The organism is Streptomyces djakartensis (assembly GCF_014651075.1).
GTDB lineage: Bacteria > Actinomycetota > Actinomycetes > Streptomycetales > Streptomycetaceae > Streptomyces > Streptomyces djakartensis.
Genome location: NZ_BMWE01000035.1, coordinates 1 through 47,718 on the forward strand (window position 1 = coordinate 1; position 47,718 = coordinate 47,718).

39 protein-coding genes and 3 pseudogenes are annotated in these 47,718 nt (G+C 72.0%); 23 read left to right on the forward strand and 19 right to left on the reverse strand.

All coding sequences use genetic code 11. From position 1 onward, the window contains the following. Nucleotides 1–376: 376 nt before the first annotated feature. From IE212_RS33100 to IE212_RS33110, 3 genes and pseudogenes are all read right to left on the reverse strand, one after another. Nucleotides 377–688: pseudogene (locus IE212_RS33100) on the reverse strand ((2Fe-2S)-binding protein); the annotation flags it as partial. After that, a complete protein-coding gene (locus tag IE212_RS33105) occupies nucleotides 685–1,839 on the reverse strand; it encodes an NAD(P)/FAD-dependent oxidoreductase (protein ID WP_190201690.1) in 1,155 nt (384 codons plus the stop codon). The gene IE212_RS33105 and the pseudogene IE212_RS33100, both read right to left, overlap by 4 nt. Before the next feature lie 68 nt (nucleotides 1,840–1,907). Continuing rightward, on the reverse strand, nucleotides 1,908–2,567 hold the full coding sequence (locus tag IE212_RS33110; protein WP_190201691.1) for an MmyB family transcriptional regulator: 660 nt from the start codon (nucleotides 2,565–2,567) through the stop codon (nucleotides 1,908–1,910). 238 nt (nucleotides 2,568–2,805) lie between these two features. Here IE212_RS33110 and IE212_RS33115 point away from each other — a divergent pair, with 238 nt between their 5' ends. The 3 genes from IE212_RS33115 (at nucleotide 2,806) to IE212_RS33125 (ending at nucleotide 4,447) form a co-directional block, all read left to right on the forward strand. After that, nucleotides 2,806–3,465, forward strand: coding sequence for a helix-turn-helix domain-containing protein (locus IE212_RS33115; RefSeq protein WP_190201692.1), 660 nt, complete (start codon nucleotides 2,806–2,808; stop codon nucleotides 3,463–3,465). A 32-nt stretch (nucleotides 3,466–3,497) separates the two neighbouring features. Further along, entirely contained in the window at nucleotides 3,498–4,028 is a 531-nt protein-coding gene (locus IE212_RS33120) for a toxin-antitoxin system, toxin component (RefSeq protein ID WP_190201722.1), read from the forward strand. Between the two features lie 176 nt (nucleotides 4,029–4,204). Further along, on the forward strand, nucleotides 4,205–4,447 hold the full coding sequence (locus IE212_RS33125; RefSeq protein ID WP_190201693.1) for a hypothetical protein: 243 nt from the start codon (nucleotides 4,205–4,207) through the stop codon (nucleotides 4,445–4,447). A gap of 117 nt (nucleotides 4,448–4,564) precedes the next feature. Here the strand turns inward: IE212_RS33125 and IE212_RS33130 are convergent, their stop codons facing one another. Beyond that, on the reverse strand, nucleotides 4,565–5,224 hold the full coding sequence (locus IE212_RS33130) for a 4'-phosphopantetheinyl transferase family protein (RefSeq protein ID WP_190201694.1): 660 nt from the start codon (nucleotides 5,222–5,224) through the stop codon (nucleotides 4,565–4,567). Further along, the gene (locus IE212_RS33135) at nucleotides 5,221–6,081 is read right to left on the reverse strand and encodes a metallophosphoesterase family protein (protein ID WP_190201695.1); all 861 of its coding nucleotides are present in this window, start codon (nucleotides 6,079–6,081) and stop codon (nucleotides 5,221–5,223) included. The genes IE212_RS33130 and IE212_RS33135 overlap by 4 nt, the downstream gene beginning before the upstream one ends. 260 nt (nucleotides 6,082–6,341) lie before the next feature. Between IE212_RS33135 and IE212_RS33140 the strand changes: the two genes are divergently transcribed. Continuing rightward, a complete protein-coding gene (locus IE212_RS33140) occupies nucleotides 6,342–7,451 on the forward strand; it encodes an ATP-grasp domain-containing protein (protein WP_190201696.1) in 1,110 nt (369 codons plus the stop codon). Here the strand turns inward: IE212_RS33140 and IE212_RS33145 are convergent. From IE212_RS33145 to IE212_RS33165, 5 genes are all read right to left on the reverse strand, one after another. Continuing rightward, the gene (locus IE212_RS33145) at nucleotides 7,448–8,317 is read right to left on the reverse strand and encodes a sulfotransferase family protein (protein WP_229864689.1); all 870 of its coding nucleotides are present in this window, start codon (nucleotides 8,315–8,317) and stop codon (nucleotides 7,448–7,450) included. The two genes, IE212_RS33140 and IE212_RS33145, sit on opposite strands and share 4 nt — an antisense overlap. A gap of 143 nt (nucleotides 8,318–8,460) precedes the next feature. Continuing rightward, nucleotides 8,461–9,711: an alpha-L-fucosidase gene (locus IE212_RS33150; protein WP_190201697.1), complete on the reverse strand. Its 1,251-nt coding sequence runs from the start codon at nucleotides 9,709–9,711 to the stop codon at nucleotides 8,461–8,463. A 3-nt stretch (nucleotides 9,712–9,714) separates the two neighbouring features. Next, nucleotides 9,715–12,756: an alpha-mannosidase gene (locus IE212_RS33155; protein WP_190201698.1), complete on the reverse strand. Its 3,042-nt coding sequence runs from the start codon at nucleotides 12,754–12,756 to the stop codon at nucleotides 9,715–9,717. Between the two features lie 56 nt (nucleotides 12,757–12,812). Beyond that, nucleotides 12,813–14,150: a 6-phospho-beta-glucosidase gene (locus IE212_RS33160; RefSeq protein WP_190201699.1), complete on the reverse strand. Its 1,338-nt coding sequence runs from the start codon at nucleotides 14,148–14,150 to the stop codon at nucleotides 12,813–12,815. A 139-nt stretch (nucleotides 14,151–14,289) separates the two neighbouring features. After that, nucleotides 14,290–15,054: a DeoR/GlpR family DNA-binding transcription regulator gene (locus IE212_RS33165; RefSeq protein WP_190201724.1), complete on the reverse strand. Its 765-nt coding sequence runs from the start codon at nucleotides 15,052–15,054 to the stop codon at nucleotides 14,290–14,292. 149 nt (nucleotides 15,055–15,203) lie between these two features. On the opposite strand from IE212_RS33165, the gene IE212_RS33170 reads away from it, so the two are divergent. The 9 genes and pseudogenes from IE212_RS33170 (at nucleotide 15,204) to IE212_RS33205 (ending at nucleotide 27,002) form a co-directional block, all read left to right on the forward strand. Continuing rightward, nucleotides 15,204–16,256, forward strand: a complete 1,053-nt coding sequence (locus IE212_RS33170; RefSeq protein ID WP_190201700.1) for a carbohydrate kinase family protein — start codon at nucleotides 15,204–15,206, stop codon at nucleotides 16,254–16,256. A 43-nt stretch (nucleotides 16,257–16,299) separates the two neighbouring features. Next, on the forward strand, nucleotides 16,300–17,577 hold the full coding sequence (locus IE212_RS33175) for an ABC transporter substrate-binding protein (protein WP_190201701.1): 1,278 nt from the start codon (nucleotides 16,300–16,302) through the stop codon (nucleotides 17,575–17,577). A gap of 1 nt (nucleotide 17,578) precedes the next feature. Beyond that, nucleotides 17,579–18,586 carry a carbohydrate ABC transporter permease gene (locus IE212_RS33180; protein WP_229864690.1) on the forward strand — a complete coding sequence of 336 codons (1,008 nt, stop codon included), beginning with the start codon at nucleotides 17,579–17,581 and terminating at the stop codon, nucleotides 18,584–18,586. After that, on the forward strand, nucleotides 18,583–19,431 hold the full coding sequence (locus tag IE212_RS33185; RefSeq protein ID WP_190201702.1) for a carbohydrate ABC transporter permease: 849 nt from the start codon (nucleotides 18,583–18,585) through the stop codon (nucleotides 19,429–19,431). The genes IE212_RS33180 and IE212_RS33185 overlap by 4 nt, the downstream gene beginning before the upstream one ends. A gap of 37 nt (nucleotides 19,432–19,468) precedes the next feature. Further along, nucleotides 19,469–19,618 (forward strand): annotated as a pseudogene (locus tag IE212_RS35260) (alkaline phosphatase family protein); the annotation flags it as partial. Beyond that, a complete protein-coding gene (locus IE212_RS33190) occupies nucleotides 19,615–22,545 on the forward strand; it encodes a glycoside hydrolase family 2 TIM barrel-domain containing protein (RefSeq protein WP_190201703.1) in 2,931 nt (976 codons plus the stop codon). The pseudogene IE212_RS35260 and the gene IE212_RS33190, both read left to right, overlap by 4 nt. Before the next feature lie 50 nt (nucleotides 22,546–22,595). Further along, entirely contained in the window at nucleotides 22,596–24,431 is a 1,836-nt protein-coding gene (locus IE212_RS33195; RefSeq protein WP_190201704.1) for a LamG-like jellyroll fold domain-containing protein, read from the forward strand. Between the two features lie 16 nt (nucleotides 24,432–24,447). Beyond that, entirely contained in the window at nucleotides 24,448–26,118 is a 1,671-nt protein-coding gene (locus IE212_RS33200) for a PHP domain-containing protein (RefSeq protein ID WP_190201705.1), read from the forward strand. A gap of 56 nt (nucleotides 26,119–26,174) precedes the next feature. Next, nucleotides 26,175–27,002 (forward strand): PaaX family transcriptional regulator, encoded by an 828-nt coding sequence (locus tag IE212_RS33205; protein ID WP_190201706.1) that lies wholly within the window; start codon nucleotides 26,175–26,177, stop codon nucleotides 27,000–27,002. Here the strand turns inward: IE212_RS33205 and IE212_RS33210 are convergent. The 4 genes from IE212_RS33210 to IE212_RS33225 are packed head-to-tail and all read right to left on the reverse strand — an operon-like array spanning nucleotide 26,993 to nucleotide 30,787. Beyond that, complete coding sequence (locus IE212_RS33210) at nucleotides 26,993–27,448, reverse strand: MaoC family dehydratase (protein WP_190201707.1); 456 nt, start codon at nucleotides 27,446–27,448, stop codon at nucleotides 26,993–26,995. The genes IE212_RS33205 and IE212_RS33210 overlap by 10 nt on opposite strands. An 8-nt stretch (nucleotides 27,449–27,456) precedes the next feature. Further along, on the reverse strand, nucleotides 27,457–28,959 hold the full coding sequence (locus tag IE212_RS33215) for an acyl-CoA synthetase (RefSeq protein ID WP_190201708.1): 1,503 nt from the start codon (nucleotides 28,957–28,959) through the stop codon (nucleotides 27,457–27,459). 11 nt (nucleotides 28,960–28,970) lie between these two features. Beyond that, nucleotides 28,971–29,846 carry an amidohydrolase family protein gene (locus IE212_RS33220; RefSeq protein ID WP_190201726.1) on the reverse strand — a complete coding sequence of 292 codons (876 nt, stop codon included), beginning with the start codon at nucleotides 29,844–29,846 and terminating at the stop codon, nucleotides 28,971–28,973. A gap of 23 nt (nucleotides 29,847–29,869) precedes the next feature. After that, nucleotides 29,870–30,787, reverse strand: coding sequence for an SDR family NAD(P)-dependent oxidoreductase (locus IE212_RS33225; protein WP_308430276.1), 918 nt, complete (start codon nucleotides 30,785–30,787; stop codon nucleotides 29,870–29,872). A 94-nt stretch (nucleotides 30,788–30,881) separates the two neighbouring features. Between IE212_RS33225 and IE212_RS33230 the strand changes: the two genes are divergently transcribed. The 4 genes from IE212_RS33230 to IE212_RS33245 all read left to right on the forward strand — a co-directional run bounded on the left by IE212_RS33230 (nucleotide 30,882) and on the right by IE212_RS33245 (nucleotide 34,944). Next, nucleotides 30,882–31,409 (forward strand): MarR family winged helix-turn-helix transcriptional regulator, encoded by a 528-nt coding sequence (locus IE212_RS33230; RefSeq protein WP_190201709.1) that lies wholly within the window; start codon nucleotides 30,882–30,884, stop codon nucleotides 31,407–31,409. Nucleotides 31,410–31,490: 81 nt separating this feature from the next. Further along, the gene (locus IE212_RS33235; protein ID WP_190201710.1) at nucleotides 31,491–32,837 is read left to right on the forward strand and encodes an MFS transporter; all 1,347 of its coding nucleotides are present in this window, start codon (nucleotides 31,491–31,493) and stop codon (nucleotides 32,835–32,837) included. Next, complete coding sequence (locus IE212_RS33240; protein ID WP_229864691.1) at nucleotides 32,834–34,204, forward strand: alpha/beta hydrolase family protein; 1,371 nt, start codon at nucleotides 32,834–32,836, stop codon at nucleotides 34,202–34,204. The genes IE212_RS33235 and IE212_RS33240 overlap by 4 nt, the downstream gene beginning before the upstream one ends. Beyond that, the gene (locus tag IE212_RS33245) at nucleotides 34,201–34,944 is read left to right on the forward strand and encodes an IclR family transcriptional regulator (RefSeq protein WP_190201712.1); all 744 of its coding nucleotides are present in this window, start codon (nucleotides 34,201–34,203) and stop codon (nucleotides 34,942–34,944) included. The genes IE212_RS33240 and IE212_RS33245 overlap by 4 nt, the downstream gene beginning before the upstream one ends. 4 nt (nucleotides 34,945–34,948) lie before the next feature. Here IE212_RS33245 and IE212_RS33250 read toward each other — a convergent pair whose 3' ends face one another. The 4 genes from IE212_RS33250 to IE212_RS33265 form a co-directional block, all read right to left on the reverse strand. Beyond that, nucleotides 34,949–35,800, reverse strand: a complete 852-nt coding sequence (locus IE212_RS33250; protein ID WP_190201713.1) for an oxygenase MpaB family protein — start codon at nucleotides 35,798–35,800, stop codon at nucleotides 34,949–34,951. 537 nt (nucleotides 35,801–36,337) lie between these two features. Further along, nucleotides 36,338–37,219 (reverse strand): SDR family oxidoreductase, encoded by an 882-nt coding sequence (locus IE212_RS33255; RefSeq protein WP_190201714.1) that lies wholly within the window; start codon nucleotides 37,217–37,219, stop codon nucleotides 36,338–36,340. Between the two features lie 30 nt (nucleotides 37,220–37,249). Beyond that, a complete protein-coding gene (locus IE212_RS33260) occupies nucleotides 37,250–38,869 on the reverse strand; it encodes a phytoene desaturase family protein (protein ID WP_190201715.1) in 1,620 nt (539 codons plus the stop codon). Continuing rightward, the gene (locus tag IE212_RS33265) at nucleotides 38,862–39,371 is read right to left on the reverse strand and encodes an SRPBCC family protein (RefSeq protein WP_190201716.1); all 510 of its coding nucleotides are present in this window, start codon (nucleotides 39,369–39,371) and stop codon (nucleotides 38,862–38,864) included. The genes IE212_RS33260 and IE212_RS33265 overlap by 8 nt, the downstream gene beginning before the upstream one ends. A 216-nt stretch (nucleotides 39,372–39,587) precedes the next feature. Here IE212_RS33265 and IE212_RS33270 point away from each other — a divergent pair, with 216 nt between their 5' ends. Beyond that, nucleotides 39,588–40,982 (forward strand): glycoside hydrolase family 16 protein, encoded by a 1,395-nt coding sequence (locus tag IE212_RS33270; RefSeq protein WP_190201717.1) that lies wholly within the window; start codon nucleotides 39,588–39,590, stop codon nucleotides 40,980–40,982. Between the two features lie 62 nt (nucleotides 40,983–41,044). Here the strand turns inward: IE212_RS33270 and IE212_RS33275 are convergent, their stop codons facing one another. Then, the gene (locus tag IE212_RS33275) at nucleotides 41,045–41,938 is read right to left on the reverse strand and encodes a helix-turn-helix domain-containing protein (protein ID WP_190201718.1); all 894 of its coding nucleotides are present in this window, start codon (nucleotides 41,936–41,938) and stop codon (nucleotides 41,045–41,047) included. A gap of 157 nt (nucleotides 41,939–42,095) precedes the next feature. Between IE212_RS33275 and tkt the strand changes: the two genes are divergently transcribed. The 5 genes and pseudogenes from tkt to IE212_RS33300 form a co-directional block, all read left to right on the forward strand. Next, nucleotides 42,096–44,171 carry a transketolase gene (tkt, locus tag IE212_RS33280; RefSeq protein WP_190201719.1) on the forward strand — a complete coding sequence of 692 codons (2,076 nt, stop codon included), beginning with the start codon at nucleotides 42,096–42,098 and terminating at the stop codon, nucleotides 44,169–44,171. 196 nt (nucleotides 44,172–44,367) lie between these two features. Then, a pseudogene (locus IE212_RS33285) lies at nucleotides 44,368–44,784 on the forward strand (transaldolase family protein); the annotation flags it as partial. Next, on the forward strand, nucleotides 44,781–46,457 hold the full coding sequence (gene zwf, locus IE212_RS33290) for a glucose-6-phosphate dehydrogenase (RefSeq protein ID WP_229864692.1): 1,677 nt from the start codon (nucleotides 44,781–44,783) through the stop codon (nucleotides 46,455–46,457). The pseudogene IE212_RS33285 and the gene zwf, both read left to right, overlap by 4 nt. Beyond that, nucleotides 46,454–47,389 carry a glucose-6-phosphate dehydrogenase assembly protein OpcA gene (opcA, locus tag IE212_RS33295; RefSeq protein WP_190201721.1) on the forward strand — a complete coding sequence of 312 codons (936 nt, stop codon included), beginning with the start codon at nucleotides 46,454–46,456 and terminating at the stop codon, nucleotides 47,387–47,389. Before zwf ends, opcA begins: the two co-directional genes overlap by 4 nt. After that, nucleotides 47,382–47,718 (forward strand): phosphoglucose isomerase-related protein (locus IE212_RS33300; protein WP_506005140.1); only part of this gene is annotated, 337 nt, incomplete at its 3' end. The genes opcA and IE212_RS33300, both read left to right, overlap by 8 nt.

Here is a 47,718-nt window from a genome sequence, read left to right on the forward strand (position 1 = left end):
GGCCCCGCGGCCCCTCCCCGCGTCCGAGGCGGCCGCCGGGCCCCGCGGCCCCGCCCCCGTCGCCGCCTACCGGCCCACAGCCGGGCCCATGCTCACCCGACTCCCCGTGGTCGCAGCCACCACCCGGCCCCCCGAACCCTCCCGCGCCGCCACCTACCGACGCACGGCCAGGCCGATGCTCACCCGACTCCCCGTGGTCGCAGCCACCACCGAAGCCACCGCCCGGCCCCGCACACCCGCCCCCGTCGCCACCTACCGACGCACGGCCAGGCCGATGCTCACCCGACTCCCCACCACCGAAGCCACCACCCGGCCCCGCACACCCGCCCCCGGCGCCACCCAGCCGGGCGCGGTCCGCCTCGTGGGCACGTGGCCCGTCATGCCCCGTCCCCTCCTGCGTGCCGATCGCGTCTCCGGGTCGCGCCGGCACCAGACAAGCCCGTTGGCCCGGGCGGCCGTTGACCGTGACCAGGCAGTCGAAGCAGACGCCGATCCCGCAGAAGACCCCACGCGGACGGCCCTCGCCGCGGGTGGTGCGCCAGGAGGTGACGCCCGCCGACCAGAGCACGGCGGCGACCGTCTGACCGGGCAGCGCCTCGACGGGGCGCCCGTCGAACGTGACCGTGAAGGCGGGTCCGGGCCGGGCTCCGGCCAGCTCCAGCGGATTGACACGGCCTCCTGGATTCACGCGGCCTCCTCGGCAAAGCGGTCGGGCCGGAACGGGGTCAGGTCCAGATCCGGCGCCCGGCCGGTCAGCGTCTGGGCGATCAGGTGGCCGGTACCCGTGGCCAGGCCGATGCCCGCGCCCTCGTGACCGCAGGCGTGCAGGAGTCCGGGCGCCCTCGGATCCGGACCGATCGCGGGCAGATGGTCCGGTAGATAGGGCCGGAAACCGGCGTAGGTCCGTATGGCCCTGACCTCGGCGAGGAACGGGAAGAGCCGCGTCGCACCCGCGGCGAGCGCCCGCAGCGCGGGGAGCGACAGGGTGCGGTCGAAGCCGACTCGTTCCCGGCTGGCGCCGATGAGGACCGGCCCGGCGGGCGTGCCCTCCACGACCGGGGAGGTCTGCAGCTCCGCGGAGTCGCTCGCGACGTCGGCTACGTAGTCGGCGGCGTACACCTTGTGCCGGACACGCGGCGGCAGCGGTTCGGTGACCAGCACGAAGCCACGCCGGGGCAGCACCGGCAGGGAAACCCCCGCACGGGCCGCCACTTCCCCGCCCCACGTGCCGGCCGCGTTGACGACCGCCGGCGCGTGGATGTCGCCCCGGCCGGTCCGCACCCCGCGCACCGCGCCACCGGGGCCGGCCAGCACCCCCGTCACCTCGCGGCCGGTGAGCAGCCGCGCCTTCGAGGCGCGCAGCAGGTGCGCCGCCGCCAGGGCGGGCATCACCTGGGCGTCCTGCGGGTAGTGCATGCCGCCCGCGAGGCCGGGAGCCAGATACGGCTCGAGTTCGAAGAGCCGGTCGGGCGGCACCGGGACCGCCTCGACCCCAGCCGCCCGTTGCCCGGCGGCGAGTTTCTCCAGCCCGGCGAGCGCCCGTTCGCCGCCGGCGACGACGACACCGCCCTTGGCCTCGTACTCGACGGCCTCCCCCAGCCCTTCCAGGGCCAGTTCGGCCCACAGCCGGGCGGACAGCAGAGCCAGTTCGAGCTCCGGTCCGGGCTCCTTGTCGGAGACGAGGAGGTTGCCCTCCCCCGCGCCGGTCGTACCACCGGCCACCGGGCCACGGTCCACCACGACGGTGTCCAGGCCCGCCCGGGCCGCGTACAGGGCGCAGGCGGCGCCCACCACTCCGGCTCCGACCACCACGACATCGCAGGTCAGCGGCTCGCTCACGCCAGTACTATGTCACACACCACACTCGGGGGGGGAATGGGGCGGAGGTGTGCGATGCCGGGGAGCGGTCAGCCGATCGCCGGGACCACAGTGAGGTGGGAGGCGTCACGGCGCGCCCGGCGGTACCGGGACGCAGGGCGCCGGGCCTCTCGCAGGACGAACGTGAGCCGGGTGCAGCCCAGTTCCTCGAGCGTCCTGCACGTCTCGGCGACGATCCGGCAGTCGGTGGCGCCCCAGCGCGGATCCGGGTGCAGCAGGGGGCGTACGGCACCGTCCTGTTCGACGGCGTCCTCGCCGACCGAGCGGATCCAGTGCGGCAGGCCGTGCCGGTAGGCGGCCTCCATGATCGGGTCCTGGGCGATGTCGCGCCTGATCGTCTGGAGCCCGTGGTCGGGGCCGTGGTTCTCCACGGCCCGCGCGAAGTGCGCGAGCATCGGCAGGCACCAGCTCGACTCGTGGTCGCCGAGCACCTCGGGGGCGTCGGGGTGGAACAGCACGAATCTGAGGAAGTTGTCGTCCGGCATGGCCGTGGGGTGCGGGCCGACGCCCCGGAAGAGTGACCGGAAGGCGCTGTTGGCCAGCACGACGTCCCAGCAGTGGTCGACGACGAGCGACGGGAAGGAGACCGCCTCCATGGACGCGGCGTAGTCCTCCAGGTAGGCCTGGACTTCGGGAGTCTCGGAGACGGGCCGCGGTGCCGGCCGCCGCCCTCCTGCCTGAAATGCCATCGGGAGGTCACCCCTCTTGCCTGTGCGGCCTTGACGCGGCGCCCCGATCCTGCTGCCCGGAGCTGAGGCGTGTCAACTATCGTGGCATTCCATGCCTGTTGACGGCTGAAATTGGCCACAGTTGTGGCGAGACCTGGATGTGAGTTCGAGGCACCGGCTACGCTCCGGTCAGTTCACGCCGGGGTAAGTCACGGCATCCACTTGTGAGAAGCCTGTGAGAGACGTAGGAGATCTGTCGGTGACGGGTGGCTTCGTCGAGGGTCCTGGCGCCACGCCGAAGGCCGTGCTGGCGGCCGTCGTCGCCCGTGTCACCGCGCTCGCCGACCGGCTCGGTGTGCCGCACGCCGAGGTCTTCGACACCGGCCGGCTGTCCGTCGCCTCCGGTGTCCCGGAACCTGTGGTCAAGGCCCTGCTCAGCGGCCGGCCGGCGGGCGAGCCCGACGTGCAGGCCCGGTTCCTGCAGCGCCTGGACCTGCTGCGCCGGACCCGGCTCAAGCCCAACGGCCGCAAGTACACCCAGCAGGAGATCGCCGACGGCGCGGGCATGTCCCGGCAGCAGGCCGGCGCCCTCATCAACGGTGACCGGCGGCCGACCATGGAGCACTGCGACGCGCTCCAGCGGTTCTTCAGAGTGCACGCCGGTTTTCTCACTGCCGAGGACCCCGAGGCGCTGGTGAGCGCCCTCCAGCACACCGAGCAGGAGCTGCTGCAGAAGCTCGCCGACCGCGAACGGGAGGCGGCCGCCGCTGCCGACGACCCGCTGGAGCGGCTGCTGCAGGACCACGGCGTGCGCGGCATCGCCTGGCGGGCCGCGCAGCTGCCCACCGACCAGCACCGCGACAAGGTCGCGGAGTGGCTGGACATGCTCCTGGAGAGCGTCAAGCGGCCCGAGTCGTGACCGTGGGGAGAACTGTGGGCATCGGTAAGGAAATGCGCCGTCTGTGCGGCGAGTTGGTCGCGGAGCTGACGCTCCCCGCACCGGCGAGGCCCGACGAGCTGTATGCCGCGCTGTGTGACGCCATGAGCAGACGCCGTGGCCGCCCCGTCCGCTTCCGTACGGCCGCCTTCCCACCCGGGACCGCGAGCGGGCTGTGGCTCGACATGGCCGAGCAGGACCTCGTGGTGATCGAGGAGCGCACGGCTCCCGAACACCAGTTGGTGATCCTCGGGCACGAGCTGTGGCACATGAAGGCCGGGCACTGCTCCCACCACGTCGAGGGCGCCGCCGTCGCGGCCCGGCTGCTCGACGCCGAGGCCGATCTCCAGGCCACCGTTCTGAAGGTCGCCGCCCGCACCCGTTTCGATCTGGACGACGAGCGGGACGCCGAGACCTTCGGCCTGCTGCTGGCCAGCAAGTGCCGGGCGTGGCTTGCGGGTTCGTCGCCGCGGGGGCCGGTGCAGCGGGACCACCTGGCGGGACGCATCGAGGCGTCGCTGGGGTATCCGGGGCCGCAGGGCTGACGATCGCCCACGGGCGGCTGACGTGCCGTTCCGCTTCCGCCGGGCGGGCGAACCAGGGGACGCCTGGCCCGGATTGTCAGTGGTGGACGGCAAGCTGGGGTCGCGCCCCTTCTGTGCGGGGGCGTGCGTGCCGCGAGGCGCGGGACCGATGACTCCGACACGGGGAGAGCCGACCGATGCCCACCGCCGTACTGACCGACCGTGAACGCGGAGCCGTCCAGGCGTATCTGCGCCTGCTGCACACCGTCCGGGCCTCCTTCGACCTCGAGACCGGGACGCCGGGCACCGTGCGGCCCCCGGTCGTGCCGCCCGCTGTTCTCGCCGAGGCGGAAGCGGCCCTCGATCGGGCGGGCCTGACGGGCAACGAGGAGGAGTTCTTCCAGCTGTTGCGGAGCTGGTGCCCGGAACCGGGGCCTTGAGCCGAGGCCCCGGAGAGAAGAGCGAGAGCCCGGGACCGCGGGTGGTCGCCTGACCGCGGCTCGTCCGGGGCTGATCGCGCGGTTCCCCGCGCCCCTTCGGGAGCGCGGGGAGCACACTCAGTCGTGCGGTACGGCGACCGCCGTCGCGACCAGGCCCCGCTCCGTGGTCCAGCGGCCGTCGAAGTGGTCGATGCGGCGGCCGCCCACCAGCGGTCCGGGGACGAGGAGCGCGGCGCGGAAGCCGCCGTCCGCGGTGAGTTCGATGTCGGCCTCCATGAAGTCCAGCCACTTCCCGGTGAGGGGGAACCACGCCTTGTAGACGGACTCCTTCGCGCTGAACAGCAGCCGGTCGAAGTGGACATCGGGGCGCCGGTCCGCCAGCCGCCGCAGGCGCTCCTCCTCGGACGGCAGGGCCACGGCGGACAGGACGCCCTCGGGCAGCGGCCCGTGGACCTCGGCGTCGATGCCGAGGGAGGCCAGGTCGGCGGCGCGGACCAGGGCCGCGGCGCAGTAGCCGTCGCAGTGGGTCATGCTGCCGGCCAGCCCGGCCGGCCAGCCCGGGGCGCCGCGCTCCCCCGGCAGGATCGGCTGGGGCGGCACGCCGAGCTTCTCCATGGCGCGGCGGGCACAGGAGCGTACGACGGAGAATTCCCGGCGGCGTTTGGCGACCGCCCGCGCCACGAGCGCCGCCTCCTCGGGGAACAGCGGTGTGTCCGCGTCGTCGTGGCCGTACGCCTCCACCGTGACCACGGTCTGCGGCAGAAGTCCCTCGATCATCGCTCCTCGCCCTCCCCCGGCAGGATGCGCCGCAACCGGCCCGGGGTTCCGGGCCGCTTGCGCCACTCGCGTGGATATCCCACCGACACCTCCTCGAAGCGCACGCCCTCGTGCCAGGTGGTGCGCGGGATGTGCAGGTGGCCGTAGACCATGGTGTGCACGCGGAACCTGCGGTGCCAGTCCGCGGTCAGGGTGGTGCCGCACCACATGGCGAACTCGGGGTACCACAGCACGTCGGTCGGATGCCGGTCCAGCGGGTAGTGGTTGACCGGGATCACGGGCAGCTCTCCGGGCAGTTCGGCGAGTCTTCGTTCGGTCTCGGCCACCCGGGCCCGGCACCAGGCCTCCCGGCTCGGATAGGGGTCGGGATGCAGCAGGTACTCGTCATTGCACACGATGCCCGTGCCGCGGGCGTACTCCAGGCCCTCCTCCTTGGTGGCGCACCCGGCCGGCAGGAACGAGTAGTCGTACAGCGTGAAGAGCGGGGCGACGGCCACCGGACCGCCGGGGCCCTCCCAGACGGGGTAGGGATCCTCCGGTGTCGTCACGCCGAGTTCCCGGCAGAGCTCGACCAGGTGCTCGTACCGGGCGACGCCGCGCAGGGTGACGGAGTCGCTCGGATGGGTCCACAGCTCGTGGTTGCCGGGCACCCACACCACCTTGCGGAAACGGCCGGCGAGAGTGTCGAGGGTCCAGCGGATGTCGGCCACGGTCTCCGCGACGTCACCGGCCACGAGCAGCCAGTCGTCGTCCGTCACGGGCCGCATCCGCTCGACCAGGGCACGGTTCTCCGGATAGCCGATGTGCAGATCGCTGATCGCCAGCAGCTGTGCGGCACCACCGGCCGTCGGCTTCATCTCCCGCCCCCCTATCGGCGCGCACCTGCGCGAACGACCCCACGAGATCACAGTCCCGTGCCGCTAACAAGGAGGCCCCGCGCCGAAGCGCGCCCGATCCGTAACGCTCGTGTTGCCGACACGGACCACCGAAGCCCTATGATCTGCCCAACACCACCGCTGAGGAGAGCCCTTCACAGGGGCTGCTTGGTGACCCTCCATTCGTCCTGCCCGGGCACGGGCCGCTCAGCCCTGCCCGCGAACCGTGAAAGGTGGCCTGCATGGGCTCACGCGTACGCGTCTGGCTCAACCGCACGTACGCGGAGAACGTGTTCTTCATGGATCAGCTGCGGAGAAATCCCAGCGACCGGGCCGTCGAGATCCACGCCACCCACGGCGACGCCGACTCGCCCGTACTGGCCGCGGCGGACACCGCCGACCTCGAACCCGAGGGCCTGTCCCCGGCCGGTTACGTCGAGTACGCGCTGAACCAGTGCGCACGGCGCGGCATCGACGTGTTCGTGCCCCGGCTGCACCAGGCGGCGGTCGTGGCGCACCGTGCCGAGTTCGAGGCGGCCGGTACGGCGGTGCTGGCGCCGCCGTCCGAGGCCGTGGCCGTCTTCCACGACAAGGTGGTCGCCTACGAGGCGGTCCAGGCGATCGGCGTGCCGGTGCCGCCGTGGTGGCGGGTCCGGTCGGAGAAAGAACTCGTCGCCGCCGTCGAGGAGTTGGAGTCCGACGGACATCGGGCGTGCTTCAAGCCGGCGTCCGGGGCGGGCGGGGTGGGCTTCCGGGTGATCACGCGCGCGCCCTTCTCGCTGACGCACCTGGAGGGGTTCCCGAGTCCTTACGTGCCCCTCGACCTGGTGGTGGAGGCGCTGCGGCGGGCCGAGGAGCCGGTGGACTGGCTGGTGATGCCGCGTCTGGAGCAGCCGGAGGTGTCGGTGGACTGCCTGACCGGTCCGGACGGCCGGGTCCGGATGGCCGTGGGCCGCACCAAGAACGGCCGCCGCCGGGGCTTCACCCTGCACGAGCAGTGGCTGGAGCCGGCCCGGCGGATCGCGGAGGGCTTCGGTCTGCACTACCTGTCCAACATCCAGTTCCGGATGCTGGGCGACCGGCCGGTCCTCATGGACGTCAACACCCGCCCGGCCGGCGGTCTGCACCAGCTGTCGCTGTGCGGCGTGAACGCCCCGTGGGCCGCCGTGCGGCTGGCGCTCGGTGATGACCCGGGCGAGGTCGTTCCCCCGTTCCTGGGCCAGGACTACACGGTGGTGTCGGGGCCGCGCCCGCTGCGGCCGGTGTCGCTGCCGCAGCAGCGGTCGGAGCCGGCCGAGTCGCTGCCCGGCCGGCAGCGGGCGGTACCGGCCGGTTCCGCCGTGTCTCTCTAGGCGCCGTACCCCCACGTCCTGGCCAGTTCCTTCAGGCGTGGGGGAAGTTCCACGTCCGGGTCGGCGGTGCGTGCGGTCTGGATGCGGCCGGACTTGATGGTGCTCGACCAGTCACCGAGCTGGGGGCGGAAGGTGCCGTGGTCCTTGCTGCCGTAGTCGAGCATCCCGGGCTCCCAGGGGAGGCCGAGGTACTCGCAGACGCCCCGGGTGACCTGCTCCGGCTCGGTGGTGAGCTCCTCGTAGGTGATCACGTGGGGGGCGAGGTTCTGCCGGGCCTCCTCGAGCTTCTCGCTGTAGTGGAGGACCTCGGCGCGCACGGCCTCGTGATCGGGGTCGGTGCGGCGGGCGGTGAGGGAGGTGACGACCGCGCCGGGGTGGCGGAGCAGCAGGATGTAGCGGGCGTGGGGCCAGCATCGGCGCAGGCGAGGCCAGATGAGCGTGTTCGGCGGGGTCTTGTCGACGATGACGTCCTTGCCGCTGCGGGTGAGTTCGAGGTGCAGCACCCGGTCCCACAGCACGTGCTCCAGCTCGTCCTTGTCGAGGTGGAGGGCGCGCATGGCCTCCGCGGTGAAGTCGCGGGAGAGGCTGACGTGCACGGTGCGCAGGTGCATCTCGTGCGGGGCGCGGACGCGGCTGTGGCTGTTGAGCAGGACGCGCAGCAGGGTCGAGCCGGAGCGCACCGACGACAGGACGAAGACCGGCGAGTCCACCAGCCGGGGGGCGAGCGGGGCGGTGTAGGTGTCGCCGGCCGGGCGGGGTCCCGGGATGGCGTCGAGCTCCCGGCGCGGTGGGCTGACCGCCTGCATCACCAGCCTTCCGCGACGCTTCAGTCCCTTGCCGATCGCGGCCATACGCGCATCTCGCACGGTGACACCTTTCTTTCGCGCTGTGCGTTCCGCATCCCAGGGGGGCCGGGCGAACTGAAGGTGTCGGTAAGGCGAACCGGCCTGCTCACGGGCGTCCACATACCGCCCGTGAGCAGGCCTGTCACCGTTTTCCTAAACTTTCGTCAGAACCGGCCGGCTCCGCGGTACAGCTCCAGTTCCCCTTCCAGTTCGACGGCGAGGACCGTGGCGTGCGGGTCGAGGTCCGTCGTCGCGGGAGGCTCGATCCAGAGGATGCCCGGCGTTTCGTGCAGGCCGCCGGTGACCCGGTGGGCCAGTTCGGTTCCGCTGCCCAGAACCGAGACCCTGCGGACCTTGCTGAGCAGGCCGCGGACGTTGGTCTCGGCGCGGGGTGCGTCGAAGAGGACGAGGTAGAGGGTGCGGCGGTCCTTGGAGAGGGTGCTCGGGCCGTAGTGATGGCCGGGCGGGAGGCCCCGTCCGGTGCCGTACACCGCCTCGGCGTGCCGGGCGATCCAGTCGCCGAGCCCCTCCAGCCGCTCCGCCTGTTCGGCCGGGATCGTGCCGTCCTCGCGCGGGCCGACGCTGAGGAGCAGGTTGCCTCCGCCGCCGATGGTCTCGGTGAAGTAGCGGATGAGCTGGTCGACCGACTTGTGGTTGTGGTCGTGGTGCTGGTGGCCCCAGGAGTCGTTGATGGTGAGGCACAGCTCCCAGGGGCCCTCGGGCGGGACCACCGGGGCGCCCTGTTCCGGCGTCGCGTAGTCGCCCTCGGAGAGCATGCGGGCGTTGAAGACGACGTCGGGGACCTCGGAGCGGATCATCGCGGCCAGTTCGGGGATACGCCACTGTTCCTCGCTGCGGTCCCACTCGCCGTCGAACCACATCAGGTCCGGCTTGTAGCGCCGGGTCAGCTCGCGGATCTGGCCGTCCCGGTAGGCCAGGAAGCGTTCCCAGGCGGCGGGGTCCTCGTCCTCGGCCGCCACCTCCGAGTAGCGGTTGTCCTCCAGCTCCGGCGGGCGGCCGGGCTTGCGGGTGGAGGCGTAGTCCGGGTGGCTCCAGTCCGAGTGCGAGTAGTACAGGCCGACCTTGAGGCCCTGCTCGCGCAGGGCGTCGGCGTAGCCGGCGATCAGGTCACGCCCCACGTTCAGGTCGCCGTGGGCGGTGTCCCACAGGGCGACGCCGTCGTGGTGGCGGCTGGTCAGCACGGCGTAGCGGGCGCCGGCCCGCGCGAAGAGCCTCGCCCAGTCGCGCGGCTCGTAGCGGGACGCCGTGAAGCGGTCGAACTGGGACATGTACTGGTCGTAGGGGACGATGTCGTCGTAGAACGACCAGGACTCCTGCACACCGTCCACGGCGTAGATGCCCCAGTGGACGAAGATGCCCAGCTTGGCGTCGGTGAACCAGGGTTGCACGGCCATGGGTCAGCCCCTGCGCAGCCGGAGTGTCAGGATCTGGAAGGGCCGCAGGGCGACGCGGACCCCGCCGTCGGCGATGACCGCGTCCTCGAGGGGTCGCTCCAGCAGGTCGGTGATCTGCGCGCCCGCGAGCGGGAAACCGGTGCGCAGGAGGCCCTCAGCCCGGCCGCCGCGTGACTCGTAGAGCCGTACGACGACATCGCCGGAGGTGTCGTCGGCGAGCTTGACCGCCTCCACCGTGACGCCGTCGCCGTCGACGGAGACGACGGGTGCGGGGGCGCCCGCCGCCTCGGCCGTCCGGAGCGGGAGGTTGAGGGCGTACCCCTCGGCGACGGCGTCGTCGATCGTCGCACCGGGCAGCAGCGCGTAGGTGAAGCGGTGGCGGCCCTGGTCGGCCTCGGGGTCCGGGATGCGCGGGGCGCGTACCAGGCTGAGGCGGACGGTGGTCGTGGTGCCGCCGTCCTCGCGGACCGTGCGGGAGACGTCGTGGCCGTAGGTGGAGTCGTTGATGACCGCCACGCCGTAGCCGGGTTCGCCGATGTGCACCCAGCGGTGGCCGGAGACCTCGAAGCGGGCCGCCTCCCAGCTGGTGTTGGTGTGCGTGGGCCGCTGGATGTGGCCGAACTGGATCTCGGCGGAGGAGTGCGGGGCGCGGATGTCGACCGGGAAGGCCGCCTTGAGGATCTTCTCGGTCTCGTGCCAGTCGATGTCCGTCTCGATGTCGATCCGCGGGCTGCCGGCCCGGACGGTGATCGTCTGGGTGATCTTCGAGCCCTTGCCGAAGTCCCGCTCGACACGGATCGCGCCGATGAGCGGGTCCTGCTCCACCACGGTCACGGAGGAGGCGTCGAGGAGGTCGGTGTAGCGGTTCCTGTAGTGCTTGTCGATGTCCCAGGCGTCCCAGTAGTTGGGCAGGTCGGTGTGCAGGCGCAGCAGGTTGCCCGGCTCGGCCAGGACCTCGCGGCCGGCCCGCAGGTCGCGGACGGACGAGAGGGTGCCGTCCTCCGCGACCTCGACGCGGACCAGCCCGTTGTCGAGGACCCGGCCGTTCACCGTCACGGGCCGCGGGGGCTCGGCGCCGGTGAGGGGCGCGGAGCCGCTCGCGGGCACCTGCACGTACACCGGTGCCCCGTCGGCGGTGCGGACCACCTCGGCGCGGTCATAGGGGCTGGTGTTGAAGACGCGGGGCCCGCCCGTGCCGAGCGCGGCCACCGCCTCGGTGGTCAGCGCCCGCAGCTCCTGGGCGACGCGCGCGTACTCGGCCTCGGCCTCGCGGTGCACCCAGGCGATGGAGGAGCCGGGCAGGATGTCGTGGAACTGGTGCAGCAGCACCGTCTTCCAGAGCCGGTCCAGCCTCTCGTACGGGTAGGCGTAGTCCGGCGCGTGCAGGGCGGCCGTGGTCGCCCACAGTTCGGCCTCGCGCAGGAGGTGTTCGGAGCGGCGGTTGCCCTGCTTGGTGCGGGCCTGGGAAGTGTAGGTGGCGCGGTGCAGCTCCAGGTAGAGCTCGCCGACCCAGACGGGCGCGTCCGGGTACTCCTCGCGGGCCTTGGCGAAGAACTCGTCGGGGTGCTCGACGACGACCTTGGCGGAGCCCTCCAGGTCGGCCAGCCGGCGGGCGCGTTCCATGATCTCGCGGGTGGGGCCGCCACCGCCGTCGCCCCAGCCGAAGGGCGCAAGGGAGCGGGAGGCACCGCCCTTCTCCGAGTAGTTGCGGACCGCGCGGGACATCTCCACGCCGCTGAAGCGGGCGTTGTAGGTGTCGACCGGCGGGAAGTGGGTGAAGATGCGGGTGCCGTCGATGCCCTCCCACCAGAAGGTGTGGTGGGGGAACTTGTTGGTCTGGTTCCAGGAGATCTTCTGGGTGAGGAACCACTCGTTGCCGGCGAGCTTGGCGATCTGCGGGTAGGCGGCGTTGTAGCCGAAGGAGTCCGGCAGCCAGACGCCCTTGGTCTCGATGCCGAAGTGGTCGATGAAGAACCGCTTGCCGTGGACGAACTGGCGGGCGACGGCCTCGCCGCCGGGCAGGTTGCCGTCGGACTCGACCCACATGCCGCCGACCGGCGCCCACTGGCCGTTCTTCACGGCCTCCTGGATGCGGGACCAGACCTTGGGGTAGTTGTCGCGCACCCATTCGTACTGCTGGGCCTGGGAGCAGGCGAAGATGAAGTCGTCGTACTCGTCGGCCAGGGACGTGACGTTGGAGAACGTGCGGGAGGTCTTGCGCTTGGTCTCGCGGATCGGCCAGAGCCAGGCGGAGTCGATGTGGGCGTGACCGACGCCGGAGACGGTGTGCGCGCTGGCGTGGGCGGGCTTGGACAGCGCCGGCTTCAGCGCTTGGCGCACCGAGGAGGCGGAGCCGGAGACGTCGTCCAGGTCCAGCAGGTCCATCGCCCGGTCGAGCGCGTGCGCGATCTCGTGCCGGCGCGGGTCGTGCTCGCCGAGTTCCAGCATCAGCTCGCGCAGCACCTGGACGTCGAGGTCGAGGTGCCAGACCTCCTCGTCCAGGATGGCGAGGTCGGCGGCGCGGAAGGTGTAGAGGGGCTTGTCGCCCGCGGTCAGCCTGTCCCCGAGGGGCGTGGGCTTGGAGAAGTTGTCGGCGAGGATGTCCGGGTTGGAGGCGGCCTCGACCAGGTATGCGACCGTCTCGCCGCCGGTCGCCGGGTTGGCGATCGCCACGTACTGGTTGAGGGGGTTGACGGCCTTCAGCGGGGTGCCGTCGAGGAGGTGGACCAGCGCCTCGGCCTGGTTGCCTGGCCAGTCGCCCGTGAAGCCGAGGTCGATCACGGCCTCGACGCGGCGGCCCGCCCAGTCCTCGGGCACCCGGCCGCGCATGCGGAACCAGGTGGTGCCCCAGGGCGGGCCCCACGGGGTGCCCATCGAGAACGGCTGGTACGAGGCGGCGGCGGCCTCCTCGAACGGGACCGGCTCCCCCGGGGCCTGCCAGGCCTCCACCTCGAAGGGGACGGTGGCCGCGTAGATCGCGGCCTTGATGCGCTGGTCGTGGAGGCGCTGCACGCGCTCTTCGATCCGGCGGCTTTCGTCGTGCATGAGAAGTTCTCCAGGAAGCGGGAAGAGCGGGCGGGAAAGCGCTTACCAAGCGGCGCTCACCTAAGGTACGCGAGCCCGGGATGGACCTCGGTGTAGCCCTCGACGAGCCGGCGGGCCACGTTGACGGAGTCGACCAGCGGGTGCAGGGCGAAGGCCTTGACGGCGGTGGCGCGGGAGCCGGAGTCGGTGGCTGCCAGCACCTCGCGCTCGACGGCCTTGACCGCGCAGACCAGTCCGGTGGCGTGGCCGGGCAGCGGGTCGACGGTGACGGGGTGGGCGCCGTTGGCGTCGACGAGGCAGGGGACCTCGATGACCGCGTCCGTGTCCAGGACCGACAGGGTGCGCTGGTTGCGGACGTTGAGGATCAGCGTGGTGCGCTCGTCCCGGGCGATCGCCCGCATCAGCGCCAGGGCGACCTTCTCGTAGCCGCCGGACAGGTCGTCCTCGTCGCGTTCACCGGCGCCCGCGCTCTCGCGGTTCTCGGCCATGTAGGTGGCCTCGCGCTCGGCCCGGGTCCGGTCCCACACCTTCAGGGCGGGGGCGTCCGGGTTCTGCATCTCGGCGTAGAAGCGGGCCTGCTGGTCGCGCAGGAAGGCGCCGCGGGTCTTCTCGGCCTGCTGGTAGGCGCGGACGGCTTCCCGGTTGAAGTAGTAGTAGTGCAGGTACTCGTTGGGGATCGCGCCCAGGGACCGCAGCCAGTCGGCGCCGAAGAGCTTGCCCTCCTCGAAGGAGCCGAGCAGGTCGGGGTCGGCGAGCAGGCGCGGGAGCTCGTCCCGGCCGGCGACGCGCAGGCCGCGCACCCAGCCGAGGTGGTTGAGCCCGACGTAGTCGATCCACGCCTCGTTCGGGTTCGCGCCGAGCACCCGGGCGATGCGGCGGCCGAGGCCGACCGGGGAGTCGCAGATGCCGATGACGCGGTCGCCGAGATGGCGGGACATCGCCTCGGTGACCAGTCCGGCCGGGTTGGTGAAGTTGATGACCCAGGCGTCGGGCGCGAGCCGTGCCACCCGCCGGGCGATGTCGACGGCGACGGGGACCGTGCGCAGGCCGTAGGCGATGCCGCCGGCGCCGACGGTCTCCTGGCCCAGCACGCCCTCGGCCAGGGCCACCCGCTCGTCGTCCGCGCGGCCCTGGAGGCCGCCGACGCGGATCGCGGAGAAGACGAAGTCGGCGCCGCGCAGCGCCTCGTCGAGATCGGTGGTGGCGGTGACCTCGGGCGCGTCGGGGACACCGGCCGCCTGCTCGGCGAGGACACGTGTCACCGCCGACAGCCGCCCGGCGTCCAGATCGTGCAGGACGACGTGCGTCACCCGGCCCTCGGCGTGGTCCCGAAGGAGCGCCCCGTACACCAGCGGCACGCGGAAGCCTCCGCCGCCGAGAATCGTCAGCTTCACCGGGTTCCTCCGATTCGGTGGGCCACGCGCGGCACGTCGTGACGACCAGGCACGCGCCACCTGCTTGAACTTGCTTGCTGTCCGCTGAGCGGCCGGGCGGCCCGAGCCAGGCACTGCCCCGCCCCGGCCGGAGGAGGGTTCACGTCTGCACCCTTCCCGCCACGACGACCTCGACGCCCGCCTCCTGCAAGGACGCGCGCGTCACCATGTCGACCGGCTCGTTCGTCACCACCACGTCCAGGTCCTCGGGACCGCAGACCTTCGCCATCCCGTGCCCGGGGAACTTCGCCGCGTCGGCGAGCAGGACGACCTTGTCGCCCGCCTTGATCATGGCCCGCTTCACCGGCACCTCCACGACCGTCGTGTCCATCACGTGCCCGCCGGGCCGCACCCCGCTGGTGCCGAGGAAGAGCCAGTCGGCGTGCAGCTGGCGCAGGTTGTCCTCGGTGAGGAAACCGACCAGGGAGCGGTACTCACGGCGGACCATGCCGCCGAGCAGGACCAGCTCGATGCCCTCGTCGTCGGCGAGTTCCTCGTAGACCACCAGGTTGCTGGTGATCACGGTGAGCCGGCGGCCGTGCAGCTGCCTGGCCAGGCGGTAGGCGGTCGTCCCGATGTCCAGCAGCACCGACTGGCCGTCGCTGATCATCGCCGCGGCGCGCTCCGCTATGGCGTCCTTGTCGGCGACGCGCACCTCCGCGACCTCGGCGAAGGGCTGGTCGCCCTCCTCGACCACGGCACCGCCGTGCACGCGGGTGAGCAGTCCGTCTTCTTCAAGTTTGACCAGGTCACGCCTGACCGTGGCGGGGCTCACGCCCAGCTGCTCGGAGAGATCGGTCACGGCCGCGGGCCCGCCGGCGCGCAGGGCCCGCAGGATGAGTTGGTGTCGTCGTTCTGCCAGCACGGCGTGAACAGTACTCGTCATTCTCAATCATTTCTATGCTCAGTTCTGCTCGGGTATTGACCAATCTCTCCGAGCGGCGCACGATTCCGGTCACTGAAATGAAGAGTTTTGACGATCTCCGTCGAAGCCGTGAGCGAGAGGACACATCCGTGGACGATGACCGGCCCGATGTGCTGCTGACCGGGCTGCTCTTCTACGACCTCGTCCTCACAGGGCTCGGGAAGCCTCCGACCCCGGGCGAGGAGATCTGGACGCGGGGCATGGGCTGCGGCCCGGGCGGCATCGCCAACCTGGCCGTGGCCGCCGCCCGCTTCGGCCTGCGTACCTCACTGGCCACGGTGTTCGGCGACGACTTCTACGGCGCGTACTGCCGGGACGTCCTGTGCGGCCAGGAAGGCGTCGACCTCTCGCTCTCCCGTACGGCGGACGGCTGGCCGACCCCGGTCACCGTCTGTGTCGCCCACGGCCACGACCGCGCCCTCATCACCCACGGCCAGGAGCCGCCGCACTCGCAGGACGATCTGGTGCGCGACCCGCCCCGGGCACGTACCGCGCTGGTGCACCTCGAGGCGCGGCCGCGCGACTGGCTCGCCAAGGCCGCCGCGAACGGCACGCGGGTCTACGCCGATGTCGGCTGGGATCCCACCCAGCAGTGGTCGACGGCCCTGCTGGAACAGCTCGCCCTGTGCCACGCCTTCCTGCCGAACGAGGCGGAGGCCATGGCCTACACCCGCACCGAGAGCGCGGTGGCCGCGCTCTTCACGCTGTCCGAGCTGGTCCCGGTCGCCGTGGTCACCCGGGGCGGCGAGGGCGCGATGGCCGTCGACCAGATCACCGGCGAGTACGCGGAGGTGCCCGCCCTCGACGTGGACGTGCTGGACGCCACTGGTGCCGGGGACGTCTTCGGCGCCGCGTTCGTCACCGCCTCACTCGGCGGCTGGCCGCTGGCGCAGCGGCTGCGGTTCGCGGTGCTCGCCGCCGGGCTGTCCGTCCGGCACCACGGCGGGGCGCCGGCCGCCCCCGGCTGGTACGGCGTGGACCGCTGGTGGCGCTCCCTGACCGACCCCGAACTGAAGCGGGCCTACGGCTTCCTGACCGACCGCATCCCGGCGGATGCCGGCCCGCCCGTGCGGTACGCCCCTGTCACTCCGCCGGCCCCTCACACGTCCGTCGGCCCACGCGCCTGCGAACGGCGGCACTGATTCCTCCCCCGTCCCCTCAGCACGTCAACAGCAGGAGAGACCCGTGGACCTTTCCCGTAGACGCTTCCTCCAGGCCGCCGCGTTCACCGCCGCCGCCTCCGGCCTGACCGTGGCCTGCGGCAACGGCTCAGGATCGGCCGGCGGCAAGAACGGCAAGAGCCTCACCTTGTGGTACTGGGGAGGCGCGCTCAGCGACAAGGTGGTCGCCGAGGCGAAGACGCACTTCGGCAAGGACGTGAAGCTGACCGTGGCCTCCATAGGCGGCGACTTCAAGTCGAAGCTCACCACCACCCTCGCGGCGGGTACCTCGGTGCCCGACATCACCGGCATCAAGGGCGAGGACATGGCGTCCTTCCTGCCCAACGCGAACCGCTTCCTCGACCTGAACGAGCTGGGTTTCAAGGAGGTCTCCTCGAAGTACCTGGACTGGAAGACCAAGCTCGCCCGGACCGAGGACGGCAAGCAGATCGGTTTCCCGATCGACATCGGCCCCACCGCTCTCTTCTTCCGCGCGGACCGCTTCGACAAGGCCGGGCTGCCCACCGACCCGGACAAGGTCGCCGCCGAGGCCGGAACCTGGGAGGACTACTTCGCCCTCGGCGTCGAGCTGCGCAAGAAGGTGCCCGGCACCTACCTGATCAACAACATCAGCTCGGTGTTCAACATCGCGGTGGGGCAGGGCACCGAGCGGTTCATCGACAGGGACAACCGCTTCATCGGCGACCAGGACCACATCCGCAAGGCGTGGACCACGGCGATCCGCCCCTACACCCTCGGCATCGACGCCAAGATCAACGACAACACCTGGAACGCCGCCGTCGGCAAGAGCCTGAACACCGAGCTCGGCGCGGCCTGGCACGCGCTGGACATCGAGCAGGCGGCCCCCGGCACCAAGGGCAAGTGGCGGGTGTGCGCGACGCCCGGCGGACCGGCCAACCAGGGCGGCTCCTACCTGGCCCTGCCCAAGCAGTGCCGGAACCCCGAAGAGGCGTTCAAGATCATCAGCTGGATCCTCAGCCCGGAGAACGACGCCCGGGGCTTCACCGACGCCGCGATCTTCCCGGCCGCGCCCGCCGCGTACTCCATGCCGGCCATGACGGGCGGCGACCCCTTCTTCGGCGGGCAGAAGGTCATCGAGGTGTTCGGCCCCGCCGCCAAGGCCATCCCGGCCAGTTACGAGGCACCCGCCGACGCCGCCGTCATGGCGCCCTACATGACCGCCCTGACCAGCATCGAGGCCAAGGGCAGGAATCCCGATGACGCCTGGAAGGACGCGGTCGGCCAGGCCAGGCAGATCGCCCGGCGACAGGGGGTGAAGTGAGGTGACGTCACCTCCGGTCACCGGCCCCGCCGTGGCGCCCCGGCACCGCGGCGGGCCGGGCCCGGCCCGCTTCCGTCCGCGGCGCACACCGCCGGCGGGCACCGCGCGGCGGGCGCGTCGCGGAGTACTGGCCCACTGGCGGCAGTACCTGGCGATCTCCCCCTTCTTCCTGATCTTCGGCGCCTTCTCGTTCTTCCCGGTCTTCTACTCGCTGTACCTCGCCTTCCAGCGCTGGGACGGCATGGGCACCATGCAGTTCGTGGGCCTGGACCAGTTCCGGTTCCTTCTGGACGACCCGGTCTTCTGGATGTCGATCCGCAACACGCTGGCGATCTGGGTCCTGTCCACCGTCCCCACGCTGTTCGGCGCCCTGGTGCTGGCGACGCTGCTGCATTCGGTGCGGCGCTTCAAGGGCTTCTACCGCATCGCCCTCTACATACCGAACGTCACCTCGATCGTCGCCGTGGCGATCTTCTTCGGCGCCGTGTTCAGCAACAACTTCGGCCTGGTCAACGCGATCCTGGGCACGGTCGGCATCCCACCCGTCCCGTGGCTGAGCAATCCGTGGCTGATCAAACTGGTCATCGCGCTGCTGATGACCTGGATGTGGACCGGCTACAACATGATCATCTACCTGGCGGGCCTCCAGGCCATTCCCACGCAGATCTACGAGGCCGCGAAGCTGGACGGCGCCGGGCCGGTCCGCACGTTCTTCCAGATCACGGTGCCGATCATGCGGCCCATCATCCTGTTCACGGTCGTCATCTCGACCATCAACGGCCTGCAGAGCTTCAGCGAACCCCAGGTCCTGTTCGGCAGCAACGCCGCCAACCCGAACCTCGGCGGTCCGGGCCAGGCGGGTCTGACCACGCTGCTGTACTTCTACCAGTCGGCCTTCGTCAACAACGACTACGGCTACGGCGCCGCCATCGTGTGGGCCTTCTTCGTACTGATCTTGGTGCTGGTCGTCGTCAACTGGCGTCTCGTCCAGCGCGGGAGGAAGTCATGACCGCACTGCTCAAGAGGCGGTCACGGCGCCCCAAGGGCCTGACCGCGCACATCGTCCTCGGCCTGGCCGTGCTGATCTCGGTCTTCCCGTTCGTGTGGACGATCGTCATGGCGACGAACACGACCCAGGACATCTACAAGAGCCCGCCGAAGCTCACCTTCGGTTCGCATCTGCTGGAGAACGTCCGGCACGTGCTCGACACCATCGACTTCTTCGGGTCGATGCTGAACACGGTCGTCGTCGCGTCCGTCACCACCGTCCTGGTCCTGTTCGTCGACTCCCTGGCGGCCTTCGCCTTCGCCAAGTTCGACTTCCCCGGACGCAAGGCGCTGTTCGCCACGCTGGTGGGGTTCATGATGCTGCCGCTGCAGCTGGCCGTCCTCCCGCAGTTCATCCTCATGTCCGACATCGGCTGGGTCGGTACGCTCAAGGCGCTGATCCCACCCGCCCTGGCCAACGCCTTCGGCATCTTCTGGCTGCGCCAGTACGTGCAGAACGGCGTACCGGACGAACTCCTCGACGCGGCGCGCATCGACGGCGCCGGGTTCTTCCGCCAGTACTGGAACATCGTGCTGCCGATGATCAGGCCCGCGCTGTCCTTCCTCGCCATCTACGCCTTCGTCGGTGCCTGGAACGACTACATCTGGCCGCTCGTCGTGCTCACCGACCCCAGCCACCTCACCCTCCAGGTGACACTCGCCCAGCTCCACGTCGGCCACACCACCGACTACAGCATGGTCATGGCGGGCGTGCTCATGGCGTCCATTCCCCTGGTCGTGGTGTTCACCATCTTCGCCCGCGGCTTCATCGCTGGCGCCACCGAGGGAGCGGTACAGGGGACCTGAGGGCCGCGCCCCGACAGGGGCGTCCGGGCACGGTGCCCCCGGCCCGCCCGGCGGAACCCGGCTCGGCGCTCCCGGCCTCGTCGACATCGCCCCCACCGTCCTGGACCGTCTCGGCATCCCCGTCGACCCCGCCTGGGGCCTGCGGGGGCGCGTCCTGCCCCGCCTCACGACTTCGGAATGGTCATGACCGACGCACTCGATCCCCTGCTCGCCCTGCGCCCCTGGGAGGCACCCGAGGTGACCTCCTGGGGGCGGCTGCCGATGAACGCCGTGGACCGGCGCTCCGGCGCCGTCCCGCTCGACGGCGACTGGCGTTTCCAGTTGCTGCCCTCGCCGGACACCCCGGTCGGAGAGGCGTGGTCGTCGGCGTACGTGCCCGGCGTGTGGACCATGCAGGGCACGGACGACCTCCCCCGGTACCTCAACATCCGGATGCCGTTCGCCGAGTTCCCTCCGGGGGTGCCCGCCGCCAACCCGACGGGCGTGTACGAGCGGGTGGTGGACGTGCCGGCCGAGTGGGCCGGGCGGCGGATCGTGCTCCAGGTCGGGGCCGCCGAGAGCGTGCTGCTGGTGCACGTGGACGGGCGGCCCGCCGGGCTCTCCAAGGACTCCCACCTGGCCGCCGAGTTCGACCTGACGCCGGTCATGCGCCCCGGTGAGCAGGCCGTCCTGCGCCTGACCGTCGTGAAGTGGTCGGACGCCTCGCACATCGAGGACCAGGACCACTGGTGGCACGGCGGGATCACCCGCTCGGTACTGCTGTACGCGAGGGATCCGCTGCATCTCGCGGACGTGACCGTGCGGGCCCGGCGGGACGGCGACCTGCGGGTGGACTGCCAGGTCCGGGACACGGGCGGGGCCCTGCCCGAAGGCTGGTACGTCAGCGCGGAGCTGGACGGACACCTCCTCGCCCAGGACGAGGAGTTCGACCGGGCAGGCGCCGCGGAGGAGCGCGTCTCGGACTTCCTCGGCGAGGCGCGGCTGCGAACCGTCGTGCCGGACGTGCGCACCTGGACGGCCGAGACGCCGCAGCTCTACGCCCTGACGGTCCGGCTGCACCGCAGCGACGGCACCGTCGCCGACACCTCGCACCACCGGATCGGTTTCCGTGACGTCGAGATCGCCGGCCGGGACCTGCTGGTCAACGGCGAGCGGGTGTTCATCCGGGGCGTCAACCGGCACGACTTCCACCCGCTGACGGGGCGGACCGTGTCGTACGACGACATGCGCGCGGACCTGGTCCTGCTGAAGCGGTTCGGCTTCAACGCGATCCGCACCGCGCACTACCCGAACGACCCGTCCCTGTACGACCTGGCCGACGAGCTGGGTTTCTACGTCGTCGACGAGGCCGACATCGAGTCCCACGACCACGCGCACGAGATCGCCGGCGACCCGCGCTACCTGAACGCCTTCGTCGACCGGGTCTCGCGGATGGTGCTGCGGGACAAGAACCATCCGTCCGTCATCATCTGGTCGCTGGGCAACGAGTCCGACTACGGCGCGAACCACGACGCGGCGGCGGGCTGGGTACGCCGGCACGACCCGACCCGTCCGGTGCAGTACGAGGGCGCGGCCAAGCGCGGCTGGGCCGATCCGGGCGTGGCCTCCGACATCGCCTGCCCGATGTACGCGCCGCTGGAGGAGTGCATCGCGCACGCCATGTCGGGCACGCAGACCAAGCCGCTCATCCAGTGCGAGTACTCGCACGCCATGGGCAACAGCAACGGCACGCTGGCGGACCATTGGGAGGCCATCGAGACCACCCCGGGTCTTCAGGGCGGGTTCATCTGGGAGTTCTGGGACCACGGCATCCTCCAGCGTGTGAACGACGGCAGACCGGCCGGGCGTGGGGGCGCCGGGCTGTACGACAACGGTGTCGCCGCGCCCGGTCATCGCTGGGCGTACGGCGGCGACTTCGGGGAGAGGGACCACGACGGCGCCTTCATCGCCGACGGGGTCGTCTTTCCCGACCGCACGCCCAAGCCGGTGATGTCCGAGCACCGGGAGATCGCCGCGCCGGTGCGGATCGAGTGCTTCCGGCACGAGGGCGTCGTCCTGGGCAACCACCAGCACTTCCGGGGGCTGGACTGGCTGTCCGGCGTGTGGGAGCTGTCCCTGGCGGACGGCGGCACCCTGACCGCTCCCGCCCAGCTGCCCGAGCTGCGCCCGGGCGAGACGGCCGCCGTACCGCTGCCGTTCACGCTGCCGGAGGACGGCGGCGAGGCGTGGCTGACGCTCCGGGTCACGACCGCCGCGGACGAACCCTGGGCGCCGCGCGGCACCGTCGTGTGCCTGCCGCAGGTGCGGCTGCGGGCGGCACCTCAGGTCACTCACACCCCGGTCACCGACCGCCCGGTCGACGTCGACGAGGACGGGCTGCTGGTCCATCCGCTGCTGACGGCCGCGCCCGCACTGTGCCTGTGGCGGGCGCCCACCGACAACGACGAACTGGGCGGCATGGCGGCCCGCTGGCGCGACTGGGGACTCGAAGCGCCCACCCGGAAGGTCGTCGCCGTACGGCGCGCACCGGGCCGGGTGGCCGTGGCCGCCGACTACCTCTGCCGGGGCGGAACCGTCCGCCACGAGCAGGTGTTCACGGCCGTCGAGGGCGGCCTGCTGGTGGAGGAGATGGCCGAGCTGCCCGAGGCGCTGGACGACGTGGCCCGGGTCGGGTCGGTCTTCGAGACGGCCGCGGGGCTGAACCTGCTGGAGTGGTTCGGGCAGGGCCCCTGGGAGTCGTATCCGGACCGGGGCGCGGGAGCGCCGGTCGGTCACCATGCGCTGCCGGTGGACGAGCTGTTCACACCGTATCTGCGGCCGCAGGAGAGCGGCGGGCGGCACGGGGTGCGGCGGTTCACGCTGTCCGCCCCGGACGCCACCGGGCTCGCGGTGCGGCTGGACCGGCCCCGCCAGGTCTCCGTGACCCGGCATCGCGCGGCCGACCTCACCGCCGCCGCCCATCACGACGAACTGGTGCCGCGGGCCGGGTGCGTGGTGCACATCGACGCGGCGCACCGCGGGCTGGGCACGGCGTCGTGCGGACCCGACACCTTCGCCTCCTACCTCGTCCCGGCCGGCGTCCACCGCTGGAGCTGGACGCTGCGCGTTCTCTGACACTCCCCTTCCGTCACCTTCATGCCTCTCAGCAACTTCATGGAGCACACGTGTGCACTTCGCATGACCAGGCCGTGGGCGAGACGCCCCAGGCCGGTGCCGCCAGACGCGGCTTCCTCCGTGCCACCGCGCTGCTCGGCGCGACCGCCGCCGCCATGACCGCCCTGCCCACCGCCACCGCCCGGGCGGAAACCCCGATCCCCCGCCCCGACCCGCGCAGCCGCCGCTTCACGCTCGCCGTGATGCCCGACACCCAGTACCTCTTCGACGGGCCGAGCATCGACAGGGCGCCGGTGGAGGCGTCGCTGCGGTATCTGCTGGAGCACGGCGCGCAGGAGAACATCGTCTTCCTGTCGCACCTCGGAGACCTCACGCAGAACGGCGCGAAGGACGAGTTCGCGGCGATCGGCGAGGCGTTCCGGCTGCTGGACCGGCGGGGCGTCGGCTACAGCGTCCTGGCCGGCAACCACGACGTGCGGTCGTCGACGACCGACCAGCGCGGTGCGACACCGTACCTGGACGCCTTCGGGCCGGAGCGCTTCGAGGGGAAGCCCACGTTCGGCGGTGCCTCCCCGGACGGCTACAACACCTTCCACCGCTTCACGGCGGGGAGCCGCCAGTGGCTGGTGCTCGCGCTGGACTGGCGGCTGTCACCGCAGGGGTACGCGTGGGCGAAGGACGTCATGGCGCGGCATCCGAAGACCCCCGTCATCCTCACCACCCACGAACTGGTCGTCGGGGACGACTCCCTGTCGGACTACGGGCAGCAACTGTGGGACCGGCTGATCGAGGAGCACGACCAGATCTTCCTCGCCCTGGGCGGGCACTACTGGCCCGCCGCCCGGGCGACCCGGAAGAACGCGGCAGGGCACGACGTCCACCTGCACCTGACGAACTACCAGAACCGGTACTTCGGCGGCGCGGCGATGATCCGCCTCTACCGGTTCGACCTGGACCGGAACGTCATCGACGTGGAGACGATCTCGCCGTGGATCCTTGGCCGGGCGGCGAAGGGGCTCAACGAGCTGGAGCGGCAGGAGATGGAGCTGAGCGGCGACGCCGACCGGTTCTCCGTCGAGATCGACTTCGAACGGCGGTTCTCCGGGTTCGCGCCCGTGCCCACCCGGCCCGCCCGGCCCGTGGCGAGGATGCTGGTGCCGGGCACGATGGCGTACTGGCGCTTCGAGAAGCCCGTCGACGGCACGGACGGAACCGTCCGGGACCTGTCCGGGCGGGGCAACGACCTGTCCCTGGTCACCGTCGGTGGCGGAGCCCTGGGTTGGTCGGCCGACCACCATCCCGACCAGCCGGGCCACGGCAGCCTGGAGTTCCGGGGCGGCAAGCCGCCGCTGAAGGGCGCCTACCTGCGCACGGTCGACGGCGCCCCGCTCAACCGGGCCACCTTCGGGGACGGCTACACCATCGAGGCGTTCTACCGCCTGCCCGCCGACTGGGACCCCGGCCGCAACGCCTGGTCGGGCCTGGTCTCCCGCACGGGCACGGGCGGCGCCGCCGGAAAGACGGCGGACGACCCGGACGAGCCGCTGGCCACCCTGTCGCTGTCCAACGACCGGGAGCCGCAGTGGGCGACGCGCCCGCTCAACCAGCAGGGCATCGCCACCAACTGGGGTCAGGAGACGCCGCTGGAGACCTGGTGGCACCTCGCGGTCGTCAACGACGGCAGGCACACCACGCTGTACGTCGAGGGCTGCCCGGTGCTCCGCAACCCCAGGGCGTCCGCGGTCGGCATCACCTCCGTCGGGCTCCCGTGGCTGCTCGGCGGCTACGAGTACGGCGGCACCATCGACCAGATCTTCCACGGCCGGCTCGGCGACGTCCGGATCGTCGCCCGGGCGCTGCCCGTCACGTCCTTCATGAACCAGTGACCCCCGAGGAACCCTCATGACCGAGCAGCAGCTGCCCCACTGGGCCGACCCGTCCGTCGCGTCCTCGGCGTTGGATCCGCAGGGCGTCTCCCGCCGCGGGCTACTGCGCCGCGCGGGCCTGTTCGGCGCCGCCTTCGCCCTGGGCTCCGCGGCCACCCCGGCCCTGGCCGCCGGTGAGCCGCGACTCGGCGGCGAGGACCCCGGCCTCGCCTACCTCGTCGGCGACCACCACATCCACTCCGTCTACAGCCACGACGCCAAGTACACGTTCTCCCAGCTGGCTACCGCGGGCGCGAGGTACGGCCTGGACTGGATGGTCTTCACCGAGCACTCGAACTTCGGGCACGCCGACTTCGGGGCCGCCATGGAGCACGAGGAGATCCTCAGGGCACGGGCGGAGAACCCGCGACAGCTGATCTTCCAGGGTCTGGAGTGGTACATCCCGGCGGCCGAGCACTGCACGGTGTTCACCGCGCCCGGCCGGAACGAGGTCGACCTGCTCACCCGCTTCGAGCGCGCCTACGACGGCAAGCTCCTCGGCTACGCCAAGGGCGGCCCGGGCGACGCCGACACGGCCCGCAACGAGGCCCACGCCGTCAAGGCGATCAAGTGGCTGGCCGAGCAGCGCCGTTCGGGTTACGTCGACGACGTGCTGGTCCTCGCCAACCACCCCATGCGGCTGGGCATCGACTCGCCGCACGAGATGCGCGCCTGGCGGGACGCGGCGCCCGAGATCATGATCGGCATGGAGGGCGCGCCCGGCGCCCAGGGCGCCGCCCTGCCGGGCTGGCGCGGCGCCACCTCGATCCGCGGCGAGTACGAGAACAAGCCGTCCGCCCAGTCCTGGCCCGGCTACCCGGCGGACGCGTACCTGACGTACGGCGGCTTCGACTGGGCGACCGCGACCGTCGGCGGCCTGTGGGACTCGATGCTCGCCGAGGGCCGGCTGTTCTCGATCACCACCAACTCCGACGCCCACCGGATCGTCTTCGACACCTGGAAGAACGGTGACTGGCAGCCCGGCCAGACCTTCGACGGCACCGGGAAGCTGCCCGACCCGGTGAACACGGACACCCCGCAGCCCGGCAGCGACTTCTGGCCGGGACAGTTCAGCCGCACCCACGTGGGCGTGACGGGCTACGGCTACCGCGCGGTCATGGCGGGTCTGCGCGCGGGCCGGGTCTGGCTCGACCACGGGCATCTGCTCGACGGGCTCGACGTCCGGCTGCGGCGGGAGACGGACCGGGGCCGGGGTGTGACGCTCGGCGGCCGGCTGCGGGTGCGCAAGGGTGAGAAGCTCACGCTCGACATCACCGTGACGACCGCCTCGCGGCCCAACCCGCAGGGCGTGCTGCCCGAGTTGGCGCACGTGGACGTCATCCGCGGCGCGGTGCGGGGCCCGGTCGCCGACCGCGACACCTTCAGAGCCCCGGACACTCGGGTCGTCCGCTCGCAGGACGTCTCCGGCCGCACGGGCACCTACACCCTGCGCGTCCCGCTGACCGCCGGTGAGGAGTCCTTCTACGTCCGGCTGCGCGGCAGCGACGGCAACCGGCACGGCACCGGCTACCTCGGCGCCGCCGTGGACCCGAACGGGCCGGTCCCGCACCCGCCCGGAGACGGTGACCCGTGGGCGGACACGTGGTTCTACTCGAACCCGGTCTTCGTCGACGTGGTGGCTTCCTGACCTGGGACGCGTCTCCGGCAGATCACCCACCGACGGAGCGGAGGTACGGTGGCCGCGTGACCGGTGAAGAGTCGCTGCGGCCGCAGTCCCTGATGCTGACGTTCCTGGGTGACCAGGTGCTCGGGCGGGACGTGTGCGTGTACTCGGGCAGCGTCATCGACGTGTTCGCCCGGGCCGGGATCGGTGAGCAGGCGACCCGCTCCACGCTGAGCCGGATGGCCGGCCGTGATCTGCTGCGCCGCCAGCGCGAGGGCCGCCGCATGTACTTCGGGCTCACCGAGCGTTCGGAGGCGGTGCTGCGCGACGGGGAGCGGCGGATCTGGCGGACCGGGGCCGTCAACCGCCACTGGGACGGCACCTGGACGCTGCTCGGCTTCTCGCTGCCCGAGTCCTGGCAGCGCCAGCGCCACGACCTGCGCTCCCAGCTGACCTGGAGCGGCTTCGGACCGCTGTTCAACGGCCTGTGGATCGCTCCCGGCCAGGTCGACGTGTCGGCCCTCGTCGCCGAGCTCGGCCTGTCCGCCCACGTGAAGGTGTTCCGGGCGCACGCGGAGGCCGGCATGGACATCGGCCAGATGATCGAGGAGACCTGGGAGCTGTCCGATCTGGCCGGCCGGTACGCGTCCTTCGTGCGCCGCTGGCGGCCCTGGGAGGACGAACTCCCCGACGCCGACGACGCCTTGGTGCTGCGCCTGCGGTTGCAGACCGAGTGGCTGCGGATCGTCCGGCGCGACCCGCGTCTGCCGGTGAAGCACCTGCCGGAGGACTGGCCGGCGGAACCGGCCGAAAAGACGTTCCGGACGGTGCACGAGCGGCTGTCACCGCTCGCCCGCGCCGCCTCGGAACGCCTTCTGGACCTGGTGCCGGCGCGGCCTCAGGCGTAGAACCGCGACAGGCTCTGCAGCACCGCGGCGGGCTTGGTGCCGCCCTCGATCTCGATCGCGCCCTCGACGGTGATCTGCGCACCGCCCGGCACGTCCTCGACCTCGGCGAGCCTCGCCGTGAGGCGGATGCGGGAGCCCACCTTCACGGGGGACGGGAAACGCACCTTGTTGAGGCCGTAGTTGACCTTCGTCGTCACGCCCTGGACGTCAAGGAGCTCGGTGAACAGCGGGATGAAGAGGGAGAGCGTGAGGTAGCCGTGCGCGATGGGGGCGCCGAAGGGGCCCTCCTTGGCGCGCTCGGGGTCCACGTGGATCCACTGGTGGTCGCCGGTGGCGTCGGCGAAGGTGTCGACGCGCTCCTGCGTGACCTCGATCCACTCGCTGGTGCCGAGGTCTTCCCCGGAGAGCTTCTTGAGTTCGTCGAGGCCGTTGACGGTGATGCTCATGCGGTTCCTTACGGGTTGCCGTAGCGCGTACGGACGCGGGATTTGAGGAGCTTTCCGGAGGCGGTGCGCGGGAGTTCGTCCGCGAGGACCACCGACTTCGGGATCTTGTACTTGGCGAGGCGGCCCGCGAGCGACGCGAGCACCTCGTCGGGGTCGAGGGCGGCGCCCTCGCGGGGCACGACGACCGCGCGCGGCACCTCGCCCCATTTGTCGTCGGGCACGCCGATGACCGCGCACTCGACGATGTCCGGGTGGGCGAGGAGCTGGTCCTCGATCTCGGCGGGGTAGACGTTCTCACCACCCGAGATGATCATGTCCTTGATGCGGTCGACGATGTGGACGTAGCCGTCCTCGTCGACCTGGGCGGCGTCGCCGCTGCGGAACCAGCCGTCCGCGAAGGACGCGGCCGTCTCCTCGGGCAGCCCCCAGTAGCCGGGCATGACGTGCGGGCCGCGCACCACGACCTCGCCGGTCTCCCCGACGTCGACCGGGGTCAGGTCCGGCCGGACGACGCGGACGTCGCTGAAGAAGTGCGGCACACCCGCCGAACCCGCCTTGCTGACGGCGTGCTCGGCGTCCAGGAACAGCGTGCCGGGGGCGGCCTCGGTCATGCCGTAGCCCTGGAGGAAGGTCAGGCCGCGCTCCTGGTACTTCGCGATCAGCGGGGTCGGGACCGGGGAGCCGCCGCAGGTGAGGATCCGCAGCGACGACAGGTCCGACTCCGCCCAGCGCGGGTGCCTCGCCACCTGGTCGTACATCGTCGGCACGCCGAACATGAAGGTGATGCGGTGGCGTTCGATCAGGTCGAAGGTGGCGTCCGGGTCGAAGGCCTCGACCAGGACGCAGGCGCCGCCCTTGAGCAGGACCGGCAGGGTCAGCATGTTGAGGCCCGCCGTGTGGAACAGCGGGGCGGATACCAGGGCGCGTTCGTCGGCTATCAGGTCGGTGTCGACGAGGACGTTGACCGCGTTCCAGGTGAGGTTGCCGTGGGTGAGCATGGCGCCCTTGGGGCGTCCGGTCGTGCCCGAGGTGTACATGATGACGCAGGTGTCGTCGGGGCCGACCGGTTCGTCGATCGGCTCCTCGGGCGCCTCGGCGACGGCCGTCTCGTACTCCGCGCCGGTTTCCAGGTAGAGGCGTACGTCGGTGCTGCCGGGCAGGCCGGCGACCAGACCGGCGTGGGACGGGCCGTAGACCAGGGCCCGCGCGCCGGAGTCGGCGAGCTGGTAGGCGATCTCCGGGCCGGCGAGGCGGATGTTGAGCGGGACGAAGACCGCGCCGAGGGTTCCGGCCGCGAACAGCGTCTCCAGATAGGAGGGGTGGTTGGGGCCGAGGTAGGCGATCCGGTCGCCGCGCCGCACGCCCCGGGCGCGCAGGGCGTGCGCGAGGCGGGTGGTGCGGGCGTGCAGCGTGCCGTAGTCGGTGGTCGCCTCGCCGTGGATCAGGGCGGTGCGGTGCGGGGTCTTGCGGGCCCGGCGGGCGGGCCATGACCCCAGTCCCTCGTTGCGCATGACACGCCCCCTTACGGTGTGGCCAGCCCGAGCAGGCGGGCGGCGTTCTCCTTGAGGATCTTCGGCCGGACCTCCTCCTTGATCGTCAGCTTGTCGAAGTCGGCGAGCCAGCGGTCGGGGGTGAGGACGGGGAAGTCGGAGCCGAAGAGGACCTTGTCCTTCAGGAGGGTGTTCGCGTACTGCACGAGCTGCGGCGGGAAGTACTTCGGCGACCAGCCGGACAGGTCGATGTGCACGCCCGGCTTGTGGGTGGCGACGGCGAGGGCCTCGTCCTGCCAGGGGAAGGACGGGTGGGCCAGAATAATCCTCAGGTGCGGGAAGTCGGCGGCGACGTCGTCGACGTGGAGCGGGTTGGAGTACTTGAGCCTGATCCCGCCCCCGCCGGGGACGCCCGCGCCGATGCCCGTCTGGCCCGTGTGGAACAGGGCGATCGCGCCGGTCTCCTCGATCACCTCGTACAGGTCGTACGCCACCGCGCGGTCGTTGGGGAAGAAGCCCTGGATGCTGGGGTGGAACTTGAAGCCCTTCACCCCGTACTCCTCGACCAGGCGCCGGGCCTGCCTGACGCCCGCCTTGCCCCGGAAGGGGTCGACGGACGCGAAGGGGATGAGGACGTCCGCGTTGGCGGCGGCCGCCTCGGCGACCTCCTCGTTCGGGACGGGCGGGGTGCCGGTGGCGGACTCGGCGTCGACCGTGAAGATCACGGCGGCCATGTTCCGCTCGCGGTAGTACGCGGCGGTCTCCTCAAGCGTCGGCTTCCGCTTGCCCTCGACCTTGAAGTAGGCGGAGGAGGCGTCATGCAGGTCCTCGTCCAGGGAGGAATGTCCCTTGGAGGACACCTCCGCGTGGGTGTGGACGTCGATCGCGACCAGTGACTCCACATCCATCACAGGGTTCGTCACGGGGTCCATCACGCCTCCGGGAGCTTCGGCGCCGGGATGCCGACCGACTGGAGCTCGGCCCCGACCGAGGTGGGCCAGGCGTCCGCCAGGGTGCCGGGGGTCCAGCCGCCGTCGGCGTACGCCGTCCTGATCTCCTGCGGATGCGACCAGAGTGCCACCTTGTCTCCGCCGATGCCGACGCACTGGCCGGTCACACCGCGCGCGGCCTCGGAGGCGAGGAACGGCACCAGGGCGGCGCAGTCCTCCGGGGTGCCGAAGCCCTCGCCCTTGCGCAGGAAGTCCGGGAGTGGTTCGCCGCCCCGCATCGCCTCGACGTACGGGGCGAAGGCAGGGATGGTCTCGGTCATCGCGGTGGCGGCGACCGGCACGATCGCGTTGACGGTGATGCCCGCACGCCCCAGCTCCATCGACCAGGTGCGGGCCATCGCCGCGATACCGGCCTTGGCGGCGGCGTAGTTGGTCTGGCCGAAGTTGCCGCGCTGGCCGGCCGGGGAGCCGACCAGGATCAGCGAGCCGCCCTCGCCCTGCTCGCGCATGCGGACGGCGGCGGCCCGGGCGCAGGTGAAGGTGCCCTTGAGGTGGGTGGTGATCACCGCGTCGAAGTCGTCGTCGGACATCTTCCAGAGCACCTTGTCGCGCAGGATGCCCGCGTTGGTGACCAGGACGTCCAGGCGGCCGAACTCCTCGACCGCGCGGTTCACCAGCCGCTCGGCGGCCTCGGAGGTGCCGACCGCGACGACCTCGGCGACGGCCCTGCCGCCCGCCTCCTCGATGGACTTCACGGCCGCCTCGGCCACGGCCTCGTCGACGTCGTTGACCACCACGGACGCGCCGTGGGCGGCCAGGGCGTGCGCGTAGGCGAGGCCGAGGCCCCGGCCGCTGCCGGTGACGACGGCGACCTTGCCGGAGAGATCGATGCTGGGCACGGGTGGGTCCCTTCAGGCGGGGTTCGACTGCGAAACCGAAGCTAAGAGCAATAATTGTCGACGTCAATAGTTGTTGATGGTCCACGGGTGCGGGATGCTGGCACCGCAAGGCCGCACCGAGCACAGGGAGCCCGCCATCACACGCCAGAACGTCACTCATGCCACCCCGAAGCCCATCGACGCCGACGAGCCATGGATGCGAGGGCTGCACGCCGACACGGGCTACCTGCTCTACCGCCTGGGCCTGCGCTCGGGGCAGCTGTTCAACGCCTGCCTGCAGGAGTCGGGCCTGCGCCTGCGCCACTACGCCGTCCTGCGCTTCCTCGCCACCTCCGACGGCGCCCTCCAGCGGGAGCTGAGCGCCCGGCTCGGCTACGACCCGAGCGCGATCGTCGGCCTGGTGGACGATCTGGAGAAGCAGGGCCTGGCCGAGCGCCGTCCCGCCCCCGACGACCGCCGCAGCCGAATCGTCGTGCTGACCGGGAGCGGCCGCGACTTCCTCCGCGACACCGACGAGGCCGGCCAGCGGGTCACGAACGAGCTCCTGGGCCCGCTGGACCCGGCCGAGCGGGAGACGCTGCACGGGCTGCTGCTGCGGATGGCGAAGGACCGCCTCAACTGATGTTGTGCAAATGATTGACGGCTGCACGGCTTATGCATACCTTCACGGACCAACCGCGACCCGTCCCCCAGGGAGCTCCCCGTGCAGCCATCCCCGCCCGTCGCACAACCCGCCCCCGACTCGCGGCAGTTGCGCCGCGTCGCCGTCTCCGGCCTGCTCGGCACGACCGTCGAGTTCTACGACTTCCTCGTCTACGGCACCGTCGCCGCGCTCGTCTTCGGCGACCTGTTCTTCCCCCGGGCCGACCCCGCGGTCGGCACCATCGCGGCGTTCGGCACCTTCGCCGCGGGCTATCTCGCCCGCCCGCTCGGCGGCATCGTGTTCGGGCACTTCGGCGACCGGATCGGCCGCAAGTCGATGATGCTGCTGACCATGGTCCTGATGGGCTGCGGCAGCTTCCTCATCGGACTGCTGCCGACCTACGACGCGATCGGCGTCTGGGCGCCGGTCCTGCTGGTCGCCCTGCGCGTCGTGCAGGGCATCGCGATCGGCGGTGAGTGGGGCGGCGCGATGCTGATGGTCGTCGAGCACGCCGAGCACGCGCGGGGGTCACGGCGCGGTCTGTGGTCCAGCTTCACCCAGCTCGGCGCCCCGCTCGGTTCCGTGCTGTCGGCGGGCGTGGTCACACTCGTCGCGACCCTGCCCGACGACGAGTTCCGCTCCTGGGGCTGGCGGGTGCCGTTCCTGCTGAGCGTCGTGCTGCTGGCCGTCGGCCTGTTCGTGCGTCTGAGGGTCGCCGAGAGTCCGCTGTTCGCGCAGGCCCGGCGGGAGCCGGTGGACAGGCCGCCGATCGTGGAGGTGCTGCGCCGGCCGAAGCCCGTGCTGCTGGCCGCCTGCGTCGGCATCGGCGCGTTCACCACGCAGTCGCTGCTGACCAGCTTCATGATCTCCTACGCCGTCGGCCAGGGATACAGCCGGCCCCAGGTGCTGACCGCGGTGACCGTCGCCTCCTGCGTCGCCCTCGCCGTCCTGCCCGCCGCGTCCGCGCTGTCGGACCGGGTGGGCCGCCGGCCCGTCGTGCTCGCCGGAGCGGTCACCTCGGCCGCGCTCGCCTTCCCCGTGCTGGCTCTGGTCGGCTCCGGCTCGCCCGGACTGCTGATCCTCGCGCTCGTCCTCGGCCACGGGGTGGCCCAGTCCACGATGTACGGGCCGCTCGGTGCCCTGCTCACCGAGATGTTCGGCACCCGCGTCCGTTACACCGGCGCCTCCCTCGGCTACCAGGGGGCGACCCTCGTCGGTGCCGGGTTCTCGCCGCTCATCGCCGGCAGCCTCGTCGCCTCCGCCGGCGGCAGCGGCACCCCGGTGTCGCTGCTGCTGTGCGCGGGCGCGGCGATCACCGCCGTCACCGTGTGGCGGCTGCGCGAGACACACACGGACGCCCTGGACTCCCCCGCCGCCGCCCCCGCCCTGGAAGGAACCCCGCGTTGAGGATCCGCCTCGCCCTACTGACCGCCTGCCTGACCCTGGCGACGGCCGCGGTGCCCGCGAAAGCCGTCGACGCCGGCACCCACCTGGAGGGTGTGCTCCCCTCCGGCGCCGCGTACCTGATGGACGTACCCGCGTCCTGGAACGGCACGGTACTGCTGTACAGCCACGGCTACACCCCGGCGGGAGCCCCCAACCCGGCCCAGAACGCGCCCGGTCCGGCCGTCCGGGACAAGCTGCTGGCCGAGGGGTACGCGCTCATCGGCTCCTCGTACGCGACGAACGGCTGGGCGATCGCCGAGGCGGTGCCCGACCAGCTCGCGACGCTGGACCTGTTCACCGAGAAGTTCGGGGCGGCCGGGCGGACCCTCGCCTGGGGCACCTCGTACGGCGGCTTCGTCACCACGATGCTCGCCGAGCGGCACGCCGCCCGGTTCGACGGCTCACTGTCGATGTGCGGACTGGTGCAGGGCGGCGTCGCCAACTGGAACAGCACCCTCGACCCGGTGTTCGCGCTGCGCGCGCTCCTCGCCCCGGGCTCCGGTGTCAGGCTGGCCGGTTTCGCGGACCAGGCGGAGGCGGTCGCGGCGGCCAAGTCGCTCACGTCCAAGGTCGAGGCCGCCCAGCAGACCGGGGAGGGCCGGGCGCGGATCGCCCTCGCCGCCGCCCTGCACAACATCCCCGGATACAACGACGCCTCCCAGACCCGGCCCGGCCCCACCGACTGGGCGGCCCAGCAGGCCAACCAGTACACCGCCGTCCGGGGCCTGCTCCAGCTGCCCGCGTTCAGCTGGCGGCAGGAGGCCGAGAGCCGGGCGGGTGGCAACCCGTCCTGGAACACGGGGGTCGACTACACGGCCATGCTCGTCCGGTCCCCGCTGTACAAGGAGGTCACCGAGCTCTACAAGCAGGCGCGGCTGTCCCTGCGCGCCGACCTCTCGGTCCTGGCCCGGGCGCCCCGGGTGTCCGCCGATCCGGCGGCCGTACGGTGGATGCGGAGCACCAGCGTGCTCTCCGGCCGGCTCACCGACCCTCAGCTGAACATCCACACGACCGGGGACGCGCTGATCCCGGTGCAGGCGGAGAGCGCCTACCGGCGGGCCGCCACGGCGGCGGGCACGGCGGGGACGTTCCGCCAGGCGTACGTCGACGGACCCGGTCACTGCACCTTCACCGCGGGCGAGACACTGGCCGCCCTGCGCGCGGTGGAACACCGCCTGGACACCGGCCGCTGGGACGTGTCGCCCGGCGCGCTCAACTCCAGGGCGGTCGCGGAGGACCCGACGGCCGAACCCCGCTACATTTCTTACCGCCCGGCCGCCTACCCCCGCCCCTACGACCTCGCCCACCCGGGAGACACCCGGCGATGACCGCACGATCCGCGCCCGACCGGCTGCTGTCCGTGCTCGCGGCCTTCGACCACGAGCACCCGGCCCTGTGCCTGACGGACATCAGCCGGCGGGCCGGGTTGAGCCTGACCACAGCGCACCGGCTGGTGGGCGCGCTCACCGAGTGGGGCGCGCTGGAACGGGACGAGTCCGGCTTCTACCACGTCGGGCTCCGCCTGTGGGAGCTCGCAGCGCTGGCCCCGCGCGGCCTCGCCCTGCGGCAGATCGCGCTGCCGTACCTGGAGGACCTGTACGAGGCGACGCACGAGAACGTGCAACTGGCCGTGCGGGACGGCCGCGACGTCGTCTACATCGAGTGGCTGTCCGGGCGGTCGGCGGTGGGCGTGCACATCCGTGTCGGCGCCCGCTGGCCCCTGCACGCCACCGGGGTCGGTCTGGCGCTGCTCGCCCATGGTGACCCGGATTTCCAGAAGGAGTACTGCGCGGGTGAACTCGCGTCCTTCACGTCGTACACGATCACCGATCCCGGGCGGCTGCGGAGGGTGCTCGCCGAGGTGCGGCGGTCGGGGGTCGCGGTGAGCGACCGCCAGGTCACGGAGGACGCCCTGTCGGTGGCCGCCCCGCTGCGTGGCCCGGACGGTGCGGTGACCGCCGCCGTGTCGGTCGTGGTGCCGCACGCGCACGCCCAGGTGCCGGTGCTGGCCCCGGCGGTCCGGGTGGCGGCGCGCGGGATTTCGCGGGCGCTCGGGTGGCGGCCCTGACGGGTCAGGCTTGCCTGGGCGGGGTCATCGCCCAGCGGATGGTCCGGGTCAGGGCGTGGCCGGTGGGGCGTACGGCGAAATCCTCGACGACCGGGACCCGGGGCAGCCACAGCATGCCGCGCGCCCAGGAGGGGAGCAGGGTGACCGCGTTGGCGGCCAGCCCGCCGTAGAAGGGGCGGGCCGGAAGGGGCAGGGGAGGCCGGAGCAGCAGGAAGCGGGCGGCGGCCCGGGCTTCGGGCGTGGCGCGCAGTTCGGGACGGTAGGCGGTCAGGCGCTCGGACAGTTCGCGGCGGTTGCGCGGTGGATCGGTCACTCCGAGCGCCTCGGCGACGCGCGCGGTGTCGGCGACGTAGGCGTCGTAGCCGGCGGTGTCCAGCGGCCGGGCCCCGTAGCGTGCGTGGGCGCGCAGGAAGCTGTCCGTCTCGGCGGCGTGCACCCAGCCGAGCAGGTGCGGATCGGCCGCGCGGTACGGCACGCCCCCGGTGGTCGTCCCGCGGATCCGTTCGTGGATGCCGCGGACGTGGTCGACCGCCCGCTGGGCGTCCTCGGCGGTGCCGTACGTCGTGACGGCCAGGAAGGTGCTGGTGCGCTGCAAGCGGCCCCAGGGGTCACCGCGGTAACCGGAGTGCCCGGCGACCGCGGCCATCGCGAGCGGGTGCAGGGACTGCAGCAGCAGCGCGGTCAGCCCGCCGATGAACATCGAGGCGTCACCGTGGACCGTGCGGATCGGGCGGTCCGGGCCGAACCAGCGCGGGCCGGGCGTGTGGTGGATGCGGTCACGGGTCGCCGGTCCGCCGGGTCCGGCGACGCGGCGGAACAGGGCGCGGCCCAGTTGTTCCCGGACATCGGTCAGCACGGTCGGCCTCCCTTCCCCTGGTGTCCAGTGTCCGGCATCCCCCGGGCGTTCCCGGCATACCCGGCCCGCCTGCGGCGACGACAGGAACCCGGCCGCCCGACAGACCCGCCGCGCCCCGCACGACGGACAGCCGGCGCCGGGCTCCGGCACGGACACCCACCACCCCGGCACTCCTCCCCCGGCTGCCGACCGGCTTGCCCCGAGCCGCGTGACGGACTCCCGGCATCAAAGTCCGGCTCGAACATCCGCCCTCACCACCCGGCTGCCGGCCATCCGCGCACCCGCCGCGAGCCGCACATGCCCCGGCCGCGGGCGCCCGGAACCGGCTGCGAACACAACAACCGGCACACTTGCCGCGCGTCGCTTGACGGACTCCCGGCATCAAGATCCGGCTCGAACATCCGCCCTCACCACCCGGCTGCCGACCGTCCGCGCACCCGCCGCGAGCCGCACATGCCCCGGCCGCGGGCGCCCGGAACCGGCTCCGAACACAACAACCGGCACACTTGCCGCGCGTCGCTTGACGGACTCCCGGCGTCAGGGGCCCGGCCGGTACGCCGCCTGGTCGGCCCGGCCGCCGGCACCGAGTGGGCCGGTGTACCGGAGCGGGCCCTCGGTCTCCAGGCGGGGCAGTTCGCGGCGGGCCACGCGCAGCACCACAGGCGGCAGGGCCGGGCGCACCGGCTGGAGGAGCCGCAGCCAGGCAGGCGCGTACACGGCCGTGCGGCGGCGCTCCATGCCGCGCACCAGGCGGGCGGCGACCACGCCGACGGGATACACCCGGCGGGCCGGGGGTGGCATGTGGGTGCGCAGCTCGCGCAGGACCGCGTACCGGTCGGCGTCGCGGATCATCTCGGTGTCGGTCCAGTTGAGGTAGGCGATGCCGACGCCGACGCCCCGGTGCGCCACCTCGGCCCGCAGGGAGTGCGCGAAGGCCTCGACTCCCGCCTTGGAGGCGCAGTAGGCGCTCATCAGCGGGGCGGCGCCGAGCGACGCCAGGGAGGCGATCTGGAGGAAGTAGCCCGCCGTGCCGAACAGGTCCGGCAGGAACGCCCGCGCGGTGTGGGCACTGCCGGTGAGGTTGACGTCGATCACGCGGCGCCAGGCGGCCGGGTCCGAAACGAGGAACGCGCCGCCCTCGGCGATGCCGGCGTTCGCGACCACCACCGACGGGCGCCCGAGCCCGGCCCGCACGGTGCGCGCCGCGGCCTCCAGCGCGGTGAGGTCGGTGACGTCGGCCTCCACGGCCAGCGCCGGGCCCGGCAGGGACGCGGCGACCGCGTCCAGGCCGGCCTTCTCGTGGCCGAGCAGCGCCACCCGGGCGCCGCGCCGGGCGACCTCGCCGGCCAGGGCCGCGCCCACGCCGCGGGCGGCTCCGGTGATGACGACCGTGCGCTCGGCGAGCGGGCTGCTGCGCATGGGATGCCCTTCCTTGCCCCGACTCGAAAATCAGCGCCTGGTTCCGGTGCGGTCGCGGCGGGCCAGGACGCGCTGGGCGCCGGCGAGGCCGGGGGGCCGGTGGCGGCGCAGTGCGGCCCGGGCGGCGTTGGCGCCGGGCGCGCCGTGCACCCCGCCGCCCGGGTGGGCCCCGGAGGAGGCGAGGAACAGGCCGGGTACGGGGGTCTCCGGCCGGCCGGTGCCCGGCAGGGGACGGAAGGCGAGCTGCTGGTGGATCGCCGTGGTTCCGCCGTTGATCGCGCCGCCGGCCAGGTTGCCGTCGAGCGCCTCGATGGCCGGGGGCGCGAGAATGCGGCGGCCGCGGATCAGGGCACGGAAGCCCGGAGCGAAGCGTTCCACCTGGCGTTCGACGCGGTCCGCCATGAGTTCCTGGTCCTTGGTGTCCCAGTTCCCGGTGATGCCCTCGTCGGCGGCGTCGGCGCGGATGTCGTGGGGGATGTGGGTGTAGGCCCAGGCCGATTCGGTGCCCTGCGGGGAGCGGGTGGCGTCGGAGGTGGTCATCTGACCGAAGATCACAAACGGGCGGTCCGGGACCTGCCGCATGGCGATCTGGGCGGCGAAGCGGGTGAGCTCGTCCATGCCGTCGGCGAGGTGCACGGTTCCGGCCCGGGCCGCCTGCTCGGCCTGCCAGGGCACCGGGCCGTCGAGCGCCCAGTCGACCTTGAAGGTGGCGAAGTCCCACTGGAAGCGCCGCAGGTCGTCGAGGGTCTGCGCGGGCAGGTGCTCGGGGGCGACCAGTTCGCCGTACAGGACGGGCACGGACACGTCCGCGAGGACCGCCCGGCGCGCCCGCACCGCGTCACCGGCCGCCGTGCGCACACCCAGGGCCCGCCCGCCCCGGACGACGACCTCCTCGACGCGCTGTCCGCACCGCACCCGCCCGCCCCGGCTCTCCAGGCGCCGTACCAGGGCGGAGGTCAGCTCGCCGGAGCCGCCGGCCGGGACCGGGAAGCCGTACGTCTGCCCCAGCATCGCCATCAGCCAGCCGAAGCCTCCGCTGCCCGCGGACTCGGGGGCGAGGTCGGCGTGCAGCGCGTTGCCTGCCAGCAGCAGCCGTCCTCCCTCGCCGCGGAACTCCTCCTCCCCCATGCGGCGCACCGGCAGCATCAGGGAACGGGCCATGCGCAGACCGCCCGCCGCCCGCAACCGCAGCGCGAGCCGGGCCCCCGCGCGGACCGGTGGGAACGGGGTGAACAGGGCGTCCAGGAGGTCGGGACGCAGGTTCTCCCACACCTCGTGCAGTCGCTGCCAGGCGGCTCCGTCGCCCGGTTCGAAGGTGTCGAGGGAGGCGGCGGTGGTGTCGATGTTCCGGTCCAGGAGGGCGCAGCTGCCGTCGGTGAGGGGGTGCGCCAGCACGCTGGGCGCGTGGCTCCACCGCAGTCCGTGCTCCTCGGGGCGGAGCGCGGCCAGGACGGGCGAGGCGGCGGCGAGGGGATAGAACGAGCTGAACAGGTCGTTGACGAAGCCGGGATCGACGCCCCGGTCGTGGCGCACGGCGCCGCCGGGCTCGGGCTGTTCCTCCAGCACCTCGACGCTCCACCCGGCGTCCGCGAGCAGGTTGGCGGCGACCAGGCCGTTGGGGCCGGCGCCGATCACGACGGCGTCAGGCATGGCTGGGTCCGTCGGCGCGGGAACCCACCGTCACCTGGCCCAGGGCGCGGGAGGCGCCTCCCGCGTTCCGGGGCTCGTCCTCGCACAGCCTGGCGAGCCGGCCCAGCATGGTGCGGTGGCGCAGCTGGATCAGCGCCTCGAAGCCGGCGTTGTGCAACCGGCCGCCGGCCCCCTGCAGGGGGTGCTCGTCGACGATCACCAGGCAGTGCTCGCCCCACGGCCGCAGCTCGATCGCGATGCGCGCCGTGCCCAGCACGCCGGCCTTGGCCTCCAGCTCCAGACGGGTGCCTGCCTCGCAGTGGCGGACCACCGTCTCGTTGTCCAGGTGCACCGGACCGAGCGGGATCCGGTACCGGATCGCCGCGTTCTTGTGCGGCCACTGTCCGCGCACCGGGTGGGACTCCGAGGTGCCCACCACCCACTCGCCGTAGCGGGTGCCGTCGGCCAGGACGTCCCACACGGCGCTCGGGCTGACTCGGATCAGGCGATGGCGTACGGCCACGGGTACCTCCTGCTGCCTCGACCGGTTCGTGCGTCGCCCTGCCGAGTGCCCCGGCGTCACCCGTTCAACAGCACGACCCTGTGCGTTCAAGCTGTGCACTCACCGATCCTCCCGAAGTTTTCCCGGCTTTACCTCTTGACGGCCCGGAGGGGGTGGAGCACATTGGCGGCACCTTGAGAGCGCTCTCAACCATCCACTCCCGAGAGGCTTCCCCACATGAGTGACACCTCCGGCAGACCTCGTACCCGGCGTCCCGTCCGCCGGGCGCTGGTCGCCGTCGTCAGCACGCTCGGCCTCGCCGTCTCGGCCGCCGCGGTCGCCTCCCCGTCCGCGAGCGCCTCCGCTCCGACGCCCCCGCCGGGCTGGACACAGGTGTTCGTCGACGACTTCGACGGCCCGGCGGGCAGCGGCGTCAACACGTCCGACTGGCGGTACGCGACCGGCAAGGGCTACCCCGGCGGCCCCGCCAACTGGGGTACCGGCGAGATCGAGACGATGACGAGCAGCACGGACAACGTCTCCCTCGACGGCAGCGGCAACCTGCGCATCACCCCGCGGCGCGACGGCGCGGGCAACTGGACCTCCGGCCGCATCGAGACCAACCGCGCCGACTTCCAGCCCCCGGCCGGCGGCAAGCTCCGCGTCGAGTCCCGCATCCAGGTGCCGAACGTCACCGGAGCCGCCGCCAAGGGCTACTGGCCGGCGTTCTGGATGCTGGGCTCCCCCTACCGCGGCGACTACTGGAACTGGCCGGCCGTCGGCGAGCTGGACATCATGGAGAACACCCAGGGCCAGAACACGGTGTTCGCGACGATGCACTGCGGCACCTCACCGGGCGGCCCCTGCGACGAGACCAGCGGCATCGGCAGTTCGACCCCCTGCGCGGGCACCACCTGCCAGGCCGGCTTCCACAGGTACCGGATGGAGTGGGACCGCTCGACGAGCGTCGAGGAGATCCGCTTCTACCTCGACGACGTCAACTACCACACGGTGCGCGCCGACCAGGTGGACGCTACGACCTGGCGGAACGCCACGGACCACGGCTTCTTCATCATCCTGAACGTCGCGATGGGCGGCGGCTTCCCGGACGCCTTCGGCGGCGGGCCGGACGCCGGGACGCAGGCAGGCCATCCGATGGTCGTCGACTACGTCCAGGTGCTGTCGTCCGGCGGTGGCACCACGCCCCCGCCGACCGGTGGGCGTGACGCCTACTCCACCATCCAGGCCGAGTCCTACGACGGCCAGTCCGGGGTGAGCACCGAGGCGACGTCCGACTCCGGCGGCGGGCAGAACGTCGGCTCACTGGCGAACGGTGACTGGCTGCAGTTCAAGGGCGTCGACTTCGGCTCCACGGCGGCCCGGCAGTTCAGCGCCCGGGTCGCGAGCGGCGCGGCGGGCGGCGTCAGCGGGCTGGTCGAGGTGCGGCTGGACAGCAGGAGCAACGCGCCCGTCGGGAGTTTCGCGGTGGGCAACACCGGCGGCTGGCAGTCGTGGCGGACCGTCCCCGCGAACATCAGCTCCGTGACGGGCAGGCACGACGTGTATCTGACCTTCACCAGCGGCCAGCCGGCGGACTTCGTCAACGTCAACTGGTTCACCTTCGGGCACTGACCCGGACAGCGGCAAGGGGCTCCACGCGCGCGTGGAGCCCCTTGCCGCTGTCCGGGTCGCCCTCAGCGCAGTTCCGCCCGGAACGCGGCGGGCGTCCGGTCCGTGTGCTGGTGGAAGAACTTGGAGAAGTTCGCCGCGTCGGGGAATCCGACCGCCGCGCCGACCCGGCCGATCGGCAGATCGGTGTGGGCGAGGAGCCGTTCGGCCTCGAGGACGACGCGCTTGTCGATGAAGGCCTTGGGGGTGTCGCCGGTCGCGGCGCGGACCGCGCGGACCAGGGTGCGGCGGGAGTATCCGAGCGCGTCGGCGTAGGCGCTGACGCTGTGGTTGGTGGCGAAGTCCCGCTCCACCGCGTCCCGGAACAGGGTGAACGTGGAGTCCGAGCGCTCCCGTACGGATCGCGCGCTCGCGGCCAGGTGGGCGAGCCGCAGCAGGAACGCGGTCAGTGAGTGGCGCAGGACGGCGGTGTGCAGGCTGAGCGGGAGGGTGGCCGTGTCCTCGTACTCGTCCTGGAGCCGGGCGAGTGAGTTCCGCAGACCGGTGAGCCCGGCCGCGTCGGGTCGCAGCAGCGGCGGCAGGTCGTAGCGGTAGAGGCCGGTGGCCTCCACCGTCGAGCGCGGCAGGAAGCCCGGCTGCATGGTCAGCACCGTTCCGCGGTACTCGCTGCTCGGTGAGAACCGGTGGACCTGCCCCGGGCGGATCCACAACAGGTCCCCGGCCGTGGCCTCGTACTCGGTGAAGTCGACCATGTGCCGGACCGGGCCCTCGCCGAAGAGCATCACGACATGGAAGTCGATGCGGTGGACACGCTCCAGGGGTGCGTCCGCGTGCCAGGTGTGGCCGGTGCCCATCGGGCCGATCTGCATGCCGACGCCGCCGACGCTCAGCTCGACCGGGAAGGGGAAGGTTCTGATCCCGTCGCCGCCTTGGATGCCTCTGTCCGCACTGTTCACCATGCACCCCTCGTACCGCCCCGTTCGCGCGCCGCGCCGCGGCCGGGTGTCCCACTTTCACCACAGGCTGACACAGGGCGACCTTCCACCGATTAAGTCAGACTTTTAGTTTTGAACGCGTCAGACCAGCCACTCCGCTCCTATCGAGGACTTCCTGAAGATGAGCACGCAGACAGCGGACAGCTTCGAATGGACCGATCTCGACCGGCGTGCCGTCGACACCGCTCGGCTGCTGGCGGCGGATGCCGTCCAGCGGGTCGGGAACGGCCATCCCGGCACGGCGATGAGCCTGGCACCGGCCGCCTACACGATCTTCCAGAAGGTGATGCGGCACGATCCCGCCGACCCCGAGTGGGCCGGCCGTGACCGCTTCGTCCTCTCCCCCGGGCACACCTCGCTGACCCTCTACACGCAGCTCTACCTCGCGGGGTACGAGCTGGAACTGGACGACCTGAAGGCTTTCCGCACACACGGCTCCAAGACGCCCGGCCACCCCGAGTACGGGCACACGGCCGGCGTGGAGACCACGACGGGTCCGCTCGGCCAGGGCGTCGCGAACGCGGTCGGCATGGCGATGGCCGCCCGTTACGAACGCGGCCTGTTCGACCCGGAGGCCCCCGAGGGCGAGTCGCCCTTCGACCACACGATCTGGGCGATCGTCTCCGACGGCGACCTCCAGGAGGGCGTCTGTGCCGAGGCCTCCTCGCTGGCCGGCCACCAGAAGCTCGGCAACCTGGTCCTCCTCTACGACGACAACCACATCTCCATCGAGGGCGACACGGCGACCGCGTTCTCCGAGGACGTGCTGAAGCGGTACGAGGCGTACGGCTGGCACGTGCAGCGCATCGAGCCGCAGGAGGACGGCGACATCGACGTGCGCGCGCTGTACGCGGCGCTGACGGCGGCGCGGGCCGAGACCGGACGCCCCTCGATCATCGCGACGCGCACCATCATCGCCTGGCCCGCCCCGAACGCGCGGAACACCGAGGCCTCCCACGGCTCGGCGCTCGGCGAGGACGAGGTCGCCGCCACCAAGCGCGTCCTCGGCTTCGACCCGGAGAAGTCCTTCGAGGTCGCCGAGGAGGTGCTGGCGCACACCCGCACGGCCCTGGACCGGGGCGCCGAGGCGCACGCCGCCTGGGACAAGCGGATCGCCGCCTGGCGCGGCGAGCACCCCGAGCGCGCCGTCACCTTCGACCGGGTCAGCAAGGGCGAACTGCCCGAGGGCTGGGAGGACGTCCTGCCCGTGTTCGAGCTCGGCAAGGCCGTCGCCACGCGTGCCGCGTCCGGCAAGGTGCTCCAGGCCCTCGGCGCGGTGGTACCCGAACTGTGGGGCGGCTCGGCGGACCTGGCCGGCTCCAACAACACCACGATCGACAAGACCAGCTCCTTCCTCCCGGCCGGCAACCCGCTGCCGGAGGCCGACCCGTACGGCCGTACCGTCCACTTCGGCATCCGCGAGTTCTCCATGGCCGCGGAGATGAACGGCATCGCGCTGCACGGCAACACCCGGATCTACGGCGGCACGTTCCTGGTGTTCTCCGACTACATGCGCAACGCCGTCCGGATGTCGGCCCTGATGCAGCTGCCGGTGACGTACGTGTGGACGCACGACTCGATCGGCCTGGGCGAGGACGGCCCGACCCACCAGCCGGTGGAGCACCTGGCCGCGCTGCGGGCCATTCCGGGCCTGAACGTCGTGCGTCCGGCCGACGCCAACGAGACCGCGATCGCCTGGGCCGAGATCCTGCGGCGGCACTCCTTGGACCCGGCACCGCACGGTCTGGCGCTCACCCGCCAGGGCGTCCCGGCGTACCAGCCGAACCAGGCGGCGGCGAAGGGCGGCTACATCCTTCAGGAGTCGTCCACCATGACCCCCGAGGTGATCCTCGTCGCCACCGGCTCCGAGGTGCAGCTCGCCGTCGCCGCCCGGGAGCGGCTGGAGGCGGAGGGGGTCGGCACCCGGGTGGTGTCGATGCCGTCCGTGGAGTGGTTCGAGGAGCAGCCGCGCGAGTACCGCGAGCGCGTGCTGCCGCCGTCCGTGAAGGCCAGGGTCGCGGTGGAGGCCGGGATCGGCCTGACCTGGCACCGCTTCGTGGGGGACGCGGGACGCGTCGTCTCCCTGGAGCACTTCGGTGCCTCCGCCGACGCGAAGACCCTGTTCGCCGAGTACGGCTTCACCCCCGAGCACGTCGTCGCCGCCGCCCGCGAGTCCCTCGCCGCCGCGCGTGGCTGATCCGACCGCCCGAAAGAAGATGATCCCTGTGACCGAAGCGACCGCGAGCGCGGGAGCACTGAAGCGCCTGTCCGACGAGCGCGTGTCGATCTGGCTCGACGACCTCTCGCGCCGGCGGACCGAGTCCGCCGAGCTGGCCGGGCTCGTCGCCGGCGGGAACGTCGTCGGCGTCACCACCGACCCGTCCGTCTTCCACGCGCGGCCGGCCTACGAGGCGTACGAGGAGGTCTTCGGCGGGGCACTCCGGCAGGCTCTGGGCGGCGCCCGCGCGAACCGGCAGCGCCCCCTTTGGGCCTCCACCGGTGTGAAGGACCCCGCCTGCAAGGACACCCTGTACGTGGAGGAACCGGTCGCTCCCGGCACGGTCAGCACCATGCCGGAGGCCACGCTGAACGCCGTCGCCGACCACGGTGACGTCCACGGCGACACCGTCACCGGCGGTTGTGCCCAGGCGCGCGCCGACCTGGCGGCCGTCGAACGGCTCGGCATCGCATACGACGAGGTGGTGCGGCAACTGGAGAACGAGGGCGTGGCCGAGTTCGAGGTGACCTGGCAGGACCTGCTGGACGCGGTCACCAAGTCCTTGAACAGCAAGGGAGTTGACGCGGAATGAGCGAGGGCATCCAGGGCATCCCTCAGACGGCCGAGCAGGAGACCATCGGGAGCAAGGAGGACAAGGAAGCCCGGGCGGCGCAGGAGGCGGCCGGGGTGGAGCAGACCGGGGTGAGCGGCCGGGCGGCCCCGCGCGCGGTGCACGGCGACGCCGACTTCACCAATCCCCTGCGCGACCCGCGCGACCGGCGGCTGCCCAGGATCGCGGGCCCGTCCGGGCTCGTCATCTTCGGCGTGACCGGTGACCTGTCCCGCAAGAAGCTGATGCCGGCCGTGTACGACCTGGCCAACCGCGGCCTGCTGCCGCCGGGCTTCTCGCTGGTGGGCTTCGCCCGCCGGGACTGGGAGGACCAGGACTTCGCGCAGGTGGTGCACGACGCGGTGCGCGAGCACGCCCGGACCCCGTTCCGCGAGGAGGTCTGGCAGCAGCTCGCCGAGGGCATGCGGTTCATCCCGGGTGACTTCGACGACGACACGGCGTTCAAGCAGCTGCGCTCCGCCGTCGAGGAGCTGGACGCCTCCCGGGGCACCAGCGGCAACTACGCCTTCTATCTCTCGGTGCCGCCGAAGTTCTTCCCGAAGGTCGTGCAGCAGCTGAAGAAGCACGGGCTGGCGCACGCCGCCGAGGGCTCCTGGCGCCGCGCGGTCATCGAGAAGCCGTTCGGGCACGACCTCGACAGCGCCTGCGAGCTGAACGCGATCGTGCACGACGTGTTCGACCCCGAGCAGGTCTTCCGCATCGACCACTACCTCGGCAAGGAGACCGTTCAGAACATCCTGGCGCTGCGCTTCGCCAACACGATGTTCGAACCGATCTGGAACCGGTCGTACGTCGACCACGTGCAGATCACGATGGCCGAGGACATCGGCATCGGCGGCCGGGCCGGCTACTACGACGGCATCGGCGCCGCCCGCGACGTCATCCAGAACCACCTCCTGCAGCTGATGGCGCTCACCGCCATGGAGGAGCCCGCGGCCTTCGACGCGGCGTCGCTGCTCGCCGAGAAGCTGAAGGTGCTCAAGGCCGTGCGGCTGCCGCAGGACCTGGGCCGGCACACCGTGCGCGGTCAGTACGCGGCGGCCTGGCAGGGCGGCACCAAGGTGAACGGCTACCTGGAGGAGGAGGGCATCGACCAGGCCTCCACGACCGACACGTACGCCGCGGTCAAGCTCCAGGTCGACAACCGCCGCTGGGCGGGTGTCCCGTTCTACCTGCGCACCGGCAAGCGGCTCGGCCGCCGGGTGACGGAGATCGCGGTGGTGTTCCAGCGGGCCCCGCACTCCCCCTTCGACTCCACGGCGACCGAGGAGCTGGGCCAGAACGCGATCGTCATCCGCGTCCAGCCGGACGAGGGCATGACGGTCCGGTTCGGCTCCAAGGTGCCGGGCACGTCGATGGAGATACGGGACGTGACGATGGACTTCGCCTACGGCGAGTCGTTCACCGAAACGAGCCCCGAGGCGTACGAACGGCTGATCCTCGATGTCCTCCTGGGCGACGCCAACCTGTTCCCCCGTCACCAGGAAGTGGAAGAGTCCTGGAAGATCCTCGACCCGATCGAGCAGTACTGGGCCACGCACGGCAGGCCCGCGCAGTACGCCTCGGGCAGCTGGGGACCCGCGGAAGCCGACGAGATGCTCGCACGAGACGGACGGAGCTGGCGCAGGCCATGAAGATCGACCTGACCGACACCACGGCAAGCAAGATCAACAAGGCGCTGGTGCAGGGACGCCGCGCCATCGGCACACCCGCCGTGGGCATGGTCCTGACGATGGTGATCGTCACGGACGAGGAGAACGCCTACGACGCGATCAAGGCCTCCGAGGAGGCCTCGCACGAGCACCCCTCGCGCACCCTGGTCGTCATCAAGCGGCAGGCCCGCACCCCGCGCGACCGGCAGTCCTCCCGGCTGGACGCGGAGGTCCGGGTGGGCGCCGACGCGGGCACCGGTGAGACGGTGATCCTGCGGACCTACGGCGAGGTCTCCGACCACGCCGACTCGGTGGTGCTGCCGCTGCTGCTGCCGGACGCGCCGGTGGTGGTGTGGTGGCCGGTGGAGGCCCCGGAGGTGCCCTCCAAGGACCCGCTCGGGGCGCTGGCCCAGCGGCGGATCACCGACCTGTACGCCGTCGAGAACCCCCTGGAGACCCTCCGGGCCCGGGTCCGCTCCTACGCGCCCGGTGACACCGACCTCGCGTGGACCCGGCTGACGCCGTGGCGTTCCATGCTGGCGGCGGCGCTGGACCAGGCCCGGGCGAAGGTGACCTCGGCGGCCGTGGAGGCCGAGGCCGAGAACCCGGCCGCCGAGTTGCTGGCCCGCTGGCTGGAGGCCCGGCTGCACGTCCGGGTCGACCGCGTGGTCACCGCCGGGCCGGTGGTGACGGCCGTGCGCCTGGGCACGGAGCAGGGCGAGATCGTCATCGACCGCCCCGAGGGCCCGGTGGCCACCCTCACCCTGCCGGACCAGCCGCCCCGCACCCTCGCGCTGAAGGTCCGCGCCACCTCCGAACTCATCGCCGAGGAGCTGCGGCGCCTCGACGCCGACGAGATGTACGCCATCGCCCTGAACGGCGAGGCGACAGAGGAGACCCCCACTCATGTCTGACTCCCCCTGGCTCACGCGGCGCCCCGAGTGGACCGCGCTGGAGGACCACCGCACGGACGCCCTGCCGCAGCCGGACCTGCGTGAGCTGTTCGACGCGGACCCGGGACGCGCCGAGCGCTACGTCATCCACGTGGGCGATCTGCGCATCGACTACTCCAAGCACCTGGTCACCGACGAGACGCTGGCCCTGCTCCAGGAGCTGGCCGCCGCCACGGACGTGTTCGGGCTGCGGGACGCCATGTTCCGCGGTGAGCGGATCAACACCACCGAGAACCGCGCGGTGCTGCACACCGCGCTGCGGGCGCCCCGGGACGCGGTGATCGAGGTCG

Excerpts from the sequence above, each read along its gene's own strand:
- IE212_RS33110 (WP_190201691.1), bottom strand. The coding sequence starts at position 2,567 with ATGGCATTTCAGGCAGGAGGGCGGCGGCCGGCACCGCGGCCCGTCTCC.
- IE212_RS33130 (WP_190201694.1), bottom strand. The coding sequence starts at position 5,224 with ATGATCGAGGGACTTCTGCCGCAGACCGTGGTCACGGTGGAGGCGTAC.
- IE212_RS33140 (WP_190201696.1), top strand. The coding sequence starts at position 6,342 with ATGGGCTCACGCGTACGCGTCTGGCTCAACCGCACGTACGCGGAGAAC.
- IE212_RS33210 (WP_190201707.1), bottom strand. The coding sequence starts at position 27,448 with ATGAGCATCACCGTCAACGGCCTCGACGAACTCAAGAAGCTCTCCGGG.
- IE212_RS33230 (WP_190201709.1), top strand. The coding sequence starts at position 30,882 with ATGCTGGCACCGCAAGGCCGCACCGAGCACAGGGAGCCCGCCATCACA.
- IE212_RS33155 (WP_190201698.1), bottom strand. The coding sequence starts at position 12,756 with ATGCACGACGAAAGCCGCCGGATCGAAGAGCGCGTGCAGCGCCTCCAC.
- IE212_RS33245 (WP_190201712.1), top strand. The coding sequence starts at position 34,201 with ATGACCGCACGATCCGCGCCCGACCGGCTGCTGTCCGTGCTCGCGGCC.
- tkt (WP_190201719.1), top strand. The coding sequence starts at position 42,096 with ATGAGCACGCAGACAGCGGACAGCTTCGAATGGACCGATCTCGACCGG.
- IE212_RS33135 (WP_190201695.1), bottom strand. The coding sequence starts at position 6,081 with ATGAAGCCGACGGCCGGTGGTGCCGCACAGCTGCTGGCGATCAGCGAT.
- IE212_RS33270 (WP_190201717.1), top strand. The coding sequence starts at position 39,588 with ATGAGTGACACCTCCGGCAGACCTCGTACCCGGCGTCCCGTCCGCCGG.
- IE212_RS33120 (WP_190201722.1), top strand. The coding sequence starts at position 3,498 with ATGCGCCGTCTGTGCGGCGAGTTGGTCGCGGAGCTGACGCTCCCCGCA.
- IE212_RS33275 (WP_190201718.1), bottom strand. The coding sequence starts at position 41,938 with ATGGTGAACAGTGCGGACAGAGGCATCCAAGGCGGCGACGGGATCAGA.
- IE212_RS33125 (WP_190201693.1), top strand. The coding sequence starts at position 4,205 with ATGCCCACCGCCGTACTGACCGACCGTGAACGCGGAGCCGTCCAGGCG.
- zwf (WP_229864692.1), top strand. The coding sequence starts at position 44,781 with ATGAGCGAGGGCATCCAGGGCATCCCTCAGACGGCCGAGCAGGAGACC.
- IE212_RS33220 (WP_190201726.1), bottom strand. The coding sequence starts at position 29,846 with ATGGATGTGGAGTCACTGGTCGCGATCGACGTCCACACCCACGCGGAG.
- IE212_RS33200 (WP_190201705.1), top strand. The coding sequence starts at position 24,448 with ATGACCGAGCAGCAGCTGCCCCACTGGGCCGACCCGTCCGTCGCGTCC.
- IE212_RS33260 (WP_190201715.1), bottom strand. The coding sequence starts at position 38,869 with ATGCCTGACGCCGTCGTGATCGGCGCCGGCCCCAACGGCCTGGTCGCC.
- IE212_RS33255 (WP_190201714.1), bottom strand. The coding sequence starts at position 37,219 with ATGCGCAGCAGCCCGCTCGCCGAGCGCACGGTCGTCATCACCGGAGCC.
- IE212_RS33190 (WP_190201703.1), top strand. The coding sequence starts at position 19,615 with ATGACCGACGCACTCGATCCCCTGCTCGCCCTGCGCCCCTGGGAGGCA.
- IE212_RS33185 (WP_190201702.1), top strand. The coding sequence starts at position 18,583 with ATGACCGCACTGCTCAAGAGGCGGTCACGGCGCCCCAAGGGCCTGACC.
- IE212_RS33150 (WP_190201697.1), bottom strand. The coding sequence starts at position 9,711 with ATGGCCGTGCAACCCTGGTTCACCGACGCCAAGCTGGGCATCTTCGTC.
- opcA (WP_190201721.1), top strand. The coding sequence starts at position 46,454 with ATGAAGATCGACCTGACCGACACCACGGCAAGCAAGATCAACAAGGCG.
- IE212_RS33215 (WP_190201708.1), bottom strand. The coding sequence starts at position 28,959 with ATGCGCAACGAGGGACTGGGGTCATGGCCCGCCCGCCGGGCCCGCAAG.